60 protein-coding genes (2 of these 60 cut by a window edge) are annotated in these 56,492 nt (G+C 66.3%); 24 read left to right on the forward strand and 36 right to left on the reverse strand.

The genetic code is table 11. The annotated features are described in order from the left end of the window. The 6 genes from AC1DTF_RS02915 to infA all read right to left on the reverse strand — a co-directional run. Window positions 1-689: the 5' portion of a DNA-directed RNA polymerase subunit alpha gene (locus AC1DTF_RS02915; RefSeq protein ID WP_057167087.1), read on the reverse strand. It extends 364 nt beyond the left edge of the window; only the first 689 of its 1,053 coding nucleotides appear in the window; its start codon is at window positions 687-689; its stop codon lies beyond the left edge, outside the window. A gap of 83 nt (window positions 690-772) precedes the next feature. Beyond that, entirely contained in the window at window positions 773-1,378 is a 606-nt protein-coding gene (gene rpsD, locus AC1DTF_RS02920) for a 30S ribosomal protein S4 (protein ID WP_057167086.1), read from the reverse strand. A gap of 17 nt (window positions 1,379-1,395) precedes the next feature. Beyond that, entirely contained in the window at window positions 1,396-1,812 is a 417-nt protein-coding gene (gene rpsK / locus AC1DTF_RS02925; protein ID WP_019512358.1) for a 30S ribosomal protein S11, read from the reverse strand. A gap of 6 nt (window positions 1,813-1,818) precedes the next feature. After that, window positions 1,819-2,193, reverse strand: a complete 375-nt coding sequence (gene rpsM, locus AC1DTF_RS02930) for a 30S ribosomal protein S13 (RefSeq protein WP_057167085.1) — start codon at window positions 2,191-2,193, stop codon at window positions 1,819-1,821. Between the two features lie 178 nt (window positions 2,194-2,371). Next, the gene (gene rpmJ, locus AC1DTF_RS02935; protein WP_003879483.1) at window positions 2,372-2,485 is read right to left on the reverse strand and encodes a 50S ribosomal protein L36; all 114 of its coding nucleotides are present in this window, start codon (window positions 2,483-2,485) and stop codon (window positions 2,372-2,374) included. Window positions 2,486-2,566: 81 nt separating this feature from the next. Beyond that, on the reverse strand, window positions 2,567-2,788 hold the full coding sequence (infA, locus tag AC1DTF_RS02940; protein WP_003418601.1) for a translation initiation factor IF-1: 222 nt from the start codon (window positions 2,786-2,788) through the stop codon (window positions 2,567-2,569). A 607-nt stretch (window positions 2,789-3,395) separates the two neighbouring features. Here infA and AC1DTF_RS02945 point away from each other — a divergent pair. The 5 genes from AC1DTF_RS02945 to AC1DTF_RS02965 are packed head-to-tail and all read left to right on the forward strand — an operon-like array spanning window position 3,396 to window position 11,377. Next, window positions 3,396-6,929 carry a type I restriction endonuclease subunit R gene (locus AC1DTF_RS02945; protein ID WP_477472972.1) on the forward strand — a complete coding sequence of 1,178 codons (3,534 nt, stop codon included), beginning with the start codon at window positions 3,396-3,398 and terminating at the stop codon, window positions 6,927-6,929. Beyond that, window positions 6,926-8,224 (forward strand): restriction endonuclease subunit S, encoded by a 1,299-nt coding sequence (locus AC1DTF_RS02950; RefSeq protein ID WP_477472973.1) that lies wholly within the window; start codon window positions 6,926-6,928, stop codon window positions 8,222-8,224. The genes AC1DTF_RS02945 and AC1DTF_RS02950 overlap by 4 nt, the downstream gene beginning before the upstream one ends. Before the next feature lie 2 nt (window positions 8,225-8,226). Then, window positions 8,227-9,129: a hypothetical protein gene (locus tag AC1DTF_RS02955; RefSeq protein ID WP_477472974.1), complete on the forward strand. Its 903-nt coding sequence runs from the start codon at window positions 8,227-8,229 to the stop codon at window positions 9,127-9,129. Then, on the forward strand, window positions 9,119-9,853 hold the full coding sequence (locus tag AC1DTF_RS02960; RefSeq protein ID WP_477472975.1) for an HIRAN domain-containing protein: 735 nt from the start codon (window positions 9,119-9,121) through the stop codon (window positions 9,851-9,853). The genes AC1DTF_RS02955 and AC1DTF_RS02960 overlap by 11 nt, the downstream gene beginning before the upstream one ends. 9 nt (window positions 9,854-9,862) lie before the next feature. Then, complete coding sequence (locus tag AC1DTF_RS02965) at window positions 9,863-11,377, forward strand: class I SAM-dependent DNA methyltransferase (RefSeq protein WP_477472976.1); 1,515 nt, start codon at window positions 9,863-9,865, stop codon at window positions 11,375-11,377. 9 nt (window positions 11,378-11,386) lie between these two features. On the opposite strand, the gene AC1DTF_RS02970 is transcribed toward AC1DTF_RS02965, so the two are convergent. Further along, window positions 11,387-11,851, reverse strand: coding sequence for an SRPBCC family protein (locus tag AC1DTF_RS02970; protein ID WP_477472977.1), 465 nt, complete (start codon window positions 11,849-11,851; stop codon window positions 11,387-11,389). 113 nt (window positions 11,852-11,964) lie between these two features. On the opposite strand from AC1DTF_RS02970, the gene AC1DTF_RS02975 reads away from it, so the two are divergent. The 7 genes from AC1DTF_RS02975 to mmsB all read left to right on the forward strand — a co-directional run bounded on the left by AC1DTF_RS02975 (window position 11,965) and on the right by mmsB (window position 21,022). Next, window positions 11,965-13,668, forward strand: a complete 1,704-nt coding sequence (locus AC1DTF_RS02975) for an FAD-dependent oxidoreductase (protein WP_477472978.1) — start codon at window positions 11,965-11,967, stop codon at window positions 13,666-13,668. A gap of 26 nt (window positions 13,669-13,694) precedes the next feature. Next, entirely contained in the window at window positions 13,695-15,233 is a 1,539-nt protein-coding gene (locus AC1DTF_RS02980) for an ATP-binding protein (protein WP_477472979.1), read from the forward strand. A 58-nt stretch (window positions 15,234-15,291) separates the two neighbouring features. Further along, window positions 15,292-16,137, forward strand: coding sequence for an LLM class F420-dependent oxidoreductase (locus AC1DTF_RS02985; protein ID WP_477472980.1), 846 nt, complete (start codon window positions 15,292-15,294; stop codon window positions 16,135-16,137). A gap of 26 nt (window positions 16,138-16,163) precedes the next feature. Continuing rightward, on the forward strand, window positions 16,164-17,045 hold the full coding sequence (locus AC1DTF_RS02990) for an LLM class F420-dependent oxidoreductase (RefSeq protein WP_057167082.1): 882 nt from the start codon (window positions 16,164-16,166) through the stop codon (window positions 17,043-17,045). A 401-nt stretch (window positions 17,046-17,446) separates the two neighbouring features. Next, a complete protein-coding gene (locus tag AC1DTF_RS02995; protein WP_477472981.1) occupies window positions 17,447-18,967 on the forward strand; it encodes a CoA-acylating methylmalonate-semialdehyde dehydrogenase in 1,521 nt (506 codons plus the stop codon). Between the two features lie 6 nt (window positions 18,968-18,973). Beyond that, window positions 18,974-20,128, forward strand: coding sequence for an acyl-CoA dehydrogenase family protein (locus tag AC1DTF_RS03000; RefSeq protein ID WP_477472982.1), 1,155 nt, complete (start codon window positions 18,974-18,976; stop codon window positions 20,126-20,128). Between the two features lie 18 nt (window positions 20,129-20,146). Continuing rightward, window positions 20,147-21,022 (forward strand): 3-hydroxyisobutyrate dehydrogenase, encoded by an 876-nt coding sequence (mmsB, locus tag AC1DTF_RS03005; protein WP_477472983.1) that lies wholly within the window; start codon window positions 20,147-20,149, stop codon window positions 21,020-21,022. Here mmsB and AC1DTF_RS03010 read toward each other — a convergent pair. Beyond that, window positions 21,019-21,816 (reverse strand): HAD family hydrolase, encoded by a 798-nt coding sequence (locus AC1DTF_RS03010; RefSeq protein WP_057167078.1) that lies wholly within the window; start codon window positions 21,814-21,816, stop codon window positions 21,019-21,021. The genes mmsB and AC1DTF_RS03010 overlap by 4 nt on opposite strands. A 119-nt stretch (window positions 21,817-21,935) precedes the next feature. Here AC1DTF_RS03010 and AC1DTF_RS03015 point away from each other — a divergent pair, with 119 nt between their 5' ends. Both AC1DTF_RS03015 and AC1DTF_RS03020 read left to right on the forward strand, forming a co-directional pair. Next, window positions 21,936-22,598: a response regulator gene (locus AC1DTF_RS03015; protein ID WP_057167077.1), complete on the forward strand. Its 663-nt coding sequence runs from the start codon at window positions 21,936-21,938 to the stop codon at window positions 22,596-22,598. Beyond that, complete coding sequence (locus tag AC1DTF_RS03020) at window positions 22,595-23,800, forward strand: GAF domain-containing sensor histidine kinase (RefSeq protein ID WP_477472984.1); 1,206 nt, start codon at window positions 22,595-22,597, stop codon at window positions 23,798-23,800. The genes AC1DTF_RS03015 and AC1DTF_RS03020 overlap by 4 nt, the downstream gene beginning before the upstream one ends. 6 nt (window positions 23,801-23,806) lie before the next feature. Here the strand turns inward: AC1DTF_RS03020 and AC1DTF_RS03025 are convergent, their stop codons facing one another. The 7 genes from AC1DTF_RS03025 to AC1DTF_RS03055 form a co-directional block, all read right to left on the reverse strand. Further along, entirely contained in the window at window positions 23,807-24,310 is a 504-nt protein-coding gene (locus AC1DTF_RS03025; RefSeq protein WP_057167075.1) for a MarR family transcriptional regulator, read from the reverse strand. 33 nt (window positions 24,311-24,343) lie between these two features. Next, entirely contained in the window at window positions 24,344-25,378 is a 1,035-nt protein-coding gene (locus AC1DTF_RS03030) for a pyridoxal phosphate-dependent aminotransferase (protein WP_477472985.1), read from the reverse strand. Next, window positions 25,375-26,406 carry a 3-oxoacyl-ACP synthase III family protein gene (locus AC1DTF_RS03035; protein ID WP_477472986.1) on the reverse strand — a complete coding sequence of 344 codons (1,032 nt, stop codon included), beginning with the start codon at window positions 26,404-26,406 and terminating at the stop codon, window positions 25,375-25,377. The genes AC1DTF_RS03030 and AC1DTF_RS03035 overlap by 4 nt, the downstream gene beginning before the upstream one ends. Next, window positions 26,403-27,059, reverse strand: a complete 657-nt coding sequence (locus tag AC1DTF_RS03040) for a hypothetical protein (protein WP_057167072.1) — start codon at window positions 27,057-27,059, stop codon at window positions 26,403-26,405. Before AC1DTF_RS03040 ends, AC1DTF_RS03035 begins: the two co-directional genes overlap by 4 nt. Further along, a complete protein-coding gene (locus AC1DTF_RS03045; RefSeq protein WP_477472987.1) occupies window positions 27,040-28,716 on the reverse strand; it encodes a thiamine pyrophosphate-binding protein in 1,677 nt (558 codons plus the stop codon). The genes AC1DTF_RS03040 and AC1DTF_RS03045 overlap by 20 nt, the downstream gene beginning before the upstream one ends. Window positions 28,717-28,786: 70 nt before the next feature. After that, the gene (locus AC1DTF_RS03050) at window positions 28,787-29,500 is read right to left on the reverse strand and encodes a zf-HC2 domain-containing protein (protein ID WP_477472988.1); all 714 of its coding nucleotides are present in this window, start codon (window positions 29,498-29,500) and stop codon (window positions 28,787-28,789) included. Further along, on the reverse strand, window positions 29,497-30,021 hold the full coding sequence (locus AC1DTF_RS03055; RefSeq protein WP_477472989.1) for a sigma-70 family RNA polymerase sigma factor: 525 nt from the start codon (window positions 30,019-30,021) through the stop codon (window positions 29,497-29,499). The genes AC1DTF_RS03050 and AC1DTF_RS03055 overlap by 4 nt, the downstream gene beginning before the upstream one ends. Before the next feature lie 208 nt (window positions 30,022-30,229). Here AC1DTF_RS03055 and AC1DTF_RS03060 point away from each other — a divergent pair, with 208 nt between their 5' ends. The 3 genes from AC1DTF_RS03060 to AC1DTF_RS03070 are packed head-to-tail and all read left to right on the forward strand — an operon-like array spanning window position 30,230 to window position 33,343. Next, window positions 30,230-31,045: an alpha/beta fold hydrolase gene (locus AC1DTF_RS03060; RefSeq protein WP_477472990.1), complete on the forward strand. Its 816-nt coding sequence runs from the start codon at window positions 30,230-30,232 to the stop codon at window positions 31,043-31,045. Between the two features lie 47 nt (window positions 31,046-31,092). Continuing rightward, window positions 31,093-32,667, forward strand: coding sequence for a GMC family oxidoreductase (locus AC1DTF_RS03065; protein WP_477472991.1), 1,575 nt, complete (start codon window positions 31,093-31,095; stop codon window positions 32,665-32,667). Between the two features lie 10 nt (window positions 32,668-32,677). After that, on the forward strand, window positions 32,678-33,343 hold the full coding sequence (locus AC1DTF_RS03070) for a GntR family transcriptional regulator (RefSeq protein ID WP_057167066.1): 666 nt from the start codon (window positions 32,678-32,680) through the stop codon (window positions 33,341-33,343). Between the two features lie 10 nt (window positions 33,344-33,353). On the opposite strand, the gene map is transcribed toward AC1DTF_RS03070, so the two are convergent. The 5 genes from map to AC1DTF_RS03095 all read right to left on the reverse strand — a co-directional run bounded on the left by map (window position 33,354) and on the right by AC1DTF_RS03095 (window position 37,503). Further along, the gene (gene map / locus AC1DTF_RS03075; RefSeq protein WP_477472992.1) at window positions 33,354-34,148 is read right to left on the reverse strand and encodes a type I methionyl aminopeptidase; all 795 of its coding nucleotides are present in this window, start codon (window positions 34,146-34,148) and stop codon (window positions 33,354-33,356) included. Window positions 34,149-34,175: 27 nt separating this feature from the next. Further along, entirely contained in the window at window positions 34,176-34,721 is a 546-nt protein-coding gene (locus AC1DTF_RS03080; protein ID WP_057167149.1) for an adenylate kinase, read from the reverse strand. Window positions 34,722-34,735: 14 nt separating this feature from the next. Beyond that, window positions 34,736-36,064: a preprotein translocase subunit SecY gene (gene secY / locus AC1DTF_RS03085; RefSeq protein ID WP_057167064.1), complete on the reverse strand. Its 1,329-nt coding sequence runs from the start codon at window positions 36,062-36,064 to the stop codon at window positions 34,736-34,738. A gap of 217 nt (window positions 36,065-36,281) precedes the next feature. After that, window positions 36,282-36,977, reverse strand: a complete 696-nt coding sequence (locus AC1DTF_RS03090; RefSeq protein ID WP_477472993.1) for a sensor domain-containing protein — start codon at window positions 36,975-36,977, stop codon at window positions 36,282-36,284. Beyond that, window positions 36,970-37,503, reverse strand: a complete 534-nt coding sequence (locus AC1DTF_RS03095; protein ID WP_477472994.1) for a hypothetical protein — start codon at window positions 37,501-37,503, stop codon at window positions 36,970-36,972. The genes AC1DTF_RS03090 and AC1DTF_RS03095 overlap by 8 nt, the downstream gene beginning before the upstream one ends. A gap of 518 nt (window positions 37,504-38,021) precedes the next feature. Here AC1DTF_RS03095 and AC1DTF_RS03100 point away from each other — a divergent pair. The 7 genes from AC1DTF_RS03100 (at window position 38,022) to AC1DTF_RS03130 (ending at window position 44,608) form a co-directional block, all read left to right on the forward strand. Continuing rightward, window positions 38,022-38,711, forward strand: coding sequence for an MspA family porin (locus AC1DTF_RS03100; protein ID WP_057167061.1), 690 nt, complete (start codon window positions 38,022-38,024; stop codon window positions 38,709-38,711). Between the two features lie 40 nt (window positions 38,712-38,751). After that, complete coding sequence (locus tag AC1DTF_RS03105; RefSeq protein ID WP_477472995.1) at window positions 38,752-39,411, forward strand: MspA family porin; 660 nt, start codon at window positions 38,752-38,754, stop codon at window positions 39,409-39,411. Between the two features lie 223 nt (window positions 39,412-39,634). Then, complete coding sequence (locus tag AC1DTF_RS03110) at window positions 39,635-40,141, forward strand: hypothetical protein (protein ID WP_477472996.1); 507 nt, start codon at window positions 39,635-39,637, stop codon at window positions 40,139-40,141. A 222-nt stretch (window positions 40,142-40,363) separates the two neighbouring features. Continuing rightward, entirely contained in the window at window positions 40,364-41,737 is a 1,374-nt protein-coding gene (locus AC1DTF_RS03115; protein ID WP_477472997.1) for a hypothetical protein, read from the forward strand. A 139-nt stretch (window positions 41,738-41,876) separates the two neighbouring features. Next, window positions 41,877-42,791: a class I SAM-dependent methyltransferase gene (locus tag AC1DTF_RS03120; RefSeq protein WP_477472998.1), complete on the forward strand. Its 915-nt coding sequence runs from the start codon at window positions 41,877-41,879 to the stop codon at window positions 42,789-42,791. Next, complete coding sequence (locus tag AC1DTF_RS03125) at window positions 42,791-43,687, forward strand: class I SAM-dependent methyltransferase (protein ID WP_477472999.1); 897 nt, start codon at window positions 42,791-42,793, stop codon at window positions 43,685-43,687. The genes AC1DTF_RS03120 and AC1DTF_RS03125 overlap by 1 nt, the downstream gene beginning before the upstream one ends. Window positions 43,688-43,696: 9 nt before the next feature. After that, window positions 43,697-44,608, forward strand: coding sequence for a class I SAM-dependent methyltransferase (locus tag AC1DTF_RS03130; protein ID WP_477473000.1), 912 nt, complete (start codon window positions 43,697-43,699; stop codon window positions 44,606-44,608). On the opposite strand, the gene AC1DTF_RS03135 is transcribed toward AC1DTF_RS03130, so the two are convergent. The 16 genes from AC1DTF_RS03135 to rplE form a co-directional block, all read right to left on the reverse strand. Further along, window positions 44,609-46,006, reverse strand: coding sequence for an MFS transporter (locus AC1DTF_RS03135; protein WP_477473001.1), 1,398 nt, complete (start codon window positions 46,004-46,006; stop codon window positions 44,609-44,611). 97 nt (window positions 46,007-46,103) lie between these two features. Then, window positions 46,104-46,460: an STAS domain-containing protein gene (locus tag AC1DTF_RS03140; RefSeq protein WP_477473002.1), complete on the reverse strand. Its 357-nt coding sequence runs from the start codon at window positions 46,458-46,460 to the stop codon at window positions 46,104-46,106. Window positions 46,461-46,493: 33 nt separating this feature from the next. Further along, window positions 46,494-47,573: a glycosyltransferase gene (locus AC1DTF_RS03145; RefSeq protein WP_477473003.1), complete on the reverse strand. Its 1,080-nt coding sequence runs from the start codon at window positions 47,571-47,573 to the stop codon at window positions 46,494-46,496. Next, on the reverse strand, window positions 47,573-48,277 hold the full coding sequence (locus AC1DTF_RS03150) for a glycosyltransferase family 2 protein (protein WP_477473004.1): 705 nt from the start codon (window positions 48,275-48,277) through the stop codon (window positions 47,573-47,575). Before AC1DTF_RS03150 ends, AC1DTF_RS03145 begins: the two co-directional genes overlap by 1 nt. Beyond that, window positions 48,274-49,635: a PIG-L family deacetylase gene (locus tag AC1DTF_RS03155; RefSeq protein ID WP_477473005.1), complete on the reverse strand. Its 1,362-nt coding sequence runs from the start codon at window positions 49,633-49,635 to the stop codon at window positions 48,274-48,276. Before AC1DTF_RS03155 ends, AC1DTF_RS03150 begins: the two co-directional genes overlap by 4 nt. Beyond that, a complete protein-coding gene (locus AC1DTF_RS03160; protein ID WP_477473006.1) occupies window positions 49,628-50,647 on the reverse strand; it encodes an acyl-CoA dehydrogenase family protein in 1,020 nt (339 codons plus the stop codon). The genes AC1DTF_RS03155 and AC1DTF_RS03160 overlap by 8 nt, the downstream gene beginning before the upstream one ends. Before the next feature lie 58 nt (window positions 50,648-50,705). Next, window positions 50,706-51,344 carry a helix-turn-helix transcriptional regulator gene (locus AC1DTF_RS03165; protein WP_057167052.1) on the reverse strand — a complete coding sequence of 213 codons (639 nt, stop codon included), beginning with the start codon at window positions 51,342-51,344 and terminating at the stop codon, window positions 50,706-50,708. An 83-nt stretch (window positions 51,345-51,427) separates the two neighbouring features. After that, a complete protein-coding gene (gene sppA / locus AC1DTF_RS03170) occupies window positions 51,428-53,197 on the reverse strand; it encodes a signal peptide peptidase SppA (RefSeq protein WP_477473007.1) in 1,770 nt (589 codons plus the stop codon). 148 nt (window positions 53,198-53,345) lie between these two features. Further along, window positions 53,346-53,789 (reverse strand): 50S ribosomal protein L15, encoded by a 444-nt coding sequence (rplO, locus tag AC1DTF_RS03175; protein ID WP_057167050.1) that lies wholly within the window; start codon window positions 53,787-53,789, stop codon window positions 53,346-53,348. Window positions 53,790-53,794: 5 nt separating this feature from the next. Further along, window positions 53,795-53,974: a 50S ribosomal protein L30 gene (gene rpmD, locus AC1DTF_RS03180; protein ID WP_057167049.1), complete on the reverse strand. Its 180-nt coding sequence runs from the start codon at window positions 53,972-53,974 to the stop codon at window positions 53,795-53,797. Between the two features lie 2 nt (window positions 53,975-53,976). Beyond that, window positions 53,977-54,642: a 30S ribosomal protein S5 gene (rpsE, locus tag AC1DTF_RS03185; protein WP_082614118.1), complete on the reverse strand. Its 666-nt coding sequence runs from the start codon at window positions 54,640-54,642 to the stop codon at window positions 53,977-53,979. 25 nt (window positions 54,643-54,667) lie between these two features. Further along, complete coding sequence (gene rplR / locus AC1DTF_RS03190; protein ID WP_477473008.1) at window positions 54,668-55,084, reverse strand: 50S ribosomal protein L18; 417 nt, start codon at window positions 55,082-55,084, stop codon at window positions 54,668-54,670. Window positions 55,085-55,086: 2 nt separating this feature from the next. Next, entirely contained in the window at window positions 55,087-55,626 is a 540-nt protein-coding gene (gene rplF, locus AC1DTF_RS03195) for a 50S ribosomal protein L6 (RefSeq protein ID WP_057167046.1), read from the reverse strand. 13 nt (window positions 55,627-55,639) lie between these two features. Beyond that, window positions 55,640-56,038 carry a 30S ribosomal protein S8 gene (gene rpsH / locus AC1DTF_RS03200; RefSeq protein ID WP_057167045.1) on the reverse strand — a complete coding sequence of 133 codons (399 nt, stop codon included), beginning with the start codon at window positions 56,036-56,038 and terminating at the stop codon, window positions 55,640-55,642. A gap of 103 nt (window positions 56,039-56,141) precedes the next feature. Beyond that, a complete protein-coding gene (locus AC1DTF_RS03205) occupies window positions 56,142-56,327 on the reverse strand; it encodes a type Z 30S ribosomal protein S14 (RefSeq protein ID WP_020109913.1) in 186 nt (61 codons plus the stop codon). A gap of 3 nt (window positions 56,328-56,330) precedes the next feature. Further along, window positions 56,331-56,492, reverse strand: the end of a protein-coding gene (gene rplE, locus AC1DTF_RS03210) for a 50S ribosomal protein L5 (protein WP_057167044.1). It continues 411 nt past the right edge of the window; 162 of the gene's 573 nt are visible here — the last part of the coding sequence; its start codon lies beyond the right edge, outside the window; the stop codon is at window positions 56,331-56,333.

Raw genomic sequence — 56,492 nt, forward strand, 5'->3', positions numbered from 1 at the left:
TCGGCCTCGACGTTGAGTTCCCGTGCCAGACCGAAGAGTTCGACCAGGGTCTTGCCTGCCGACGCCAGGGCGTCCCGCGGGCTGATCGAGTTCTTGGTCTCGACATCGAGGATCAGCTTGTCGAAGTCGGTGCGCTGCTCGACGCGGGTGGCCTCCACCTTGTAGGTCACCTTGAGCACCGGCGAGTAGATGGAATCGACCGGGATACGGCCGATCTCGGCACCAGAAGCCTTGTTCTGCACGGCGGGCACGTAGCCACGGCCCCGCTCGACGACCAGCTCGACCTCGAGCTTGCCCTTGTCGTTCAGTGCCGCGATGTGCAGATCCGGGTTGTGCACCGTCACACCGGCCGGCGGCACGATGTCACCGGCGGTGACCGCACCCGGGCCCTGCTTGCGCAGGTACATGGTGACCGGCTCGTCCTCTTCCGAGGACACGACCAGACCCTTGAGGTTCAGGATGATGTCGGTGACGTCTTCCTTCACACCGGGGACGGTGGTGAACTCGTGCAGCACACCATCGATGCGGATGCTGGTGACCGCTGCGCCCGGGATGGACGACAGCAGCGTGCGCCGCAGCGAGTTGCCGAGGGTGTAACCGAAACCGGGCTCCAGCGGTTCGATGGTGAACCGAGACCGGTTGTCGGCCAACGCCTCTTCGGACAGTGTGGGTCGCTGTGAAATCAGCATGGTGTTTCTATCTCCTTCTCGGCACCCGCTATTTGATGCCGTCTGGGTGTCCCAGGCCACCGTGACCTGGGACGGTCACACGATTACTTCGAGTAGAACTCGACGATGAGCTGTTCGGTGAGCGGCACCTGGATCTGTGCCCGCTCGGGCAGCTGGTGCACCAGGATGCGCTGACGCTCACCGACAACCTGCAGCCAACCCGGGATCGGGCGCTCGCCCGCGGCCTGACGTGCAGCCTCGAAGGGCAGCGTGTTGATCGACTTGTCCTTGACATCGATGATGTCGTACTGCGAGACGCGGTAACTGGGGATGTCGACCTTCACACCGTTGACGGTGAAGTGGCCGTGGCTGACCAGCTGGCGGGCCATGCGACGCGTGCGGGCCAGGCCCGCGCGGTACACGACGTTGTCCAGCCGGCTTTCCAGGATGCGCAGCAGGTTCTCGCCGGTCTTGCCCGAGAGGCGGTTGGCCTCTTCGTAGTAGCGGCGGAACTGCTTCTCCATGACGCCGTAGGTGAAGCGAGCCTTCTGCTTCTCCTGCAGCTGCGTGCGGTATTCGCTTTCCTTGATCCGCGCGCGACCGTGCTGGCCGGGCGGATAGGGACGCTTTTCGAACGACTGATCGCCGCCGACGAGGTCGACGCCGAGGCGACGCGACTTGCGGGTCGCGGGGCCGGTATAACGAGCCATTGTCTAAATCCTCTTCCCTAGACCCGGCGCCGCTTGGGCGGACGGCAGCCGTTGTGCGGCTGCGGAGTGACGTCGGAGATCGCGCCGACTTCGAGGCCTGCGGCCTGAAGCGAACGGATCGCGGTCTCGCGGCCCGAACCCGGGCCCTTCACGAAGACATCGACCTTCTTTACACCGTGCTCCTGCGCCTTGCGGGCAGCATTCTCGGCGGCCAGCTGTGCGGCGAAGGGGGTCGACTTACGCGAACCCTTGAAGCCGACGTGACCCGACGAGGCCCAGGCGATGACGTTGCCCTGGGGATCGGTGATCGAGACGATGGTGTTGTTGAAGGTGCTCTTGATGTGAGCAGCGCCGTGCGGGACGTTCTTCTTTTCCCTGCGGCGGGTCTTCTGACCCTTCTTGGCGGCGGTGCCGCCCTTCTTTGCCTGTGCCATCCGGGGTTACCTGGCCTTCTTCTTGCCGGCGATGGTGCGCTTCGGGCCCTTGCGGGTACGCGCGTTGGTCTTGGTGCGCTGTCCACGCACGGGCAGGCCACGACGGTGGCGCAGGCCCTGGTAGCAGCCGATCTCGATCTTGCGACGGATGTCGGCCTGGACCTCGCGGCGCAGGTCACCCTCGACCTTGAGGTTGCCTTCGATGTATTCGCGCAGCTGGCTCACCTGATCGTCGGTGAGGTCCTTGGTGCGCAGGTCCCGGCTGATGCCGGTGCCTTCCAGGATTTCCTGGGAGCGGGTACGGCCGATGCCGTAGATATAGGTCAGCGCGATCTCCATGCGCTTGTCACGCGGGAGATCGACGCCCATGAGACGTGCCATCAGGCAGTGATTCCTTCTCTATGCGGAGGTCTGTTCCCAGTCCGTTCCCCGTCTTGGCGGGGCCCGGCCTCCGTGCCGGGCGTGTAGTGAGCAGCGAATCCGCTCACTGGTACTGGGAGGTCTGCATTCAGTTGTGGGTGGTGCTGCTTGCTTGGACGCTGCGTTGCTTTGGCTGGGACTAACCCTGCCGCTGCTTGTGCCGCGGATCCGAGCAGATCACCATGACCCGCCCATGCCGGCGGATCACCCTGCACTTGTCGCAGATCGGCTTGACGCTCGGGTTCACCTTCACGGCTTCGCGATCCTTCTTGGTCGTTGTGACGGGCACATGAGCGCCCGCCACAGGTAGTGGTTGTTGCAGTTGAGAGGCGTGTTACTTGTACCGGTACACGATGCGACCCCGGGACAGGTCATAGGGCGAAAGCTCCACCACTACGCGGTCCTCGGGCAGGATGCGGATGTAGTGCTGCCGCATCTTGCCGCTGATGTGGGCCAGAACCTTGTGTCCGTTCTCCAGCTCAATGCGGAACATCGCATTGGGCAGAGGTTCGACGACACGGCCCTCGACCTCGATGGCACCGTCTTTCTTGGCCATACTGTGTTAGCGATCCTTGCCTTCGTTTTCGTATCCTGTGCGCCCTCGGCTCGGCACGGCCGCGCCACCGACTGAGCACGTGAGCCGGATCAACGAAATCGTTAAGGTTCCAAGACAGGCACGCAAAGAGTCGGCACGGAAGCCGCACCGTTGGTCCACGATACCCGCTGTCGGGGTGTGCTTCAAAATCGCGAAACCAGTGCTCCCGGCGGGATGCCATGGTGGCAAGCCCGCCGCCGACGCGGTGCGCGTAGATCAGCAGGCCGAAGCCGCGGTATCGAGGCCAGGCTGGTCGCCGAGGCGACCGGTAGAAACGAGGTCGCCGCCGCACTGAACAGATAAAACGCCGACGGCCCTCCGGTTGATCCGGGACGCCCCGCCGCGCCTACGTCCGCTCCGAGCGCCAGCAGTTCGCGGCCGGCGACGGGACGTCTGAGGCTCCCCCGAGTGTGAATCGTCTGCGAAGTCACGGCGACTTCTCCGCGGACGTTTCACACTCGGTGGCGCATGCTCTTGAGCTGGCTTGAATGCCTAGGTCTGTCATGCGCATCCGGTACTGTCGACCGGCTAAGACCTGCTGCAGATATAGCGTCGAAAGAGGACGGTCGTGATCAAACTCGATCCCCGCCTCGTGAAGGTTGCGAGCACGTCACCCAACTTCGGCTCGCTCGCGGCGATCGAACCGCTGCTGGCGGTTTACGGCGCCGGCGCAGAGTCGTCGGTCTACTCAGATCCGAACGGCGCGTTGGTGAAGTGTCGGCAGTTCGGCGAAGTACTCGCGGAGCAATTGGTGGTTCGCACCCGCACCCGGTATGACGGCGAGCGGCAGGTGGATCGAATCATCGCGCTCGAACGCGCCGGTGTCCTGACTGCGCAGACGGCCAATGCCTTTCACCACATCAGGAAATCGGGCAACGAAGCGACCCACACGCATCTTTTCGATGTCCGTGCGGCCTTGACTGCCCTTGAACAGTGCTGGCAGTTGGGCAATCTGCTCCGGATGGCGGTGTCTGAAGACCGGACCGCACGCAGCTTCGTCGCGCCGCAGCCGCCGTCACCGCCGGTGGCCTCCGGCGAAGGCGAGCGAGTTGCCGTCGCCGACATCGAAGCCACCCTGGCCAAATCGCGTGCAGAGCTGAGCGAAACACTCACCGTCCTGGAAGCGACGCGGACCGCTCAGGAATCGGAAGCGCAGGCACGCCGGGCCGCCGAGGCAGAACTGGCCCGCTTTCGGGCCGTCGAGGCAACCATGTCGGCCTCGATGGCCGACCTGCAGGCGCAGATCGCCGAGCTGATCCGCGTGGATGCGGTCGCTTCGGTCACTGATACCCCAGCGGAGCAGACTGATCCAAAGGTATTTGTCGAAGCCTTCCGCAGGCGACCACCCTTGAACGAGGTGCAGTCACGCCGCGTCATCGACAAGCAGCTCCGCGCTGCGGGGTGGGCGGTGCAGGACTTCGGCGAGATCAATCCCGCCGCCGGACTCGGCGTAGCAGTGCGCGAGTTCCATCTGGCGACCGGGTTCGCCGATTACATCCTCTACGTCGACAGCAAGATCGTCGGCGTCATCGAAGCCAAACGTGAGGGTACGACGCTGACCGGTGTCGAAGCCCAGACACGGAAGTACGCCCAAGGGCTGCGACCCGAACACAAGCTGGTGGCCTGGCGCCGCGACGACGAACCCCTCCCGTTCTGCTACGAAGCGACGGGCGCGGAAACCCGGTTCACCAACTTGCTCGATCCCAAACCGCGGTCGCGGGAGGTGTTCGCGTTTGCGCGGCCCGAAACCGTCCGTACCTGGATGCATTCCGCCGAAGCCCGCCCGGACGCACCTACGTTCCGGGGGCACGTGCTCCAACTGCCCGTACTGGATCCGGAAGGATTGYGCCCCAATCAGATCCAGGCCGTCACCGGCATCGAGAAGTCACTGCAACACAATCGACCGCGCGGGCTGGTACAGATGGCGACCGGCGCAGGAAAGACCTTCACGGCCGTGACGTCGGCCTATCGGTTAATCAAGCATGCCGGTGCCTCGAAAGTTCTGTTCCTCGTGGACCGCAACAATCTGGGCGAGCAGGCCGAAGCGGAGTTCGACAACTACGTGCCGCGCGATGACGGCCGCCGGTTCGGTGAGATCTACAACGTCCAGCGACTGTCGGGTCGTACCGTCCTCGGCTCCACAAACGTCGCCATTTCGACGATTCAGCGCCTCTACATGCTGCTCCAAGGCCAGGAACTACCCGAGGCAGACGACGACATCGACGGGGACGACGAGCAGACCGCGCCGGTCGATGTYGCCTACAACCCTCAGATCCCTCCCGAGACTTTCGACCTGATTGTCGTCGACGAATGCCACCGCTCGATCTACGGCCGCTGGCGCGCCGTACTGGACTACTTCGACGCCCCGATCATCGGCCTGACCGCCACCCCGACCAAGCAGACACTGGGATTCTTTGATCAGAACCTGATCAGCGAGTACACCTATGAGGAGTCGGTGATCGACGGGGTCAACGTTCCGTTCGACGTGTACCGAATCCGCACCGCGATCACTGAACGCGGCGGCACCATCGACGCCAAAACGGTTGTACCGATCCGTGATCGAAAAACCCGCGCACAACGCTACGAGGAACTCGACGAGGACTACGCCTACACCGGGAACGCGCTCGGCTACGACGTCATCGCCGAGGACCAGGTGCGAACCGTGCTGACTACATTCAAGGAACGGCTGTACAACGAGATCTTTCCGGGCCGGTCGGCGGTCCCCAAGACGCTGATCTTCGCCAAGACCGATGCGCACGCCGACGAGATCGTCCAGCAGGTACGCGAAGTCTTCAACGAGGGCGCCGAATTCGCCACCAAGATCACCTATAACGCACAGAACCCGAAGGACCGGTTGGCTGAGTTCCGCAACAGCCCGACGTTGCGCATCGCCGTGACCGTAGACATGATCGCCACAGGCACCGACGTCCGCGCCATCGAATGTGTGATGTTCATGCGGTCAGTGCGGTCGGCGGTGTACTTCGAGCAGATGAAGGGCCGCGGAGCGCGGATCATTGGCGTCGACGACTACGCCGCGCTGACCCCGGACGCCCGGCCCGGGTTCACCAAAGACCACTTCGTCATCGTCGATGCGGTCGGTGTCACTGACTCCCCTCTCGTGGACGCCACCCCGATGGAGCGCGAGCCGAGCGTGTCGTTGCAACAGTTGTTGGCCAAAGCCGGACGGATGACACTCACCCCCGATGAGGCATCCACCTTGGCAGTGCGACTGGCCGCCCTTGCATCGCAACTTAAACCGGATGAGGACACCGAGATCGCCGCGGTGGCCGGCGACACGTCGCTGCGCGATATCGCCCGGCGGATCGCAGCCGCGAGCGACAACGATGCAATCATCGCCGCGCAGGACAGTGGCGGTGATGCCGCTGTGCGCGCGCAGATCGATGACGGTGTCGCACCGCTAACCACCAATCCGGAACTGCGGCAACGCATCCTCGACATCCGCCGTGCGAAGGATCTGCTGTACGACCAGGGGAACAAGGACTCCGTCCTGTCGACCGAGCGCTTCAGCTACGCCGAATCGTCGCGAGACCGCGTCGCCAGCTTCCGGCAGTACCTCGACGATCATCGTGATGAGATCGCCGCCCTGCAGGTGGTGCATGGCAGCGAGACGGCGCGCCCGAGTTACCGGGATCTCAAGGCGCTGGCCGAGCAGGTCGCCCGGGTGCCGGCGATCGGCAGCATCGAGGCACTGTGGCATTCCTATGCCGAACTGGGCGAGCTCGCCGATCCGAAACACAAGGTCGACGTACCCGACCTGGTGACGATCCTGCGCCATGAACTATCGAAACAATCAGGGGGAGAGAAGATTTCGCCGTTTGCATCGGTGGTCGAATCCAGGTTGGCGGCATGGCTGACCGAGCAGGAACGCCGTGGCGTCGCCTATTCAGAGCAGCAAAAGCGTTGGATCACTTCGATTGTCGATGTGGTTAAGACGAGCATCGGGGTCGATGTCGACGATCTCGACCGGCATCCTCTGTCCTCGTTGGGCGGCGTTGACCGGTTCGCGCAGGACTTTTCGGTCCGCACATTGGAGGAGGCGCAGGAGTTCTTGGATGAGTTGAGCAGGGAGTTGACAGCGTGAGATTCCCACTCGCGAACCTCGATGAGATTGCTGAAATCCAAGGTGGTATTCAGAAACAACCGAAACGAATACCGGCGCACAACACATTCCCGTTTTTGCGGGTGGCGAACGTTATGCCACACGGACTGGACCTTGGCGAGGTCCACACGATCGAACTCTTCGATGGAGAACTCGAACGGTACCGACTTGAACGAGGTGATCTACTCGTTGTCGAGGGCAATGGAAGCGCAAGCCAGATTGGTCGAGCGGCGTTGTGGGACGGATCGATCGAGGATGCCGTGCATCAGAATCATCTCATCAGGGTTAGACCTGGTCACTTAGTGAACGAACGGTTTCTAGGCTACATGTGGAGTTCGCCAAACATTCGATCGGAGCTGACTCGGGTAGCGAGTTCGACCAGCGGACTCCATACGCTGAGTGTGACGAAACTCCGAAAGATTCGTCTGCCGCTACCTCCGCTCAACGAGCAGTTCCGAATAGTCGAGGAACTCGATGATCGCTTATCGCGCATCGACGCCGCGGAAGCGATATTGCGGGCCAGCCAGACACGACTCGATGTACTGATTGGTGCCGTCTTGGGTGAGTGTCGCGACGGCGAATTGCGTCCGCTGGCAGAAGTTGCCGCTATACAAGGGGGAATTCAGAAGCAACCGAAACGCGCTCCGAAGGACAACGCCTACCCTTTCCTGCGGGTGGCGAATGTGACTGCGAGGGGACTGGACCTCGGCGACGTACATCGAATCGAGCTGTTCGGCGACGAACTCAACCGTTTGAGCTTACAGACTGGAGACCTGCTCGTGGTCGAGGGCAACGGAAGCCCATCGCAGATCGGTCGTGCCTGTATGTGGGATGGAAGTATCGGAAACTGTGTACATCAGAACCACCTGATACGCGTCCGCCCATCACAGGATCTCGACCCGCGGTATTTAGAGGCAGTATGGAACTCCCCTGAGAATCGTTCGAATCTCAGCAATGTGGCGAGCTCAAGCAGTGGGCTTCATACGTTGAGCGTGTCAAAGCTCAAAAGAATCTCGATCCCGGTGCCTCCACGGTCGCGGCAGGCCGAGTTGATCGCTCGTGTCGATCAGTACCGAGAGGCTGAGAACCGGCTTGCAGGCAGTATCGTGATTTCCCGGTCCCGAACGGCGGCACTCCGCCGGTCTCTCCTCCGCGCCGCCTTCAACGGTGAACTCGTTGACCAAGATCCAAACGACGAGCCCGCCGATGTCGCGCTCGCTCGGATTCGCGAGCAACCCAAGCCCATTCGGAAGCGTGCCGCTTCCACCAAGACCTGACCGTGCCGGCCCGATGGAAGTCCGTCACTATCGACGACTGGCTACAGGATACGGACAGCCGCAGTGCAGAACCGTTGGGCGGCAAAGAGAAGTTCTGGATCATCGGCCCCGACGAGCGCGAATACCTTTTCAAGTTCGCCCGCTGCGATCCGGATGGGTCCAACGTTAGGGGTGAAGACTGGGCCGAATGGGCGGTACACCAATTGGCCGAACTTATCGAAGTCCCAACTGCTATTGCGATTCCAGGGACTTTCGCAGGTCGCCGCGGGTCATTGTCTCGCGCCGTTTGGCACGACCGTGAACAGCTCACGCACGGAAACGAGCTGCTCGCACTTGTGGATGCGAAGTATGACGCCACCGCGCCTCGCGAAAACCCCGGCTACACCGTCGAAGCGGTACGCGCCGCGCTCACCGGCGTCGCAGCGCCAACACAGTGTGAATCACCGATCATGACCGGCTTTGACGCCTGGGCCGGGTACCTGATGCTCGACGCGTGGGTAAGCGGCCGCGACCGCCATCACGAGAACTGGGCGGCGATCAACAGATCGGGATCACTACTCCTTGCTCCGTCATTCGATCATGGAAACGCTCTGGGCTTCCAGGAGCCCGAAGCCAAAGTGACCGTGTTGGCAACCGACGACGTGCGGCTCGCGAAGTGGAGCGAACGCGGCGCGAGCTTTCATTTCGCAGGCAGGCCATCGCTGGTCGACGTGGCTGACGCCGCACTGCGCCTCGCCGGAGACGCAGTTCACGCGCACTGGCGCAGTAGACTCGCAGCAACGACCGCGGAAGACGTGGCGGGGATCTTCGACCAGATTCCGGCCGACCTGATGTCAGACCCCGGGCGTAGATTTCGGGCCAAGCTACTCGCCCTCAACAAAGAAAGGATCATCGATGACCACTAGCCCATCGTCGCGCACCGCGATCGCGCCGGCCATCGATATCCGGCAGCGGCTGTTTCTGATCTGGCAGAACCCCGACACTCGGCAGTTCATCAGGGTCGGCGTGCTCTCCGAACTGGTGGACGGCCGGTACGCATTCGAGTACACCGCCGGTGCCAGTGCCGACGGTTTCCACCCGTTGGTGCAGTTCCCCGACGTGCGCAAGACCTACGTCTCCGATGCGCTGCCGGCATTCTTCGTCAACCGGCTCATGTCGAAGAAACGACCGTCGTATCCGACTTACCTGGATGCGATCGGCATCGACGCCGTTGGCCTCGAAACCCCGATGGAACTGTTGGCCCGCACCGGTGGCCCACGGGCGACCGACACCTTTCATCTCGTCGATGACTTCTCAGCCGACCAGAACGGCTGCGTTGTGAGCCGTTTCCTGGCCTCTGGCGTCCGACACATCGACGGCTCGGCGGATGCACTCAGCCGGGTCAAACCCGGCGATCAACTACAGCTCCGCGCCGACGCCGACAACCCCGTCAACAAGCGCGCCCAACTCGTATGCGCCCAGACCGATGATCCCCTCGGCTATGTTCCCGACTGGCTCCTCGATGACCTCGAAGAACTGTTGCAACGCGCAAGCGAGTACCGCGTCATCGCCGAGCGGGTGACCCCCGACGCGGACCCCCATCTGCGGTTGTTGTGCCGCATCGAGGCCTGCGTTCAGCCGACCGGCTAGCCTCAGCGGGTGTCGAATCACGCCGAACTGCGCCGCCTTGTCGACAGCCTGTGGAGCTACTGCGACGTCCTGCGCGATGCCGGAGTCTCCAACATCGACTATGTCGAACAGCTCAGCTACCTGTTGTTCTTGAAGATGGCCGACGAACGGCAGAAGGGGCTTCGTCGCGAGCAGATTCTGCCTGAGGCGCTGAGCATTTCGTGGGACCGGCTGGCCGAACTCGACGGGCTGGCTCTCGAAGACGAGTACCGCCGGATACTCAGTGAACTCGGCAAGGAGAGCACCAACCTCGGCGTGATCTTCCGCAAGGCGCAGAACCGAATTCAGGAACCTGCGCTACTGCGGAAGCTGATCGTGGACTTGATCGGTACGAAAACCTGGTCCATCGGCGGAGATCTGAACGGCGACGCCTACGAAGGTCTGCTGCAGAAGTCTGCTTCGGACGTCAAATCCGGTGCCGGCCAATATTTCACGCCGAGGACGTTGATTAATGCCATCGTCGAGGTGATGCGGCCGTCCCCGTCGGACACCATCAACGATCCGGCCTGCGGCACCGGTGGGTTCCTGCTCGCCGCCGTCGACTATCTGAACAACCACCATGCGGCTGCAATGCGCCCAGAACAGCGCAAAGCCCTCGGTGAGGGACAGATGGTCAATGGCGTCGAACTCGTCGACGCCACCGCCCGGCTGGGCACCATGAACATGTATCTGCACGGCATCGGACGGGCCACCGGCGATCCCGTGATCACCGTCCGGGACGCGCTGGCCACCAAGCAGGACCCGGTCTCGATGGTGCTGGCCAATCCACCGTTCGGCCGCAGATCCTCGGTCACCGTCGTCGGCGAGGACGGCCGGGCCGAACGCGAAGACATCGCCTACAGCCGCCCCGACTTCTGGGTCACCACCACCAACAAGCAGCTCAACTTCGTCCAGCACATAGCCACCACCCTGAAGATCGACGGTCGCGCCGCCGTGGTCGTCCCCGACAACGTCCTTTTCGAAGGCGGCGCCGGTGAAACCATCCGACGACGACTGCTGGCCGAGTACGACGTGCACACCCTGCTGCGCCTGCCGACCGGGATCTTCTACGCCGGCGGCGTCAAAGCCAACGTGATCTTCTTCGACCGCAAACAGGCCCGCCCCGGAAAGCCCTGGACTGACAATCTCTGGGTCTACGACCTGCGGACCGGTTCACACTTCACCCTCAAGCAACGGCCGATGCGTGACGCGGACCTCGCGCCGTTCATCGAAGCGTTCAACCCGGACGACCGCGCCGCCCGCATCGAATCGGAGCGCTTCCGCCCCTATGATTATGACGAGCTCATCAGTCGGGACAAGGCGAACCTCGATATCACCTGGCTGAAGGACCCCTCGGCGGCCGACCTCGACGACGGAATACCGCCGGAGATTATCGCCCAGGAAATCGTCGACGATCTCACCGCCGCCCTGGTCGAGTTCAGCGCGGTGGCCGATGCCCTCGCGGTTCGGGCAGGTCAGTCGTCCTCTGATCCGCAGAACGACTGACCCAGCCCCCTACCCCTCGGCGGTCGCCTTGATGGCCGCGAGCGTCGCCGGGATACCGCTGAGCGCCAGCCGGGAACGCTCGGCGATCTGCGCGTCGGCGTCCGCACCGAAACGCTCACCGAACCCTTCGATGCCCTTGGGCAGGAACCGCCAGTGCTGGGTCAGCCGAGACCCGGCGCCGTCGGGTTCGACGGTGAAACCCCAGCGCACCCAGCCGTTGTTCACCTCCCACGCGAACTCGCGGCCCGGTTCCGCGGCGACCACCTGGCTGCGGGTTTCCCAGGTGCGCTCCGGCAAGACGTTGCGGCCGGTGAACCACRCCCCGACCACGGCTCCGGCAGCGGGATCGTCCCACCAGCACGCCTTGCACACCGGGCTCCACTCCCCGATCCGGGTGACATCGGACACCAGCGCGTAGAGCTCTTCGGGGGCCAGCGCGACGGTGACGGAGTCGGAGAATTCGAGGATGGTCATCCTCGAAGTTTAGAAAAGTCCGCGATGGTGACGTGTTCGCCCTGGGCGATGCCATGGCCGGACCGGACATCTGGGCAGAAATTCGTCAGACCAGCGGCGCATACTTATATGCGATGCCCGGATCTGAGAACCAACCCCGTTTACCCGCAATCCTGACGGTCGATGACGACCCGGCCGTCTCCCGTGCGGTGGCCCGCGACCTGCGCCGCCACTACGGCGAGCGCTACCGCATCATCCGTGCGGAATCCGGTGCCGACGCCCTGGAGGCCCTCAAGGAGCTGAAGCTGCGCGGCGACACCGTCGCCGTATTCGTCGCGGACTACCGGATGCCGCAGATGAGCGGTATCGAGTTCCTCGAAAAGGCGATGGAGTTCTTCCCGATGGCCCGCCGGGTGCTGCTCACCGCCTACGCCGACACCCACGCAGCAATCGACGCGATCAACGTCGTGGACCTGGACCACTATCTCCTCAAGCCGTGGGATCCCCCGGAGGAGAAGCTCTATCCCGTGATCGACGGGCTTCTCGAGGAGTGGCGCTCGGTCGGCGACCGCGGCATGCCGTACACCAAGGTCATCGGGCACCGGTACAACGACCGTTCCTGGGAGGTGCGCCAGTTCCTGGCGCGCAACGAGTACTCGTTCCGCAGCGTGAACGCCGACGAGCCCAAGGGCCAACAGCTGCTGCAGGCCGCGGGCCTCGACGACAGCCGTCTTCCGGTGGTCATCACCGAGAAGGGTCACACGATGGTCGCACCCAGCGACGCGGAACTCGCGGCGCTGCTCGGGCTGTCCACCAGTCCCTCCCTGGACATGTATGACCTCGCGGTGATCGGCGGCGGTCCCGCCGGCCTCGCCGCCGCGGTGTACGGCGCCTCCGAAGGCCTGAAGACCGTGCTCATCGAGAAGGCGACCACCGGCGGCCAGGCGGGCCGCAGCTCGAAGATCGAGAACTACCTCGGCTTCGAGAACGGCGTCGCGGGTGCCGTGCTGACGACGACCGCACGGCGGCAAGCCGAACGGTTCGGCGCCGAAGTCATCACCACCCAGGAGGCCGGCCGGCTCAAGACCGGTGGGATCGGCGCGGCCCACACCATCCACCTCAACGACGACCAGACGATCGGTGCCCGTGCGGTCATCCTCGCCACCGGCGTGGACTACCGCCAGTTGGAGATCACCGGATGTTGGGAAAATCCCGACGCCCCCGGGGACAACTAYATCGGCCGCGGTGTCTACTACGGCGCTTCGGTGGCCGACAACAACGAATGTGCGGGCGAGGACGTCTACATCGTCGGCGGCGCAAATTCGGCAGGCCAGGCGGCGATGTACATGTCGCAGACGGCCAAGTCGGTGACGATGTTGATCCGCGGCTCGTCGCTGGAGGCCGGGATGTCGCAGTACCTCGTGGACCGCATCAACCGGACCGACAACATCAAGGTCCGGACCTGCACCGAGGTCGTCGACATCACCCCGGGCGACGGCTTCCTCTCCGGGCTGGTTCTCCTCGACAAGCGGACCGGGGAAACCGAACCCGTCCCGTGCAACCGAATGTGTTGTTTCATCGGGGCGACCCCCCGCACGGAATGGCTCGAGGAAGCGGGAATAGCCCGCGACGACAACGGCTTCATATTGTCGGGGCCCGATCTCCGCGACAAGGTCGGCTGGACGCTGGATCGTCCTCCGCACCACCTGGAAACGAGCGTTCCCGGCGTGTTCGTCGCCGGTGACGTGCGATCGGAATCCGCCAAGCGGGTGGCCGCCGCAGTCGGCGAAGGCTCGATGGCAGTGATGTTGGTGCACAGGTATCTGGCGGAAGCCTGACCTTCCGGCCGAGAGGAAAGACGACCATGAGCTCACCCGACGGTGTCCTGTCCCAAGAAGACGTGCTGTCCCATGAGGAGGAGTGCATCCGCGACGAACTTCGCACGCTCTTCCTGTTCGAGGACCTCTCCGATGAACAACTGGACATCCTCTGCGAGGCCGGGCATATCGAGATCTTCCCGGCCGGGCCGCTCAGCAAGGAGGGCGAACCCGCAACGTGCTTCTACGTGATGATCGACGGCGAGCTCATCATGTCGAAGCGCTCCGGCGGCGTCGACATCCAGACCAACCGCACCTCGCAGCGCGGCGTGTACTTCGGCGCGTGGTCGGCCTACATTCCCGGTGAGGAGCAGACCTACCAGGCGTCGGTACGGCTGACCAAGCCTTCGCGGTGCTTCGTCCTGGACTCCAATGACTTCGCCCAGTTCATGCGGGATCAGTTCCCGATGGCGGTCCATCTCATGGAGGGCCAACTGGTCGGCGGCCGCAGGCAGAGCCAGATCATCGGGCAACGCGAGAAACTGCTCGCGCTGGGCACCATCACGGCGGGCCTGACCCACCAGCTCAACAACCCGGCCGCCGCTACCGCGCGCGCCGTCTCGGATCTGCGCGAGACGGTCGGCAAGATGCGGCACAAGCTGTCGATGCTCGCGGACGGCAAGTTCAGCCCCGAGGCGCTGCGGGTGCTGGTCCGCATTCAGGACGACGTGGCCGAGCAGGTCGCCAAGAACCGCGATGTCGAACTCACGGCCCTCGAAGCGTCGGACCGCGAGGACGCGATCGGCGATTGGCTTGAGGACCACGACATCATCGGGGCCTGGGATTACGCACCGACGTTCGTCGAGGCCGGCCTGGACACCGACTGGCTGGAAAAGGTGCTGACCTCCGTCGACGCCGTCGACGCGACAGCGTCGCTGCAGGCCGCGGTCGGGTGGCTGAAGTACACCATCGACAACGAGCTTCGGATGAACGAGATCGCCGAGGCGAGCAAGCGGATATCGGCACTGCTGGCCGGCGCCAAGCAGTATTCGCAGATGGACCGCGGAGCCTACGGCAGCGCGAATGTCCACGAATTGTTGCGCAGCACCATCATGATGTTCGGCGACAAAATCGGACATCAGGGCAAGGGCCGACCGGTCACCCTCGTCAAGGACCTCGACAAGACACTCCCCGAATTACAGTGCTACCCAGGCGATCTCAATCAGGTGTGGACCAACATCATCGACAACGCGATTCAGGCGATGGACGGGCACGGGACGCTGACCATCCGCACCTCGCGGGAGAACGACCAGATGATCCGGGTCGAGATCTGCGATGACGGCCCGGGCATCGACGAGGACGTCATCGAGCGGATCTTCACGCCGTTCTTCACCACCAAGCCGTTCGGTGAGGGCACCGGGCTGGGCCTGGATCTGGCCTGGCGCATCGTGGTGGAGAAGCACGGCGGCAACATCTCGGTGCAGAGCAAGCCGGGCGACACCCGGTTCGCGGTCTGTCTCCCGCTGGTCGCCCCGGCGCCCGTCACACCGACGCCGGGTGAACTCTCGGCAGCCGGCACCGAGTAATTCGAATCAATGTGCGCGGATCGGAATGCGCACGGTTTCGCCCGAGGTTGACCTGACCATGAGCAAACCAGACTTGGGCACGTTCGGCGTATTCGGTCACTACAGCCAGTGGCAGCAGCTCTCGCGGGAACAACTACGCGATATCGAAGGCCTCGGTTACGGCGCGATCTGGGCCGGCGGTTCGCCGCCGGCCGAGCTGGAGTGGATCGACCCGATCCTCGGCGCCACCGATTCCATCCAGCTCGCGACCGGCATCGTCAACATCTGGACCGCGGCGGCCGCCCCGGTGGCCGAGTCCTTCCATCGCATCGAGAAGGAGTACCCGGGCCGGTTCCTGCTCGGGATCGGCGTGGGCCACCCCGAGGCGCACACCGAGTACAAGAAGCCCTACGACGCGCTCAACGACTATCTTGGCGAGCTGGATCAGCACGGTGTGCCCAAGGACCGCATCGTGGTGGCGGCTCTCGGCCCGCAGGTGCTGAAGCTCTCGGCGCGTCGCAGCGCCGGCGCCCACCCCTACCTCACCACCCCCGAGCACACCCGTCAGGCCCGCGAGCTCATCGGCGCCGACGCCTTCCTTGCCCCGGAGCACAAGGTGGTACTCACCACGGACGCCGCGAAGGCACGCGAGGTGGGTCGCAACGCGCTTGAGGTCTACCTGAATCTCGCGAACTACCTCAACAACTGGAAGCGGCTGGGCTTCACCGATGCGGACGTGGCCAAACCCGGCAGTGACGCGCTGGTCGACGCGGTCGTCGCGTACGGCACGACCGAGGCCATCGCCGCACGACTGCGCGAACATCTCAGCGCCGGCGCCGACCACGTTCCGGTTCAGGTGTTGACGGGTACTGACAAGCTGGTGCCTGCGCTTGCAGAACTGGCCGGGCCACTCGGCCTGCAGTAACCCGGACCCGGAATTAAGGACATCACATGACTGACGCTGTCACGCTCAAACCCGACCTCGGCCGCTACGGCGTCTGGACATTCGGCGTCCCCAAGCCCGATCAGGCCGCCGAGATCGAGAAACTCGGCTACGGGGCGTTGTGGATCGGCGGATCCCCCAAGGGCGATCTCAACTATGTCGAGCCGCTACTGGAGGCCACCGAGAACCTGCAGGTGGCGACCGGCATCGTCAACGTGTGGACGGCCGACGCCGAAGAGGTCGCCGAGGCCTATCACCGCGTGGAGAAGGCCTTTCCCGGCCGGTTCCTGCTCGGCATCGGCATCGGCCACCCCGAGCACACCGAGGAGTACCGCAAACCCTATGACGTGCTGGTCGAGTACCTCGACGCCCTCGACGCGAAGAAGGTGCCCACCAGCCGCCGGGTGATCGCCGCGCTGGGGCCCAAGGTGCTCAAGCTGGCGGCCGCCCGCAGTGCCGGCGCCCACCCTTACCTGACCACACCCCAGCACACCGGCCAGGCCCACAACCTGATCGGGAACACCGTTTTCCTGGCGCCCGAGCACAAGGTGGTGCTCACGCCGGACGAGCGCTTGCGCGAGGACCCTGATGCTGCCGCGGACGAGGCCCGGGAGGTCGGCCGTGGGGCGGTCGACTTCTACCTGAATTTGAGCAACTACCTGAACAATTGGCGTCGGCTCGGTTTCACCGAGGACGACATCGCCAAGCCCGGCAGCGACCGACTGATCGACGCGGTGGTGGCACACGGCGACGCGGGTGCCGTCGCGGCGCGACTGCACCAGCATCTGGAGGCCGGGGCGGATCACGTGGCCATCCAGGTGCTCGGCGGCTGGGACAAGCTCATCCCGACGCTGACCGAACTGGCGGGCCCGCTCGGCCTCAAGAAGTAGCCCGACAGGTTTCACCCACGGGACTGTCGGTCACCGATGGCGCCGGGTTCAAGATTCCCCCGGCGCCGGGGAGATGACGCCGACCCTGCACGTCGACGGCGGCCTGCTCTTCGACGACCGCGAACGTACATCGATCTACCTGTCCGAGGGTCTGGCCACACTTCCTTGTGCTGGAAGATGATTCGACGGAGATGCACCTGTGCCCCGCGGGCTACGCGCCGCGGCGCGTGCACACCCTGGGCGGACACCCGCGCGTTCGTCGAGCAACTGCGCGCCTACTACTGATCGGTCCCTGCCCCAGAAACAGTCCTTGCCAAACCCCGAAACCAATTACTAGGATATGCAAGTATCTCGGCCGTGCGCCGGGCTCCTGAATTCTGCTCACCCCTTGGACGGACGTCATGACCACACAGATTCCGCACTTCATCAACGGCGAGCGCAGCACCCTCGCATCCACCCGCACTGCCGATGTGCTCAACCCCAGCACCGGCGAGGTCCAGGCCCAGGTACTGCTGGCCTCGACCGCCGACGTGCAGACCGCCGTCGCCAACGCGGTAGAAGCCCAGAAGGTGTGGGCCGGGTTCAACCCGCAGCGCCGCGCCCGGGTCTTCATGCGCTTCGTCGACCTGGTCAACCAGAACGCCGACGAGTTGGCCCAGCTGCTGTCCATCGAGCACGGCAAGACCGTCGCCGACTCGCTGGGCGACATCCAGCGCGGTATCGAGGTCATCGAATTCGCCATCGGCATCCCGCACCTGCTCAAGGGCGAGTTCACCGAAGGCGCAGGCACCGGAATCGACGTGTACTCGATCCGCCAGCCCCTCGGCGTCGTCGCGGGCATCACCCCGTTCAACTTCCCGGCCATGATCCCGCTGTGGAAGGCCGGGCCCGCCCTGGCCTGCGGAAATGCGTTCATCCTCAAACCCTCCGAGCGTGACCCCTCGGTCCCGCTGCGCCTGGCCGAGCTGTTCATCGAGGCCGGGCTGCCCCCGGGCGTCTTCCAGGTCGTCCAGGGCGACAAGGAAGCCGTCGACGCCATCCTCACCCACCCAGACATCCAGGCCGTCGGATTCGTCGGGTCCTCCGACATCGCGCAGTACATCTACTCCACCGCCGCCGCGCACGGCAAGCGTTCACAGTGCTTCGGTGGCGCCAAGAACCACATGATCGTGCTCCCCGACGCCGACCTCGACCAGGCCGTCGACGCCCTGATCGGCGCCGGCTACGGCAGCGCCGGTGAGCGCTGCATGGCCATCAGCGTCGCGGTACCGGTCGGCGAGGAAACCGCAAACCGCCTGCGCGCCAAGCTCGTCGAGCGCGTCAACCAACTACGCGTCGGGCACAGCCTGGACCCCAAGGCCGACTACGGCCCACTGGTCACCGGCGCCGCGCTGGAGCGGGTCCGCGACTACATCGGCCAGGGCGTGGACGCCGGCGCCGAAATCGTGATCGACGGCCGCGAACGCGCCACCGACGAACTCACCTTCGACGACCAGAGCCTCGAAGGCGGCTACTTCATCGGGCCCACCCTGTTCGACCACGTCACCACCGACATGTCCATCTACACCGACGAGATCTTCGGGCCCGTGCTGTGCATCGTGCGCGCCGAGGACTACGAAGCGGCCCTGGAACTGCCCACCAAGCACGAATACGGCAACGGTGTGGCGATCTTCACCCGCGACGGTGATGCCGCCCGCGACTTCGTCTCCCGCGTGCAGGTCGGCATGGTCGGAGTCAACGTGCCGATCCCGGTCCCGGTGGCCTACCACACCTTCGGTGGCTGGAAGCGGTCCGGATTCGGCGACCTCAACCAGCACGGACCCGCCTCGATCCAGTTCTACACCAAGGTCAAGACCGTCACCGAGCGCTGGCCCTCCGGCATCAAGGATGGCGCCGAGTTCGTCATCCCCACCATGAAGTAGGTGCCGGTGTTCGAGTTGGATGATGACGAGCGCGTCATCACCGAGACGGCGGCTGCCTTCGCGGAGAAACGCATTGCGCCGTTCGCGTTGGAATGGGATGAGTCCCATCACTTTCCGACCGATGTGCTGCGGGCGGCCGCCGAACTGGGCATGGCGGGAATCTACTGTGCCGAGGACGCCGGCGGCAGCGGGTTACGCCGCCTGGACGCGGTGCGCATCTTCGAGGCGCTGGCCGCCGCCGACCCGACCATCGCCGCGTTCCTGTCCATCCACAACATGTGTGCCTGGATGGTGGACAGCTTCGGCACCGACGAGCAGCGCAAGACGCTGGTGCCCAAGCTCGCGTCCATGGAGTCCATCGCCAGCTACTGCCTCACCGAGCCCGAAGCGGGATCGGACGCGGCGGCGCTGCGCACCAAGGCCGTTCGGGACGGTGACCATTACGTCCTGGACGGGGTGAAGCAGTTCATCTCCGGGGCGGGTGTCTCGGACCTGTATGTGGTGATGGCCCGCACCGGCGCCGACGGGCCCCGCGGTATCTCGACGTTCGTCGTCGAGAAGGACACGCCGGGCGTGAGTTTCGGCGCCGCCGAGCAGAAGATGGGCTGGAACGCCCAGCCCACCGCTCAGGTCGTCTTCGAGGGTGCCCGGGTGCCGGCTGAGGCGCTGCTGGGCGGCACCGAGGGCACCGGGTTCGGGATCGCGATGAACGGGCTGAACGGCGGCCGCATCAATATCGCGGCGTGCTCGCTGGGCGGCGCGCAGACCGCCTACGACAAGACGGTGGCCTATCTGGCCGACCGCCAGGCCTTCGGCGGGTCGCTGCTCGACGAGCCGACCATCCGGTTTGCGCTCGCCGATATGGCCACCGGCCTGGAGACATCCCGGAACATGTTGTGGCGGGCGGCATCTGCTCTCGACAGCAATCACCCCGACAAGGTGACGCTGTGCGCGATGGCCAAGCGCTATGTGACCGACACCTGTTACGAGGTCGCCGATCAGGCCCTGCAACTGCACGGCGGCTACGGCTACCTCAAGGAATACGGGTTGGAGAAAATCGTCCGGGATCTGCGGGTGCACCGCATCCTTGAGGGGACCAACGAGATCATGCGCGTGGTCATCGGCCGGGCAGAAGCTGCCCGGGCCAAGGCCGCCGGCTAACGAGAGGTGAGGCAGAAGATGAGCACCGTTGCTTTTCTGGGACTGGGCAACATGGGCGGCCCGATGGCCGCCAACCTGCTGGCGGCCGGGCATGCCGTGCAGGGTTTCGACCCCGTCGCCGCAGCCAAGGACGCTGCGAAGGCCAACGGCGCCAGTGTCTTCGACAGCGGCGCCGAGGCTGTGGCCGGGGCCGATGTCGTCATCACGATGCTGCCGAATGGCGCGCTGGTGAAGAGCTGCTACGCCGAGATCCTGCCCAAGGCCGCCGAGGGCGCCCTGTTCATCGACAGCTCGACCATCTCGGTCGATGACGCCCGCGACGTGCACAAGCTGGCAGCCGACCACGGTTTCGCCCAGCTCGACGCGCCGGTGTCCGGTGGCGTCAAGGGCGCGGTGGCCGGCACGCTGGCGTTCATGGTCGGCGGCGACACCGAGGCTGTCGAGCGTGGCCGCCCGGTGCTGGAAGCCATGGCGGGCAAGATCATTCACTGCGGTGACTGCGGTGCGGGCCAGGCCGCGAAGGTGTGCAACAACATGGTGCTCGCGGTTCAGCAGATCGCCGTCGGCGAGGCATTCGTGCTCGCCGAGAAGCTCGGTCTGGACAAGCAGTCGTTGTTCGACGTCATCACCGGCGCCACCGGCAACTGCTGGTCGGTGCACACGAACTGCCCGGTCCCCGGGCCCGTTCCCACCTCACCGGCCAACAACGATTTCAAGCCCGGGTTCGCGACAGCTCTGATGAACAAGGACCTGGGTCTGGCGATGGCCGCCGTGACCTCGACCGGGTCGGCGGCGCCGCTGGGCAGTCACGCCGCTGAGATCTACGCCGAGTTCGCTCGCGACCACGGCGACAAAGATTTCAGCGCCGTCATCGAGTACATCCGCAACGGCTAAGCCGCCGACGGAGTGTGTTGATCCCACCACCGGGCGTGTAGCCGTCGACAGTTCGCCAGCCGCAACGCATCCCCGGTGTCGCTGTACCCGGAGCGCACCGCGGCGGCCGCCCGTCCGCGTCCGGCGTCGGCATCGATGAGGACCGTGGCCAGGCCCGCCGCGTTCGCGGCGCGCAACCCGGCCGGTGAACCGGCCACCGCCAGCGCATCGTGGGGCGCGACGCCGAGTTCGGCGAGTGCGTGACCGAACAGGTTCGGTCCGGTGACGTCGTCGGCGGTCACCACGGATTCCACCAGACCCTCACCGACGAGTTGGCGTACCAACGGCTCGGCCCAGCTGCGCCGTCCGGTCGTGACCACACTGACCGGGATATGCGCGACGAAGGCGTCCATCACCAGGTCCACCAGACCCGGGCGCGGGGTCAGACCGGCGTCCAGGATCATCTCCTCGAACATCATGTCCTTGGCGGCGCAGATCTCGTCGACGAGCAGGTTGACCAGCACATCGCACTCCGTGCCCACGCACCGTTTGCGCAGCTCGGCGGCTACCCGCTGGCGTTCGTCCGGCAGCGCCATCAGCCGCTGGTAGCGCCCGACGCTCCACTGCAGGTCCAGCCCCAGCGACGCGAACGCCGCGTTGTACACCACGCGATGCCCTTCCAGGTCCATGTCGGACAGAGCATCGAGGTCGAACACCACCGCGTGCAGCGGGTAGGCGGCCGGGTCGTCGGGCTCGTCGCCATGCCACCAGAACTGACCGGCGGCGGGCCATGTTTTTTCCTCATGCGTGGACATGTCCCACAGAGTGGCGCACATCACATACCGCCCGCGTCCCCCGTAAGGGGGATTGGGCAGGCCAAGTCGGGCTTGCCAAAGTTCGGAGGCGGGTGGGTCGCCACCTCTAAGGTGATGCCATGGCGCCCCCCAGCCCCCTGCGCCTCGTACTGGTCGATGACCACGAGATGGTCATCGAGGGCCTCAAGGCGATGCTGCTGACGTTCGGGGACCGGGTCGAGGTCGTAGGGCAGGCCATCGGCGCCGAACAGGCCGTCACCGTGGTGCAGGAGCTGCAACCCGACATCGTGTTGTGCGATGTCCGCATGCAGGGATCCAGCGGCCTGGATCTGTGCCTGACCCTGCGCGAACGGGATCCCGACCGCAAGGTCGTGATGCTGTCGGTCTACGACGATGAGCAATATCTGTTCCAGGCGCTGCGGGTCGGGGCGTCGGGCTACCTGCTCAAGAGCATCAGCAGTGACGAACTGGTGCGCCAGCTGGAGTTCGCGCACCGGGGGCAGACCGCGATCGACCCCAGCATGGCTGCCCGCGCCGCCGACACCGCCGCCCGTCTGCAGCGCGACGAGTTCTGGCCCGGCGTCCGGCAGGGCCTGACCCAGCGCGAGAGCGAGATCCTGTCCTACGTGGTCAACGGGCTGTCCAACCGTGGCATCGCCGGCAAGCTGGTGATCGGCGAAGAGACGGTCAAAACCCACCTGAGCTCGATCTATCGCAAGCTCGGCGTCAGTGACCGCACCGGTGCGGTGGCCACCGCGCTGCGCGAGGGGATCTACCAGTGACTGCCCGCCGCAACGTACTGACCGCCGATCGTGAACTGGCGCTGCTGCGCGAACTGATCCAGGCGACCTCCAGCGGGCCGGGAGTGGAGCCGCTGGCCGCGGCCGCCGCCCGGATGATCACCGATGCCACCGCCACCGACGTCTGCTTCGTGCACGTCCTCGACGACACCGATCGCTCGCTCACACTCACCGGAGCCACCCCACCCTTCGACAGCGAGGTCGGCAAGATCCGGTTGCCGCTGGGCAGCGGCATCTCCGGCTGGGTGGCCAGCAACCGGCAGCCGGTGGTGATCAGCCACGACAAGGAATCCGACCCGCGCTATCTGCCGTTCGAGTCGCTGCGCGGCTCGGATTTCACCTCGATGGTGTCGGTGCCGATGGAGACCGACCCGGGTGGGCTGGTCGGGGTGCTCAACGTGCATACCGTGCACCGGCGCGAATTCACCCCGCGTGACGTCGAACTGCTGCTGGTGATCGGGCGGTTGATCGCCGGGGCGCTGCACCAGGCCCGGCTGCACCGCCAGCTCGTGGCCCGCGAACGCGCCCACGAGAACTTCGTCGAGCAGGTCATCCAAGCCCAGGAACTGGAACGCCGTCGGCTGGCCGGCGACATCCACGACGGCATCTCCCAGCGCCTCGTCACCTTGTCCTACTGGCTGGACGCGGCCACCCGTGCAGTGGCCGCCGAGGCCGGTGCGTCCTCGAACGTCGCCGCGGATCATCTCGCCAAGGCCCGCGAACTGGTGGACCTGACACTGCAGGAGGCCCGCGCCGCGATCGGGGGGCTGCGTCCACCGGTGCTCGATGATCTGGGGCTGGCCGGCGGTCTGGCGAGTCTGGCCCGGTCGATACCCGAGCCCGCCATCGACGTCGACCTCGCGCAGGACCGGCTGCCCGATCACATCGAACTGGCGCTGTACCGGATCGCCCAGGAATGCCTGCAGAACGTCGTCAAGCACGCGCAGGCCACCCGCGCGAAGCTGACCTACAGCGTCAGGGACGACCTCGCGCGCCTCGAAATCGTCGACGACGGAGTCGGATTCGATACCTTCGAGCACCCGCTGGGCAGCGACGAGATGGGCGGATACGGGTTGTTGTCGATGGCCGAACGCGCCGAGATCGTCGGCGGCAGACTGCATATCCGCTCCCGGCCGGATGCCGGCACCACGGTCACCGCCACCATCCCGCTGCCCTCGGCGTAGACCGCCTCAGAAATCTCCGGCGTGCCGGCGCAGCGTCTCGATCGAGGTTGCCAGCGACCGCGATTCGTCGGTGGAGATACCGATATCGGCGAAGACGTCCTTGTTGAGCGTCTCGGTGGCGTCTTCGACGGTGGAGCGGCCCAATTCGGTGAGCCGTACCAGGGTGGTGCGTCCGTCGGTGGGGTGCGGCAGACGTTCCACCAGGCCGTCGCTCTCCAGCCGGCGGATGGCGTGCGTGACGCTGGTGACGTGGACCTGCAGCCGGTCGGAGGCCTTCGTGATGGGCAGCTCACCGTTGCGGGTGAACGCCAGCAGGCGCAGCAGTTCGAACCGGGAGAAACTCAGGTCGTAGGGTCGCAGCGCGTTCTCGACCCGGGCCAGCAGAATCTGGTGGGCCCGCATCACCGAGGTCACCGCGACCATGCCGTCGGCCACCTCCCCCCAGCCGGCGCGTTCCCAGTTCGCGCGCGCCAGCGTGATCGGGTCACGTTTGCCGGGATGTGAGGGCATGACCTTTCTTACCGCACCGGCTGGGCTTTTCCCTTATCGGAGCGCCGCGGTGCTCACCGCGGCCAGCACCGCGCGGGTCGACTGCCGGGTGCCGACGCTCACGCGTGCCCCGCCGTCGGCGTAGTGCCGCACCCGCAGACCGGCGCGGTCGAACACCTCGGGCCAGGGCCGGCCTCCGGGCAGATAGACGAAGTTGGCGCGTGCATCGGTGCTGTAGACGCCGAGCCGGGACAATTGGGCGCGCAGCCGCCTGCGCTCCGCGCCGATGATCCGGATCCGGTGCTGGAGTTCGTCTTCGGCCCGGTAGCACGCCGCGACGGCGACCAGTCCTGTCAAGGCGGTCCCGAAAGGCAACTGCATGCTCCACAACCGGCGGCCGAGATCCGGCGCGCAGATGCCGTATCCGATCCGCAGCCCGGCCAGTCCGTAGGCTTTCGAGAACGTCCGGATGACAACCACATTCGGGAAACGCCATACCAGTGCCCGGGCATCGACACGCTCCGCCGGGGCCAGGAACTCCACATAGGCCTCGTCGAGCAGCACCGTGGCGTCCGTCCCGACGCGGTGCAGGAAACGCTCGACATCTGCTGCCGGTTCGATGGTTCCCGTCGGATTGTGCGGCCGGCACAGCACCACCACCCGTGCGGTGCCGGCGGCATCGGCCATCGCGTCGAGATCGTGGTGGCCGTGCACATTCAGCGGCACCGTCACCGACCGTAGTCGCGCCATCTGCGCGAGGATCGGGTACCCGTCGAAGGTCGGTGCTGTCAGCACGACGGCATCGCCGGGTTCGGTGAGGGCCTGCAGCACCTGCAGGATCACTCCGGTGGCGCCGGCGCCGATCACCACCTGCTCGTCGCGGATACCGATCTGGGCGGCGATCAGCGACCGCATGCGCAGCGGCAGGAACTCCGGGTACCGGTTGGCCGACCCCACGGCCTGGATCAGCGCGGACTGCACCGATGGCAGTGGCGGGAAGGGGTTCTCGTTCAGCGACAGTGCCGATGGATCGACCGCGGCCGGAAGATCCACGCAGCGCGCGGCAGGCTCCGGTCGCGGCATACTCATCGCCCACCCCAACGGACCGCAGCGGCGCCCGCGAAGTCCCCGGCGTGCGCGAAGGCGGCCATCAGCACGGTGTCCCCCACGCCGACCCGGCCATCGGTCACCGCCCGGTCCAGGTTGACCGGGATGCCCGCAGCGAACAAGTTGCCGCATTCGTCGAAGGTGTCGACGTGCCGTTCGGCGGGCAGTTCGAGTGCTTCCCGCCAGTTACGCAGGAATACCCGGTTGGGCTGGTTGGTCACCAGTATGTCGATATCCCTGGGCGCCACACCGATCCGGTCACATACCGCGTAGGACACCTCGGGAACCTGCCGGTTGCCCCTGGCGAGCACTTTGGTGATCTTGGACTCGGTGAAGCCGATGCAGCCCTCCCCCGGACCGGCCGCCCACCACTTGCGGGGCGGGTCGACCGCGATGGTCATGTCGCCGGCGAACTCGCCGTAGGTGCGGCATTCGACATCGAGTATCGGTGACCGATCCGAGCAGGCCACCAGACCGACCGCGGCGCCGTCACCGGGTACCGCCGCCTGGGCCTTGCACCGAACGGTCTGCTGATCGAAGATCTGTCCGGCCGCGTTCTGCACCACGGCGACCAAAGCGGTGCGCCCCTGCCCGGAAGCCAGCAGATTGCGGGCGAGCTTGAGCCCAAGCACGAATGCGGCACAGCCACCGTTGTGCAGGTCGAGCACCCATTCGGGTTTCATACCCAGCCGGTGCGCAATGGCGCCGCCGCCACCGTAGAACGGCATATCGGGCAGCTGGGTGTGGGTGATGAGCACGTCGACGCCGGCCAGCGCATCGGCGCCGTGCCGCTCGACCAATCCGGCGGCGGCCCGCTCGACCATATCGGTGGCGCTCTCCTCGGGTGCGACGTGATGCCGGAAGGCGGGTGCCCGGAACATCAGGTTCTCGCGCAGGCCATCGGATGTCGCGCCCTGCGCCTGAAATTGCAGGTAGTAGTCCGCACCGATCGGTTCGCCCGGCAGGTAAGTGGCGACATCCAGAAGGCTCACGGGAGTGGCTGCGGTCATCGGGATTCCTTCATCCAGGCGGGGGTGACCGGCAAGCCGTTGCGGTGCCGGTACTCCGCGATCTCCTTGAGGTTGCGCAGCTCCAGTTCGTGGCCGGCGCCGAACATGTCCCAGAAGTCCCCGACCCACACCGGGCGCTGCGGCGGCGCCGCTTCCGGGTACGGGTTGTCGTCGTAGAACGGGTGGTGACAATTCGTCCACAACACCACCGATCCCGGCTTGTTCAGCACCACCCGGGCGTCGACCACCCGCATCAGGTAGACCATCCACAGGTGGCGACCCTGATCCCAGGCGCAGTGGTAGTCGACGGTCATCGCGGCGCGGTCGGTCACGGTGCGCGTGAAGATCTTGGTCTCCGAGCCCAGTCGGTCATAGGCCAGCCACAGACCCGGCTCCTCGGTACGGACGAAACCGCGCAGGCTGTAGGTCCATTCCTCCAGCGAGCGGGTGTCCGAGAGGTATTCGAACAGTTCGGCCGGCGGGCAATCGACATAGCTGTGCACGGTGCAGAACGCGCCGAACACCTGGTCGTGCGGATAGACCGAGCGCATCATCTCCATGATGATCGGCGTCGCGCGCTCTCTGGGCGAGGACTCGATGCGCACCAATCCGTCGATCGGCTCGGCGATATCGTCAAGTGCGGGCAGGGACATGGGCGCCAACCTCCTGTGTGGTGAGAAACGGTGCGAACGTGGGTATTTCGTCGGCGGAGCACCCGATGCTGAGCACCGAGGGTCCATCGGCGTCCAGTGCCGCGCGCAAGGCGTCCGGCAGCACTGCGGGATCGTCGACATCCTGCGAGGGCAGGCCGGGGAACATCGCGGCGAGCCCCGCACCGAGGCGGCTCTCGGTGAATCGGTTGTAGCTGTATCGATCTCCGTAGAACAGCTGCTCGCGGGTGACACACATGGCGTGGGAATTGTTGTTGAACAGCACCAGTGTGACCGGTAACCGGTACTGGATCGCGGTGTGCAGTTCCAGACCGTGCATGAAGAAGGAACCGTCGCCGGCGATGATGACGGTGCGGCGGCGCCGCGCGAAGCACATGCCGATGCCGGCGCCGAAGCTATATCCCATGCCACCCATCCCCAGTGCGACGAGGAATCTCCCGCCCCGCCGTACCGGCAGCAGGTGGATCGCCGACGCGCCGCCGTTGCCGGCGTCGACCACCACATCGGTGCCGTCGGGCAGCGCGCGGTCCAGTGCGGTGATGGCGTCGCGGTAGCGGATGCCGGGGCCCCGGTGGGCGGGAGGATCCAGCTCTCGATGCGGGATGCTCTCGGGCACAGTGATACCGACCGGCCTCCCCGCACCCGAGAGTGCCGCGTTGAGCAAAGCCAGTGAGGCCCGCAGATCCTCCGTCCGCACATGCACGCTGGGCACGTGGGGGGTCGCCGACCCGATGGAGAGCACCGATACCGGGGCCAGCGCCGCATCGAGCCCGGCCCGTGCGGTGACCGGCAGCCGGGTCCCCACCAACAGGCACACCGCGCTGTCCGCGATGACCTCGGCCACTCCGGGGTGGCCCATCACGCCCACGATGCCCAGTGCCGATGAGCTGCCCAGCCCCGGCGCTCCGCTGACGTCCTTGGCATCCGGCTCGGTGGCCACCCTGGCCCGCAGGGTCGCGCGTAGTCGTTCGAGTTCGTCGCGCGCGTCATCGCGGGCCACCTGTTGCCCGGCGATGATGGTGACCGGTCCGCGGGCGTGGCGGAGCCGCTCGGCCAACACGGCCGGGTCTCCCACGTATGCACAGTCCGGCACCTCACCACCAGCAGTGTTGATCCGGCTCTGCTGAATGTCTTTCGGCAGCAACAGCACCGCGGGYCCGCCGCGACGCGCGGCCGCGACGGCCGCGGGTAGGGCGTCGACGATGTCACCGGGCTCCAGGATGCGGCGGCAGTACACGGAGACCGCCGCGAAAAGCGCCTGCGCGTCCAGCGCGCCGTTGTGTCCGCTGGTGTCCTGAAAGCTGCCGTGACCGTCCAGCGCGCTGGGCGGCTGACCCACCAGCGCCAGCACCGGTATCCCGCTGGCGTACGACTCAGCCAAGCCGGCAACGAGATTGAGGCATCCACCACCGGAAGTTGCGGCCACCACGCCCAGCGACGCCCCGGACCGGCAATAGCCGTCAGCCATCGTCGCCGCGGAGAACTCGTGTTTGGCCAGTACGGCGGTGAGGCCGTCACGGGGAGCGGCGGCGTCGTACAGGTCCTCGATATTGGCGCCGTCGACCCCGAAGATGTGGCCGATACCGTAGCCGACCAGCCGGTCGACGATATGGTCGACCACCCGCGGACTGCTGTTCATCGTGCACCTGCTTTCCCGTTCTGCAGGAGACACGTGGCGCCTCGTGCCCGGGTTCACCACACCAGGTGATTCACAGGTTCTTTTCCAGCAGGACCTTTCCATCGTCGGCGGAAACCAGTTGCACAGAGGCAATTTCACTCTGCGGCAGCGGAATGTTCCCGCTGGGCAGCGCGGTCGCGCCGGACAACCCGAGCCAGGTCGCGATCTGGGTGCGGCTACCGTCGCGTCCTATCACGACCATCCCGAGATTCTGTGCCGCGGCGTCGCGTTGGCCCCAGTCCCCGTAACTGCAGGCCATGTCGATGCGCGTGCCCCAGCTGTAGCCGGACAACGCGATACTCGCATTGATCGGCGTCTCGTTGATCTTGTTCATCTCCAGCATCGCCACCGGCGGTGAACCCTGCTGCAGGCCCAGCGTTTCCGGCGCGATCACCACCACCAGACCGACAGCCAGCAGGGCGGCGGCCAGGCCCACCGCGACGGTGGTCACAAACCTGGAGCGGCGGCGCCGGGTACGCACCCGGTCCAGCACCTGTTGGCGCAACTCCGGGCGCAGCGGCGGATCGGGCAGTCGGTGGTCGAGTGCCTCCACCTCGTCGAGATCCACCATCGCCAGCAGCGCCGGCATCCCGGTCAGCTCGCCGACCGCGTCGCGGCAGCGTGCGCAGGTCTGCAGGTGCGCCTCGAAATCTCGGCGCTCACTGGGAGACAGCGCACCCAGCACGTAGCCGGCGTCCCAGGTGCGGTACGGGTCGCCCGCGCCGGCCTGCTCGAAATCGGTCATCGGGTCACCCCCATTTCCTGCAGGTTCAGTCGCAGTGCCCGCACAGCGTAGTGCAGCCGGGATTTCACGGTGCCTTCGGCGATCCCGAGGTCGGCGGCGATCTGCGCGGTACTCCAGCCCTGGTAGTAGGCGCGCCGGATCACCGCACGGTGGTCTTCGGAGAGTTCGCTCAGTGCGGTACTGATCAGAAGTCGGTCCAACGCGGTATCCACTTCGTCGGGGCCGGCAGCGGCGGTATTGCCGGCGACCGTTTCGACATCGGGCGTTCCTGCCTCATGGCGGAACCGCGCGCTGCGCCGCTCGTCGATGACGAGATTACGCGCCACGGTGTACAGCCATGCCCGGGCCGGCCGCTCGGGATCGGCGCTGACTTCCGGATGGCGCCATGCCCGCAGCAGCGTTTCCTGCACGACATCTTCGGCCCGCGCGGCATCGCCGGTCAAGCGCAGCGCGTAGCGCCACAGCGCTCCCGCGTGCTCGTCATACAAGACCCGCATCATCGCGGCCTCCGGATCGTCCACTCCCAACCTCCGTCTCTGACACGACGTGGGTGGCGGTCCAGTTCAAACTAACGCCGAACACGACGGCGGTGGCCCGCCGTCGGCACTGCTTGACCCTCCCCGTGCGGGAGGCCCGAGACTCGACGCCACCCGTTCCTTCTCATTCAGGCTGGACGCAGACCACCGATATGCAATATATTGCATTTACCACCGACCCTGGAGACACCCGATGACCATCCGCACCGCTCTGATCACCCTGGCCGCCGCGCTGTCCGCGGCATCGCTGAACGCCGGTTGCACCGGCGCAGCAGCCGAACCGCCCGACCCGACGAACCGCCCCACCGTGGTGCTCGTGCACGGGGCTTTTGCGGACTCGTCCAGCTGGAACGGCGTCATCGAACGACTTGAGGCCGACGGCTACCCGGTCGTCGCGGCGGCCAATCCGTTGCGCGGCCTGGCCTCCGACGCCGCCTATGTGCGCAGCGTGGTGGACAGTGTGGCCGGGCCGGTGGTCCTCGCCGGACATTCTTACGGCGGATCGGTGATCAGCGAGGCCGCAGACCGCAGCCCCCACGTCAAAGCCCTGGTGTACGTGGCGAGCTTCATCCTCGAGGTGGGCGAGAGCACCGGGCAACTGGCCGCACAGTTCCCCGGCGCCGAACTCGGACCCGCCCTGAACGCCGTGCCCTATCCGCTGCCCGAAGGTGGCACCGCCGACGAGCTCTACATCAAGCAGGACCAGTTCGCCACGGTGTTCGCCGCCGACGTCCCCGCCGATGTCGCCACCCTGATGGCGGCCACCCAGCGGCCCATCGCCGCTGCGGCGCTTGCGGATCCGGCAACCAAGGCGGCATGGAAGACCATCCCGTCCTGGAACATGGTCACCACCAAGGACCTGGCCATCCCCGCCGAATCGATGCGCTTCATGGGTGACCGTGCCAGGTCGCACACCGTCGAGATCGACGCCTCCCATGCCGTCACCGTCTCTCGGCCCGAGGCCGTCGCCGACCTGATCGACCAGGCCGCCGACGCCACCAACAGCTGATGCCCAACATGTCGGGGCCCAGCTCCCATGACCGAGGAGACAGAACCATGCCGGGATCAAAAAAGGACTATGACTACATCGTCGTCGGAGCGGGTTCGGCAGGCTGCGTCGTGGCCGCGCGACTTGCCGAGGACCCCGATATCGACGTGCTGCTGCTGGAGTCGGGGCCGGCCGACTCCCATCCCGCGATTGCCCTGCCTCCGGCGTGGCCGACCCTGTGGGGCAGCGATGTCGACCACCGGTACCGCACGGTCCCGCAGCCCGGCACCGATGGGCTATCCCACAACTGGCCACGCGGGCGCACTCTCGGCGGCAGCAGCAGCATCAATGCCATGGTGCACCTGCGCGGGCACCCGAACGATTTCAACGGATGGGCCGACAATGGTTGTACGGGATGGGATTACGAGTCCGTCCTGCCGTACTTCCGGCGAATGGAGACAACCTCTGGGCGGGACCCGCGCGTGCGTGGCACCGATGGGCCGCTGCTGCCCGCGCCGGCGGCGGCCGATGCGGCCAATGTCCTGTCGCAGGTCTTCCTCGACGGCGCATCGGAGGCCGGCTTCCCACTGACCGACGATCTGAACGGCGCCCACCCCGAAGGCGCCGGCTGGCACGATCTGTCGATCTCCGGTGGCATCCGGCAGAGCACCGCGGCCGCCTACCTGCACCCGGCACGCGAGCGCGCCAACCTCGACGTCGCCACCGAATCCCGCGCACACCGGCTGATCTTTGACGGAAAGCACTGCATCGGTGTGGAATTCGAGCGAGCGGGCCGGTTGCTGACCGCCCGTGCCCGCGCCGAGGTGGTGCTCAGTGCGGGCACGGTGGACACCCCTCGCCTGCTGCTGCTCTCCGGTGTGGGCCCAGCCGGAGAACTCGAGGCCGCCGGGGTTCCGGTGCGCCACGACCTGCCCGGTGTGGGCCGCAACCTGCACGACCATCCCCTGTGCGGTGTCGTCTACGAAGCGCTGCAGCCGATTCCTGCCGGGCGCACCAACCTGGCTGAGACATCGATGCAGTGGCGCAGCAGCGACGCACTCTCCGGGCCCGATATGCAGTTGATGTTCATCCACGTGCCCTTTCACCCGCCGCATCTCGTGGCGCCGGCCAACAGCTTCACGATCGCGTTCGCGACGGTCCCCGACGCCCGCGGCTCCATCCGGCTGACGGGACCGGATCCGGCCGCGGCGCCGTTGATCGATCCGAACTATCTCGGTGCGGAGTCCGACATGAGGCGGATGATCCACGGGTTGACGGTGGCGCGCGAGGTCGCGGCGACCCGGGCATTCGCACCGTGGCGCGGCCGCGAAGTGCTCCCCGGCCCCGACGCCACCGGCGAACCGGCACTGCGCGCGTTCATCGCCCACGCGACCAGTACCTACTACCACCCGGTCGGCAGCTGCGCGATGGGCATTGGACCGGGCGCAGTCGTCGACCCGAAGCTGCGCGTGCACGGCCTGACCGGGCTGCGGGTGGCCGATGCCTCGATCATGCCCAGGATCGTGTCGGTCAACACCAACGCGGCCACCATCATGATCGGCGAGAAGGCCGCCGACCTGATCCGGCCACGCCGGGATCCCAAAGACCCTGCAGAAGTCGGTGTCCATCAGCACGCAAACTAAGATCCTCTCCATGCCGGTACCGGGTGAACAGGGCAAACACAAGAGGTCGCTGCTCCGCGAGCAGGCCTACCTGTCACTGCGGGATGCCATCGTCAACGGCACGTTGGCTCCCGGGGAGAAACTGCGCGACCCGGAGCTGGAGAAGTGGCTCGGGATCAGTCGCACACCGATCCGGGAGGCGATGGCCCGTCTGGAGACGGCCGGGCTGGTGCACACACTGCCCGGACGGTCGACGGTGGTGTCGACCATCGAACGCAAGTCCGTCCTCGACGCGCAGGCCGTCGCCGCCGCCATGCATGCTCTTGCCGTCCGGATCGCGGTTCCGCTGATGCACGAGGGTGAGTTCGCCGCCATGGTGGACGCCAACAAGGAGTTCGCGGAGGCGCTCACCGCGGGGGACCCCGCGGCGGCCATGCGGGCCGACGACCGCTTCCATCAGGTCGCCGTCGAGGCGAGTCAGAACCAGGTGATTCCGGTGGCTCTGGAATCGGTGACCCCGGTGCTCAGACGCCTCGAATTCCAGCGCTTCTCATCGCTGTCCGGGCGTCAGTCGATCGCTCAACACGACCGCATCATCGAACTGTGCCGCCGGGGAGACGCCGACGCGGCGGCAGCGGCCACGCAACAGAACTGGGAGACGCTCACGCTACTGGCCAGTGACCAGGACGTGCACTGAGCCTGCCGCGCTACAGCGTCAGGATTCGCGGGCCGTCCGCGGTGACAGCCACCGTGTGCTCCCAATGCGCGGCACGTGAACCGTCGGTGGTGACGACGGTCCAATCGTCGTCGAGCACCTTGGTGTTCGCGGTGCCCAGCGTCAGCATGGGCTCGATCGCCAGCACCGAGCCGACCTCCAGGTAAGGGCCCTTTCCGGGCGCTCCCTCGTTGGGCAGGAACGGGTCCATGTGCATCTCGCGGCCGATGCCGTGACCGCCGTAGCCGGCGACGATGCCGTACTTCCGGTCATCGCGGGCCTCGGCGGCATGGGTGCCGACCTCGATCGCGTGGGACACGTCGGTCAGCCGGTTACCGGGCACCATCGCGGCGATACCCGCCTCCATGGACGCCCGGGTGGCCTCGGACAGCAGTTCGTCGGCCGCGATGAGCGTGCCGACGCCGAAGGTGACCGCGGAATCGCCGTGCCAGTCGTCGAGGATCGCCCCGCAGTCGATGGACACCAGGTCGCCGGCGACGAGCTTCTCGGCGTCCGACGGGATGCCGTGCACGACGCGGTCGTTGACCGACGCGCAGACGGTCGCCGGGAACCCGTGGTAACCGAGGAAGGACGGGACGCCACCGCCGTCGCGGATCACCGATTCGGCGATCCGGTCGAGTTCACCGGTGGAGATGCCGGGCGCGGCGGCCTGCCGGACGGCCTTGAGTGCCGCGGCCACCAGCGCACCCGCCGCGGCCATCGCGTCGAGTTCACCGGGGCTGCGCTGAGGAACCACCTTGCGCCGCAGGCCGGGCACGTTGATCATGATTGGCCGATCAAGGGATGCTCCTGGCTACTGGCCGAGTGCCTGCAACGCCCGGGCGAACACCTCGTCCAGGGTGCCGACGGCTTCGACGGTCTTGAGTTCGTCCGCGTAGTAGTCCAGCAGCGGCGCGGTCTCCGCGTTGTAGACCGCCATCCGGTTGCGGATGACCTCTTCGGTGTCGTCGGCGCGGCCGCGACCCTTGAGACGCTCGAGCAACTCGTCCTCGGACACCCGGAACTCCAGCACTGCGTCCAGCTTCAGGCCGCGCTTGGCCAGCATGTCCTTGAGCGCCTCGGCCTGCTCGACCGAGCGCGGGTACCCGTCGAGGATGAACCCGGCGGCGGCGTCGTCGTGGTCGATGCGGTCATCGACGAGTGCGTTGGTGAGCGTGGCGGGCACCAGGTCACCGGCGTCCAGGTACTTCTTGGCTTCCACACCGAGCGGGGTGCCTGCGCCGATGTTGTGCCGGAACAAGTCACCCGTGGAGATCTGCGGGATTCCGAGCTGGGCGGCGAGCTTCTCCGCCTGGGTTCCTTTTCCGGCACCGGGAGGTCCGAGCAAAACAATTCTCAACTTGGGAACCTCTCTCACTTCAAGAAACCTTCGTAGTTGCGCTGCATGAGCTGGCTCTCGATCTGCTTCACGGTATCCAACCCCACGCCGATCATGATCAGCACCGCAACACCGCCGAACGGCAGGTTCTGCAGGGTGGCGCCGCCGCTGCCGGCCTGCAGCACGACGTTCGGGAGCACCGCGATCACGCCGAGGTAGATCGAGCCCGGCAGGGTGATACGGCTCAGCACGAAGCGCAGATAGTCAGCGGTGGGCTTGCCCGGGCGGATGCCCGGGATGAACCCGCCGAACTTCTTCATCTCGTCGGCCCGTTCCTCCGGGTTGAACGTGATGGACACGTAGAAGTACGTGAAGAAGATGATCAGGCCGAAGTAGAAGGCGATATGGACCGGGTCCGTCGGGTTCGACAAGTGGTTGGCGACGAACGAACTCCACCACCCGGTGCCCGGATTGTCGCGACCGCTGTCGATGAGCTGGGTGACCAGCTGCGGGATGTAGATCAGCGAGGACGCGAAGATCACCGGGATGACGCCGGCCTGGTTGACCTTGAGCGGCAGGTAGGTGGAGGTGCCGCCGTACATACGGCGCCCGACCATGCGCTTGGCGTACTGCACCGGGATGCGACGCTGCCCCTGCTCGACGAACACCACGCCGACCAGGACGGCGAGAGCGCCGATGCAGACGAAGGTGAACACCATCCCGCCGCGGGCATCCAGGATGGCCTTGCCCTCGGACGGGATGCGGGCCGCGATACCGGCGAAGATCAGCAGCGACATGCCGTTGCCGACACCGCGCTCGGTGACCAGCTCACCCATCCACATCACCAGGGCTGCACCCGCGGTCATGACCAACACGATGACGATCAGACCGAAGATCGACGAGTCGTCGATGATGTCCAGGCTGCAACCCTGCATCAGGCCACCGTTGGCGGCCAGCGCCACGATGCTGGTGGCCTGCAGGATCGCCAGTGCGATCGACAGATACCGGGTGTACTGGGTCATCTTGGCCTGACCGGCCTGACCCTCCTTCTTCAGCTGCTCGAACCGCGGGATGACCACGGTGAGCAGCTGCACGATGATGCTGGCGGTGATGTAGGGCATGACGCCGACCGCGAACACCGACAGCTGCAGCAGCGCGCCACCCGAGAACAGGTTGATCAGCGAGTAGATCTGCGCCGAGTCACCGCCGCTGACCTGCTCGATGCACTGCTGCACGTTCGGGTAGTTGACGCCCGGCGACGGGATGGTCGCGCCGACGCGGTACAGAATGACCAACCCGAGGGTGAACAGGATCTTGCGCCTGAGGTCGGCAGTCCGCAGCGACGAGATGAAAGCCGAAAGCACTCTTCCTCCTGCGCAGCCGACTTCAATCGCGCGGCGTGCAATGGGGCTGGACAATCCAGCGTCTGGTTAAAGTCTCGCGCGATCTACCTGCAGGTTTGCAGCCTGCAAAGTCACGCGTCAAACAGTCTACGAGAGTAACAGCCCGACACCGATTGCCCGGCACTGGCTGGAATGCCGGCACTGCCCCGCGAAGGGGCCGGTTGCGCCCGGCATCCGGTCATCTGGGCAGCTTCGCCTCGATGCTCTCCACTATGTCTACCGCAGCCGTGACCGGTTGTTGCTGCGGTGGCCGACAGGCCTGGACGTCGAGGATGACGTTCGCGGCGACCGCCAGGGCGCGCTGACACGACTTGGCCTCGGCGCCGACCCCCCGGGTATACGGCATGGCCAACAGGGTGTCGGACCGATCGAGGTCACCGCTCTCCCACTTCGGCATCGCCTGGTCGTTGATCCGGACGTTCACCGTGTGATTCGTGCATTTCGACCATCGCTGCGCCGACTCGGCGAAGAAGGCTTGCGCCGCGTCGGCCGTGCGGTAGGACACCACCGACTGCACGGCGAGGCTGTCCCACTGATCACTGTCGGGCGACCGGAGCAACTGCTGACGCAACGTCTTGTAGTGACTGGGGTCGTAGATGGGTGCTTCGTCGACCTGCCACACCCCCAGACAGTTCAGATTCGAGAGCAGGTTGCGGTGATCGCCCATGGTGTCGGTCTGCGGATGGGCGACGACGCCGGTGGTACCGAGCACGGCGTCCATCTCCTGAGCGCTGAGCAGCAGCCCGGGCAGCGCCGAGTCGGGGACCGGCTTCGGCGCAGCCGACGCCGCGGACGCATCACCGTCGGAGCAGCCGGCGAGCCCGACGGCGAGCAGCAGTGCTCCGACCGCAACGGATCGCGCGCGATCAGGCATGCGTTCCGGCCGCGGCGCAGGCCTCCTGCGCGCGGGTCGCCTGACTGTTCATCTCCGCCGCGGTGCTGTTGAGACTCTCGCCGTCGATGCGCAGGCCCATCTTCAACAGCAGCTTCGTCGCGCCGAGCGACCAGGTCCTCATCGGTGCCGCGATATCGGGCGCCAGTCCCGGGGTGTTGGCCGCGCTCATTGACAGTCCGGCGGCCTCCCGCAGCGCGGTGCGCCCGGTGACATTGCTGGTCGCGACCGCCGGATCCGCGTAGCCGGACCCCTCGTAGGAATCGGCGAAGTCTCCGTAGTAGGTGGCCGAACCATCCAGTACCTGGGCGAACTGCGCGCAGGCCGACACCGCTACCGGATCTGCGTTGTCCGCTGTCGGCGCGCCCGCCACCTGCACGACGGAATCGGGCGATGCCGGGTCGGGGATGACGTCGTCGGCGACCGCTGTCGCGGCACTCGACAATCCGATGCCGAGGGCGATCAGAAAGGCGGTGGTCGCCTTCGGACACAACATTGATGACTTCACGGCGTTTCCTCCATATACGAGCTGTGTTTCGACCCGACGCGCCGGCTGGGCGGGCGAATCGAGCTCACGGTCCATCGACCAGGAGTCCAGATCGTGAACAGTCGGCAGACTGGCGGCTTCCAGTTGCCGTCCACTTCCGTTCTTTTCCAAGTGAAACACGTTGAATTACAAGGCTATTCACAGCAACTTGTCAGACTGGGCCGCGGATGTGCACCTCCTGTTTTTGGAATGTATTGCTACACAGCGTGTCCCACAGTGCGTCGTCGGCGTGTCGCCCACAGGAAGCTCCCAGGGTCACCGGCCCGCCCCCTTCGCTGAACCGGTCCATGTCAGGACATGGAATCGGTTGGCGCCCAAGGTCATCGACAGCGAACTCACAGCTTCGAGACGTCCACCCGACGCAAATCAGGCGGGGACCGTTGTCCGGCAGTTTGCCGTTCGGAAACCCGGTCCGTAGAAGCTCCGACTCGACATATCCGTTGGAGCTCATTCCGACCACGAGAGGGCGAACTCACCTCATGCTCAAACACTTTGCCGCTCTGGCTGCCTGTGTACTGGTGCCGGTAGCGTCCGCACCTCTCGCAGCGGCAGAGCCCGCGCCACCGCCGCCGGCGCCCGACGTGGCGGCTCCGGTGAACCTGAGCAATCCGCTCCCACCCGAAGGCGCGGTCCCCTCCGGGCCGCCCGGAATCCTGGACACCCCCGATGGCTGGCGCCTCGAGGTATCGGGCAGCAACGAAACCCAGCTGCCGGTCGCACCGCTGACCACCGCCATCTCGTCGCGGGAGTACCTGATCGCCGGCACGTTCACCGGCAAGATCACGGGTTCGGGTACCACCGAGCTGGCCGGTGGATCGTTCGAAGCAGGCGAGCAGATCGGCTGCGGCATCATCTCCGACGAGGTCGAGATCAACCCGGGTGCCAGCTTCACCCCGGGTATCGGCATTCCGTTCACGGGCAATGCGACCGGCGCGTTCGGCGTCTCCCTGCAGGGCAAGGTTTATCTCAAGCCCGGCACGGTGACCACCGTGGCGCTGGACAAGAAGAAGTTCAAGGGCACCGAGACCCGCATCACCATCACGGGTGTCCGCGTCAAGACCGACCAGTGCGCCGGCCAGTCGTTCATCCGTTCCTACGCGACGCTGACCAGCTCGACCGAGAACACCGACGACATCATCACCTATCTCGGTGTCACCAAAGCCGTCTGAGACTCGTCTGCCCCTACCCCCAAACTTGAACGGAATCAACATGATCATGCGAATTGCCACGCTGACCGCGTGCATGATGCTCCCACTCGCCACCGCACAGATCGCCATGGCGGAGCCGCCGGTCAGCGATGTACCGCCGCCGGACACCGGCGTGGTCGCATCGTCTGCGCCCGGGATCGTGACGACACCGGACGGCTGGACACTGACCGTTGCGGCCTCGAATGAAACCCAGCTGCCGGTCGCACCGCTGACCACGGCGGTCTCGTCCCGCGAGTACCTGGTGGGCGGCACATTCGCCGGCGCAGTGTCCGGTGAAGGATCCACAACCCTCAAGGGCGGCACGCTGGAGGCGGGCTACCAGGTGGGCTGCGGAATCGAACTCGGCCAGGTGCGCCTCATCGGGTCGGCGGGTATCGGCACCTCCGGTTCGTCATTGACCGGCGGGCTGATCCCGACCGGTGTCACGTTCCCGCTCTCGGGCACCATCGAGATTCACGCCAAACCCGGCACCGTCTCGACCGTCACCGTCAACAAGAAGGAATTCAAGAAGGCGCCGGTGCGCGTCACCATCAAGGACACGCACATCAAGGTCGATGGCTGTGTCGGTCAGTCGTTCCTGCGGTCCTACGCCACGTTGACGAGTTCGACCGAGGACACCGATGACGTCGTGGCCTACTACGGCGTGACCAAGTCTGTCTGACACAGACATGGCATCGACACCAGATCACGCGGCTTGCAACATGAATCGCAGTGTCATCTGCTCATCCGCTGCGCTCTTGCCCTCCGTTGCACGAGGAGTCGCTGCTGGTATCGCAATCTTCGCAGCGGCGGTCGCCTGTGCAACGGCCGCCGCTGCGGAGCCGCCACCGGAGCCGTTGCCGGCCCCGGTCGCACCGGCACCACCGCTTCCCGCAGGACCCAATGTGCCCATCGTCGGTGCACCGCTCGGGCCGGAAGGGTTGAACGTTCTGGCGCAGAGCGGAACTCAGCCCGGTGGTCCGCTGGGTGCCCCACCGGTTCTCGGCTTGGACAGAACCACGGTGCTGGGCCAGCTCCCGACACCCTCGGCGCCGGGAGCCGCGCCGGGGACACCCCCGAACCTCAACGTGTTCAACAACGCCTACGGCCCCCAGCAGTGCTTGGTACCGTCGGCCCCCGGCGAATGCCAGCAGTTCGATGTCGCCCCCGGCCAGGAGAACGCGGATGTCAACCGCCGGGAGTGGATGGGGCGCTACATCGACATGTACCGCGCCGGCATGCTCAGAGGCGGACTGCTCGGGCAGTTGCCGCAACAGCAACTCGGTGAGCCGTTACCGGGCACCGCGCCTCCGCCCGGAACCAACATCCCGCCGGGGCTGGGTCAATTCCTGCCTCCCCCACCGGAGGTCCCGGCGGATCTCCCGCCGGCCCTTCCACCACCACCCGCCTGATATCTACCTTCAGGCATGGACCCGAAATAGCTGCATCCCAGTTGAATTGACTGCCCGAAACGCAGTCAATCCGACATTCTCTGCCAAGTGCTGTCCATACTTGGTTGCGGAGCTTCTGATTTCGAATTGGTGGACCTGAAATATGTTGTGCTGTAGCTAATTACAAGATTTTGCGGTATTTTCTGCCTGTCAAACTCACCCAAAACCCCGGGAGTTTCTGCCGTGAACAAGCCCGCTTCGCTGACGGCCGGTGTGTGCTCGCTGTGCATCACCGCAACCATGGTCGCCGTACCGCCGCACGCTGCGGCCGCCGAACTGCCCGTGGTTCAGCACCGCACTGTGTCGGTGCTGGATCAGCCCTACGAACTGACCGCCGCATCTGTGGCGCTGCAGAATCTTCTTCTGGTGGCCGGCATTCCGTTCAACAACCTGAACACCACCCTCACCACACTCGGCGGCCTGACGAACTTCGTCACCGGGCTCAACCAGGCCCTCGGCAACATCTACAAGGGCAACTGGGACCTCGTCCCGGCCAATCTGCAGAAGGCCTGGACCGATGAGGTGGCCGCCTTCCAGAAGGTTCTCCAGCTGCCCCAGACGCTGATCACCTACAACACCAAGACGATCCAGAACTTCGTCAACAGCCTGGGTGCAGGCGGTTCGACCCTCACCGCGAAGTCGGTCGCGTCGACCGCCGCCGCCCTCCCGACGGCCCAATCGGACGTCACCAACGCACTGCTCGTGGTGCTCGGTATTCCGTTCAACAACCTGAACACCACCCTGACCACACTCGGCGGCCTGACGAACTTCGTCACCGGCCTCAACCAGGCCCTCGGCAACATCTACAAGGGCAACTGGGACCTCGTCCCGGCCAACCTGCAGAAGGCCTGGACCGATGAGGTGGCCGCCTTCCAGAAGGTTCTCCAGCTGCCCCAGACGCTGATCAATTACAACGTCCAGGCGCTGCAGCACCTGTTCGGCGGCCTGGCACCCGCCTCGGTGACGTCCACGTTCGTGACCAGCGAGCGCGTGCACACACTGGCCCTGCCGTCGGCCACGACGATTGAGGGCAGCACGCCGAAGGCCGCCGATGAGTTGACCGTCATCGAGGTCAAGGACGCCGCCGACGGCGCAGAAGCCCTCGCCGGCAGTGAGGTCGAGAGCGGCCCCGAGACCACTGTCGACGCGGACACCGCTGCGTCGGAGGACGACACYGTGACGGACTCCACCGAGACCGTCGACGAGGTGGATCCCACCGTGCCCGCGCAGGACACCGCCGTCGACAGCCCCGCCGAGGCCACCCCGGAGCAGAGCAGCGATCCGGCCGCCGACAAGCCCGCTGCGACGGACACCGAGAAGACCGCTGACGCGGGCGACACCGATGAGGCGGACACCGCGGATGAGGGCGCCACGCACGGAAGGCACGCCCTGCAGGGCGGCTCTTACGGCAAGCACGCCCGCCAGGACGACGCCGCCGATTCGACGGCCACGTCATCCACCGAGGGGTCATYGACGGCATCAGCACCGGGCCGGCACCGCAAGGCCGAAAACGGTTCGGCGGACTCGGCGACGGGCGGCGCCGGCGCCGCTGCGTAACAGACCACACGGACAGAGGCGGGCCCCGGCAGATGTGTCGGGGCCCGTCGCCGTCCACCTACCAGRGCATTCAGCTTCGAAGCGTACAGTCGGTCGCGTTCATTACATCAGCTAATTAAATTCTGCAGAGGAGACCGTCATGGCACGCACCGACGGAGACAGCTGGGACCTGGCGTCCAGCGTGGGCGCCACCGCGACGATGGTGGCGGCGGCCCGCGCGATGGCCACGGCCGCCCCCGAACCCGTGATCAACGACCAGTTCGCCGCTCCCCTGGTGCGCGCGGTCGGCGTGGACTTCTTCACCAAGCTGGTCGACGGCGACCTCACCGAAGCAGACCTGGGCGACGACCCCCAGATGAACATCTCCCGCTTCGCAAACGGGATGGCCGCCCGCACCCGGTTCTTCGACGACTTCTTCACCGACGCCGGCGCTGCCGGGGTGCGCCAGGCCGTCATCCTGGCCGCCGGCCTGGACTCCCGTGCATACCGGCTGGAGTGGCCGGCCGGCACCGTGGTGTTCGAGATCGACCAGCCCGAGGTGATCGCGTTCAAATCCCAGACGCTCGCCGACCTGGGCGCGCAGCCCACCGCGGATCGCCGCGCCGTCGCGGCGGACCTGCGCGACGACTGGGTGTCGGCGCTGCGGTCGGCAGGCTTCGACCCGGCGGCACCGACCGCCTGGATTGCCGAGGGCCTTTTCGGTTACCTGCCGCCCGAGGCGCAGGACAAGCTGCTCGACCTGATCACCCAGAACAGTGCGCCCGGTAGCCGGGTGGCCGCCGAGGCGGTTCCCGGCACCATGGACATCGACCCGGAGGCCGTCCGGGAACGGATGCAGACGGTGACCGAGAAGTGGTCCTCGCACGGATTCGATCTGGACTTCAGCGAGCTGATCTATCTCGGTGACCGCAAGGACGCGATGACGCACCTCACCGAACTGGGCTGGCAGACCTCGGCGATCCCGACCAACGGTCTGCTGGCGCAGTACGGGCTGCCCCTCATCGAGGAGGATCAGCAGTTCGGGCAGGCGTCCTACCTCACCGCGGTGAAGTGATGGCACGGTCGGAGGGCGACAGCTGGGACCTGGCCTCCAGCGTGGGCGCCACCGCCACGTCGGTGGCCGCCTCACGGGCTCTGGCCAGCCGTGGACCCGGCGCACTGATCGACGACCCCTATGCCGCCACGCTTGTCGAGGCCGTCGGGCTCCCCCATTTCGTGCGGATGGCCAACGGCGAGTTCGACGACAGCCACGACCCCCTCTTCGGACGGGACCAGATGCGCCAGCACATCGCGGTGCGCACCCGGTTCTTCGACGATTTCTTCGCGACGTCGTCGGCGGCCGGCATCCGTCAGGCCGTCATCCTCGCCTCGGGGCTGGACACCCGCGCCTACCGCCTGGACTGGCCGGACGGAACGGTCGTGTTCGAGATCGACCAGCCGGCCGTCATCGAGTTCAAGACCCGGGTGCTCGCCGACGCGGGTGCCGCGCCCGGCGCGGACCGCCGCACCGTGGGCATCGACCTGCGCGACGACTGGCCGGCAGCGCTGAGGGACGCCGGTTTCGATCCGTCGGCGCCGACGGCCTGGATCGCCGAGGGGCTGCTGATCTACCTGCCCCCGGATGCCCAGGACCGGCTGTTGGACGACATCACCGCGCTCAGCGCTGCAGGCAGCGCGCTGGCCACCGAGCACATGGACGCCAAGGCGCTCACCGGGGACTGGGCCAAGGAGCTCAGCGCGCGCGGCCGGCGGTACGGCAGCGACATCGACCTCAACGAGCTGTTCTACAGCGGTCCACGCACCTCGGCGGGCGATCATCTGAGCGCAGCGGGCTGGCAGGTCACCGTGCTGCCGAATTCGAAGGCATACGCCGCCAAGGGTTTCGAGCGTCCCAATGACGAACTGTCGGCGATGGTGGGAGACTCCGGCTATCTGACCGCGAGCAAGTGAGGTATGGCGATGGCACGCTCTGAAGGGGACAGCTGGGACCTGGCTTCCAGCGTCGGTGCGACGGCGACGATGGTCGCGGTGGGGCGTGCCATCGCCAGCACCGAGGAGCACGCCCTGATCGATGATCCGTGGGCCGCTCCCCTGGTGCGCGCGGTGGGCATCGAGGCCTTCACCATGATGGTCGACGGCACGCTGAACATCGCCGACGTCGCCCCCGACGCTGCGGCGCAGGTCAAATCCAATATCGACGAGATGGCGGTCCGGACCAAGTTCTTCGACGATTACTTCGTCAGCGCYGGCGAGTCCGGTGTCCGGCAGGCAGTCATCCTGGCCGCCGGCCTGGATTCGCGCGCATACCGGCTGCCATGGGCGGACGGCACCGTGGTCTACGAGGTCGACCAGCCCGAGGTGATCGAGTTCAAGACCCGCACGCTGGCTGATCTGGGCGCCTCCCCCACCGCGCAACGGCGCACCGTGCCGATCGACCTGCGCGAGGACTGGCCGACCGCGATGCGCGCGGCGGGCCTGGACCCCGATCGACCGACGGCGTGGTGCGCGGAGGGGCTGCTGATCTATCTGCCGCCCGACGCGCAGGACCGGCTGTTCGACAACATCCACGAACTCAGCGCGCCCGGCAGCACAGTGGCCACCGAATTCGTGCCCGGTATGCGGGATTTCGACCCGGAGCAGGCGCGGACTTCCACCGATGCCTTCACCAAGCTGGGGCTCGACATGGACATGCCCTCACTGATCTACCATGGCGAACGACGTTCCGCGGCAGACTATCTGGCCGGCAAAGGCTGGCAGATGACCGGCGTCCCCCGCACCGAACTGTTCGCCCGATACGGTCTACCCGCACCGGAGTTCGGTGACCGCGACGTGCTCGGTGAGATCGTCTACCTCAGCGGCACATTGCCGTAATCAGCTGTTGCGGTCGGCGTAGTCCAGCTGTGGTGGGGCCGCGGCAGTCCCAGGCGTCTCGGTGCCGTCGATCGGGCACCGGGCGGTCTCCGGAATCCCGGCGAGCGCGAACGCGCCGATCACACACGCCGCCATCATGTAATACGCAGGCACCAGGTTACTTCCGGTCAGATTGATCAGCCAGTCGTTCACCGCCGGAGCCGTGCCGCCGAAGATCGACGTCGAGACGTTGTAGGCGATGGCGAACCCGGCAAAACGCACCTGGGTCGGGAACATGGCGGGGAAGGTCGCCGAGATCGTGGCCAGCTGGGGCACATAGAGCAGACCGAGCACCGCGAACCCGAGTATGGCGCCGCCGACGCCGGTGCCCATCAGCAGGAACATCGGCACGCCCGCAACGAAAAGACCGATCAGCGAGAACCACCACATCGGCTTGCGGCCCAGCCGGTCCGAGAGCATCCCGGCGAACGGAACGAAGATCATCATCGCGAGCATTCCGATGATCGGCACCACCAGCGACAGGTTCGACGACAGACCGATGGACTGCTCCAGATATGTCGGCATATAGGTCAGCAGCGTGTAGTTGACCACGTTGAGCGCCACCACCAGCCCGCCGAGTCGCAGGATCGGACGCCAGTAGCCGATCAGCAGTTGGGTGAACTGTGTCGAGGTGTCATCCGCAGCGCCGTGGGACTCGGCCAGCTCCCGGAACACCGGCGTTTCCTCCAACCGGGAACGCAGGTACACGCCGATCAGCCCGAGCGGTGCGGCAACCAAAAACGGTAGCCGCCAACCCCATTCACCCATCTGCTCCTCGGTGAGCACCAGCGAGCAGCCGAGCATCAGGCAGGCTCCCAGCGAGAATCCGGCCAGCGTACCGAATTCCAGATAGCTACCCAGGAACCCGCGCCTGCGCGATGGCGCATACTCCGCCATGAACGTTGCCGCACCACCGTATTCACCACCGGTGGAGAATCCCTGGACCATGCGCAACGCCACCATCAGAATGGGTGCCCACATGCCGATCGCGGCGTAGGACGGGATCAGGCCGACACACAGCGTGGCACCCGCCATCAGCAGGATCGTCAGGGCCAGCACCTGTTTGCGCCCGATCCGGTCGCCGAGCGGCCCCCATACCAGGCCGCCGAGCGGGCGCACCAGGAAGGACACCGCAAAGGTCATGAGTGCGAGTAGAGTCGCGCGCTGCGTGTCGCCAGGGAAGATCGCCGCGGAGATGTAGGTGACGCCGTAGGCATAGATGCCGTAGTCGAACCATTCGGTGGCATTGCCGATGGCCGATGCCGCCACGGCCCGTTTGACCACTTCCGGCGAGGGTGCCTCACCGGCCTCAGATGCGGTGCCCACCGGTGCCCACCCCTCCCTGGGTGAGCGCCACATGCGCGGATGCGCGCACCGACACAGCGCACACCGCGTCCGCCAATACGTGCCCGGCGCAGCGGCGGGCTAAACATCCGCGCCGAGTGGAATGCCGCCGTCAGTCGCTGACTGCCAACAACGCCTCATCGAGTTCGGCGAATACTCCCAGGATATCGGCGATGCCGATCAGCTTGAGCGGTCGACTGGTCGCCGGCCCGTCGGCGACGACCACGAGGCGCACCTCAGCGGGGAGGTCGGCGTGCGCGGCCACCAGCACGCCCATTCCCGACGATGCCAGGAAGTCCACCGCAGCCAGGTCCACCACGATGGCGGTGGGCGCGGCGGCCGCGGCAGCGGCAATGGCCGCATCCATTTGTGGTGCGGTGATGGCGTCGACGGTTCCGCTGACCGCCACCACGATGACGCCGCCGATGCGGCGTTCTTCGATGGTGCAGCCCGACGGCTGGCTAGTCATGAGCACCTGCTCCTTCGTGTCCTTCTCGATCACTCATCGCGAAACCTCCAGTCCGTTCGTGCGTCTGGCCAGCGTCAGCAGCTGCTCGTAGCCGTCCACCGTGCGGTCGCTGCTCAGCCGCACCCGCGCCGAGATGCCGATGCGATCGCGGTCTGTCCGCAGCACCGAGTCCAGGGCTGCGGCCAGGCGGTCCGATTCGCCGTCACCGGCTGCCACCAGCACACCGCCGGGCAACATCACCACCTCGGCCAGCCCGCCTCGGCGCAGGCCCACCACGGGCGTCCCGCACATCTGGGATTCCGCAGCCACCAGACAGAACGGCTCCTCCCAGCGCGGTGTCACCAACGTTGCCGCGCTGTGCCCGTAGAACTCGGCGAGTTCGTCATCACCCAGCGCGCCGACGTATTCGACCCGAGATCCGAGCATCGGCCGGATGACGCCGTCGAACCATCCGATGTCGCTCACGGGTCCGGCCAGACGCAGTCGCCGCCCGGAGCGGGCGGCCGCCGCAATGGCGATATCTGCGCCCTTCTCCGGGGTGAGACGCCCGGCCCAGGCCAGGTCTTCGCCACCCGGCCCCGCCGGGAACCGCGCGGGGTCGACCCCGTTGTGGATCACCCGGACGCCGCGCAGCGTTTCCCACTGATCACGAAGCGCCGCGCTCACCGCGACCAGGTGTGAGGCCGGACCCGCCAACCACGCACCGATCTCCATCCACGGGAACGGCGGCGTGTGCAGAGTGGTGATCATCGGTACCCGCAGAGTCGAGCTCAGCGCCAGCGGCAGCTGATGCAGGCTCTGGTTCAGCACCGCATCGATATCATTGCGGTTCAACAGATCCCGTATCGCCGCCAGGTAGGCGACCTGGTCGTCGAGGAAGTCCGGTTCGGGCATGTTCGGGTCGTCCGAGGCAATGGTGGACAGTGCCGGGGTATCCGGCATGACATGCAGGTCGTCGGCGAGCGCCGGAGTGGTGCCGGCACGGGCCCACAACTCGATGTGGTGCCCACGGTCGCGCAGTCCGCGAATCATGATGGCGGTGAAGCGTTCCTGTCCCCCCGCGTACGGCTCGGCCACCGGGTGACGTGCCGGCCCGATCACGGCGATGCGCATCAGGTCGCCTCGGATTCCAGTGCGGCGATATACGTACCGAATCCGCCTTCGACCCGGGACTCGGTGCGCCCGGAGGTGAGCACGCTGGTCTGGTGGGTGGCGACCCACCGTGGCGTGAGGGCGCGGATGCGCTCGACGAGGCCGACATCCTCCCGGCTCTCGGCGTCCCGGAAGCCACCGGCGCGCAGATAGATATCGGCGCGGAAACCGAGATTGGCACCGTGCACATGGTCGTGTCCCTCGGTGAGATCGTGGTGCTGTAGCCAGCTTTCGTAGATCTCGTGGCTGACATCGGCCGGCGTCACGGTCCCGATCACCGCATCGAGGCCCGAATCCGCGAACGCGATCTGCCTGGACAGCCAGTCGCCCGGCACCACGGTGTCGGCGTCCGTGCACGCTATCCACAGTTCGGCCGGCTCGACGCCGGCCTGCTGGGCCCGGTTGATCGCATCCGCGGTGCCGAGCTGGCGCACGGCGCCGACGCTGTCGGCGTCGCTGGTGAGTACCCGGACCCCGAACTCCCGCACGAGGTCGAGGGTGTCATCGGTGCAATTGTTCAGCACGACCGTGATTCCTCCTGACACACCGACCTTTTCGGCGTTCAGGATGTCGATGCTGTCTCCTACGCTGCGCAGGCAGGCCTCGATGTGCGCCTGCTCGTTGCGGGCCGGCACCACTACTTCGACGTGACGGATACCGGTCATGATGCACCGCGGTATTCACGGTAGACCGAGACGGGCTCGCCCCATACCTCGACGATCAGGTCGACGTCCTCGTACCGGGCGCGGAGCGGAAGATCCAGCAGCGCCGCGGCCTGCGCGTGCACGGCGGCACCATCGAGCGGAATGCCGGTGGTGGATCCGCGCCAGTGCGCCAATACGATCTCTCCACGGGTGGTGAGATGCCTTCGCACGGCGCGCAGGGTCGCGATCAGGTCGGGGCCGTCCAGGAAGTAGCCGATCTCGGAAAGAATGATGGCATCGAAGGTTTCGTCAGGCAGATCAGCCGGAGCGGCCCCGCAGATCCACCGGACCGCGTCGGTTCTGTTCCTGGCGACCGCCAGGGCGCGTTCGCTCGCATCGATGGCGACCACGGTGTCGGCCCGGCCCGTCAGCTGCTCGGCGAGCTGGCCGGTGGCGCAGCCGACTTCCAGGATCCGCTGGTAGCGCTCGCGTCCCAGGCAGGCCAGTACCAGCTCGAGACGGCGGCGCTCATAGGCGAAGTCATCGAGATGCCAGGGATCCTCCTCACCCGACGCCATCATCGCGTCGAACGGTTCGGCGATGGCATCCCGCGGCCGCCCCAGGTCGACGGCTGCGCAGACCCGCCCGGCGAGGTCGGCTGCGGCGGGCATCAAGACGGTTTCGAAAACCCGGCGGGCCCGGCTCAGCACGGAGGATCCGACGATCGGCTGGCCGTCATCGGAGTGCAGTTGGCTGGTGTAGCAGTCGATCGCCGACGTCTTCGCGCCCAGGCCGTGCAGCGAGGGCGCCAGCGTCCGGACTCGCGACCAGTCCATGTCACCCGGTGTCGCCCAGTGCCACAACCAGATCGGGTAGTTGATCAGCACCGCTGATCGTTGCCGGACCGCCACCTCGGCGGCCCGAGCGACGGCGTCATGATCGGAATGGCCGTCGCATTCCACCGGGGCGAACACCACGGTGCGCTCGTCGACCAGTTCTGCCAGTCGCCGGGTCACTTCGCCGTGTTCGGAATCGAGGCCGCCGTCGGGTAGATCCCACCAGAGCGCCGAGATCCGGGTGCCCAGTGCCGCGACCGCGCGGTCCCCTTCGATGCGACGCGGCGTCGATCCGGGACCGTCGCCGCCGTGCGTGGCGAAGACGATGGTGACGTCCAGGTCTTGGGCAGCCAGGTCGGCCAGTGTCGCCCCGAGCGAGAGCGTTTCGTCGTCGGGGTGCGGCGCCACGAGCACCACGCGCGGGCACCGCGCGATGATCGCGGACAGATCGAGCCTGGGCACGCCGTCCCATCCGGAGTCGAGCAACCAGGTCGCTTCGTCGGTGCCGCTGTCCCGGTGGGTGAAAGGGCGGGCTTCATCCATGACGGCGCTCCTGCGCTGCCACCGCGAGCTCGCCGAGGTAGGCCAGGTCGCGTTGTCCGTGATGCTGGCGTAGGTACACGCCCAGATCGGCCACCCGACGCGCGTACTCCTCCTCGCCGACCAACGGTGCCGGGCCGAGCACGTACCCCGCTGTGTGCAAGGCCATTTCGCTCACCCGGGCCACTGCGGCCCGTACCCGTTGTGCGAGCAGCTCGGTGTCCTCGGTGCCGGCGTCGATCGCGACTGCCGCGTACTCCAGACAGGTTGCGGCGGTGAACAGTCCCGCGTCGACGCTGCCGAACTGGGCGAGCGCTATCGGATCCGGAGCGCGGTCGGCCAGATGACGGAGCATCCGTTCCCGGAAGGCCAGGGCGATGCCGTACCAGACGGCGGCCACACCTATGCCGCCCCAACCGAAACCCGGCCGGCGTACGTACCAGCCCGGATCTCCCAGCGGCACGGCGGGCAGCGCCTGAACCTCGATGGCGCCGCTGGGGATGGCGGCCAGCCCGCGCGATACCCAGTGCGCCGGTGCGACGCGGACGTGCCGCGGGTCCAGTCGGACCGCGAACGCCTGCTGTCCCCGTCCGGCGACCTCGGCGGTGATCACCGCGTGGGACAGCTGACCGGCCAGCGAACACCAGGGCTTGGTGCCGGACAAAGTCCAGCCGTCAGGCCCCTCGATGGCCTCCAATCTCAGTCCCGACGCGTGCGCCGCGTATACGCCCCAGGTGGAACCCGAGTCGGCGCCGAGCGCCGGGATGTCCGGGCCCACGCCGGCCTGCTGCAGGATCGCGTGCGCATCGAGATGCGGTTCGACGACGCGGGCCAGCGACGCGTCGACCACGCCGAGCGTGGCCAGCGTGGCCAGGTAGTCATGGGTGCGCCCGCCACCAGGGCGGCACTGCCGATCGGACAACTGCTTGGCGACACCGAGTGCCGCGCAGACATCGACGCGCCCGTCGTCCGACAGCCGCGACCGCAGTTCCTGATCGATCAATGTCCGCATCATGACCAGTCAATGCCCATCTTGCCCGCTGGACTACACCCCTAAGGGTGAGATTGCTGTTTCAGGGATGCAATCGGGCCACATCGGGCCGAAAGTCGTGATCCATCCCCCAGGCCACCGCCTGGGCGCGCCTGGTCACCCCGAGCTTGCGATAGGTGGAACGCACCACCGACTTCACGGTGTTGATGGACAGGTAGCAGCGTTCGGCAATCTCGTTGTTCGTCCGGCCCTGGGTGATCAACGCGAGCACCTCGGCCTCACGGGCGGACAGGCCCGCGTCCTGGCCGGGCCACTGCATCGGCATGGACATGCTGCCATCGCCGCGTTCGATCACGGTCTCACCGGCATGAATCCGCTCAATGCAGTCCACCAGTGTGTCGACCGGCAGCGACTTCGCCAGATACCCGCTGACTCCACCGGCCAGTGAGCGGTCGATCAGCAGCTGGTCAATATTCCACGAATACACCGCAACTCGGCCGATGTGCGGCTGGCCGACCAGGTCACTGACGTCGGTGCGGTCCCCCTGGGCGGCCGCGAAGGTGTCCCAGATGGCGATATCGACCGGGCTCTGCACCTCGGTCCTGGCATCGAGTTCGACGATGCGCAACCGGTCCCGGTAGGGCTGCAACAGAGCGGCCAGTCCCGCGACGATGAGCTCGTAGTCGTTCACGATGGCCAGGCGTACGGGCGAACCGCTCATCGCGCCTGCCCTCCGTTCGACTCACCTGCACCGACCCGACAACGATAGACGTAACCGTCACCGGCGGTGGCGACCCGATGACGTCAGAACCTGAAGTCTCCCAGCCATAGTGCGTGAGCACCGCTGATCGAGCGCTCCACCTGGTCGAACACGCCCGCGACCGAGCTGCTCAGCAGCGCACCGACGGCCTGCGGCAGGGATGCCGCCGCCGGCTGGGAGGAGGCCTTCGGCCGCAACACGTCCAGCATCGACGAACCAGGGTAGTTGACGATCCGCACTTCGGTGTCCGGCTCGAACCCGGCCCGCACCTTCGCCCGGCCGATCGCGGTGCGCAACCCACCGAGTTGGTCGACCAGGCCGCGGTCCTTGGCATCCGCACCCGTCCACACCCGCCCTCGCGCGACGTCTTCGACCGCGGCCACCGTGAGGTTGCGCCCCTGGGCGACCCGTTCGACGAAATCGGCGTAGAACAGGTCGGCCTCGGCCTCCACGTGCGCCTGTTGTTCCTCGGTGAAGCGCTCGTTGCTCGACCATGCGTCGGCATTCGCGTTGGTGCGCACCGAATCCGAACCGACACCGAGCTTGTCCTTGAGCTGGCGGGATACCAGCTTGCCGGTGACCACGCCGATCGATCCGGTGATGGTGCCCGCGTTGGCGATGATCTCGTCGGCGGCCATCGATACGTAGTAGCCGCCGGACGCAGCCACCGCGCCCATCGAGGCGACGACGGGTTTACCGGCCTCGGTGGCCCGAACCACCTCGCGCCAAATGGTTTCCGATGCGGTGACCGACCCGCCCGGGCTGTTGACCCGCAGGACGATGGCCGACACGTCGTCGTCGGCGACGGCTTCCCGCAGGGCGGCCGCGATGGTGTCACCGCCGGCATTCGAATTCCCGAACGGCAGCATCTGCGGGCCGCCACGGCCGCTGACGATCGGCCCGTCCAGGGTGACCACCGCGATCCGGGGCTTGGTCTTGCGCCCCGGGATGGGCGGGGCCGGTGTGAACGGGTTCGCCTTCGCGTAGCGCGACAGGAACAGCCGCGGCGGGGCGTCCTCGCCGTCGGCAACCGCTGCGGCGCCGGTGAGTTCGGCGATCCGGGCGTAGGCCTCATCGCGGAAGCCGATGCGGTCGATGAGCTTCCCGGACACCGCGGCATCACGCAGCAACGGCGCCTTGTCGGCCAGCACATCCACCTCGGCGGCATCGAGGCCGCGGGATTCGGCCACCGCAGCCAGCACCTGTGCGTGCAGGCTGCCGATCAGCGCGGTGTCCGCTTCGCGGTGCGCATCGGTGTAGCTGTCCTGGGTGAAAAGGTTTGCCGCCGACTTGTATTCACCACGCGCCACGAACTGCGCCTCGATGCCGGCCTTGTCCAGGGCGCCGCGCAGGAACAGTGCGCTGGTGGCGAATCCGATCAACCCGACCGTGCCCGACGGCTGCATCCAGACCTCACGGAAAGCCGAGGCCAGATAGTACGACAGGGTGCCGGGATAGGTTTCCGCCCAGGCCAGGGTGGGCTTGGAGGTGCCGAAGGCCGCGATCGCGTCCCGCAGTTCCTGCACCGGACCCGGGGCTGCCGCCGACAGCTGGATCCGGGCGATCAACCCGGCGACCCGGTCGTCCTCGGCCGCACGGTGCAGGGAATCGACAGCCTGCCGCAGCGTCAGCGGCTTGCCGCCGAGGGAGATGAGGGTGAACGGATCGAACCCGAGCGATTCCGGTGGCGCGGACTGCAGGTCGAGTTCGAGCACGCAGCCGTCGGGCACACCGTTGTGGCGGGCGGTGTCGACCTTGCGCACCAGGGACTTCAGGTCGTCGGGACCGGGCAGGCTGGGGAAGAATCCGAACATCTTCCGAGCCTACCGGCGCCACAGCGCCCGGCCTTTTCGCCGATCGTGAAACCTGTGCGCTCGATCTCGCGATGTTCCGACGAGGATTCACGCTCGTCGGCAACGCAAAAGGCCCCTGCCGGAGCAGGGGCCTTCGCGTGTACGAGCTTTACAGTTCGGTGGCCGAACCGCCGGCGGCCGTGATGGCCTCCCGCGCGCTGCCGCTGAACTTGTTGGCGGTGACGTCGACCTTGACGGACAGCTTGCCGTCGCCGAGGACCTTCACCAGGGTGTTCTTGCGAACCAGACCCTTGCCCACCAGTTCGTCGACACCGATGGTGCCACCCTCAGGGAACGCCTTGGCGATATCGCCGACGTTGACGACCTCGTAGGCCACCCGGAAGCGGTTCTTGAAGCCCTTGAGCTTCGGGAGCCGCATGTGGATCGGCATCTGGCCACCCTCGAACGTCGAGGGGACGTTCTTGCGGGCCTTGGTGCCCTTGGTGCCGCGACCCGCGGTCTTACCCTTGGAGCCCTCGCCGCGACCGACGCGGGTCTTCTTGGTCTTCGACCCGGGGGCCGGCTTCAGGTCGTGAAGCTTGATGACACTCATGATTCCTAGACCTCCTCGACCGTGATGAGGTGATGCACGGTCTTGATCAGACCACGGGTCTGAGCGTTGTCCTCACGGACGACGGACTGGCGGATCTTCCGCAGCCCCAGCGTGCGCAGGCTTTCGCGCTGCTTCCAGCGTGCGCCGATCGTGCCGCGCACCTGGGTGATCTTGAGCTCTGCCATGACTATGCCGACCCCTCACGCGCGGCACTGGCGGCCAGCGCCTCGCTTTCGCGCCGGGCCCTGAGCATGCCGGCCGGCGCCACATCCTCGATGGACAGCCCACGACGGGCCGCCACCTCTTCGGGCCGCTGGATCATCTTGAGTGCGGCGACGGTGGCGTGCACCACGTTGATCGCGTTATCGCTACCCAGCGACTTGGCCAGGACGTCGTGCACCCCAGCGCATTCGAGCACGGCGCGACAAGCACCGCCGGCGATGACACCGGTACCGGGGCTGGCCGGACGCAGCATCACGACACCGGCCGCGGCCTCACCCTGCACCGGGTGCACGATGGTGCTGCCGATCAGCGGCACGCGGAAGAAGTTCTTGCGAGCTTCCTCGACGCCCTTGGCGATGGCGGCCGGAACTTCCTTGGCCTTGCCGTAGCCGACGCCGACCATGCCGTTGCCGTCACCGACGATGACCAGAGCGGTGAAGCTGAAGCGCCGACCACCCTTGACCACCTTGGAGACGCGGTTGATGGTGACGACGCGCTCGATGTAGTTGCTCTTCTCACCGCGGTCGTCGCCACGGCCACGGCCGCCACGATCGTCACGGCCTCGGCCGCCGCGATCTCCGCGGCCGCCGCGATTGTCCTGCGCCGAACCGGCGCCAGCCTGGTCGGCCATCATGCAGTCCTCTCGTTGTCAGTCATCAGAATTTCAGCCCGCCTTCGCGCGCGGCATCGGCCAGCGCGGCGATCCGGCCGCCGTRGGTGTAGCCGCCACGGTCGAACACGACCGTCTCGACACCGGCTGCCTTGGCGCGCTCGGCGATCAGCTGACCGACCCGCACGCTTTGTGCCTTCTTGTCGCCGTCGACGGCACGCACATCGGGCTCGATGGACGAGGCCGCGGCGACGGTGACGCCGGCGAGATCGTCGATGAGCTGGACGTGGATGTGCCGGGACGACCGGTTGACCATCAGACGCGGGGCGTCGGCCGTTCCGGCGACCTTCTTGCGCAACCGGGCGTGACGACGGATCCGCGCGACCCGACGGGTCTCGGAGATGTTCTGCCCCACCGGCTTGTGCTTGGTGCCGGTGGCTGCATCAGTTTTCGTGGAAGCCATGGTTACTTACCTGTCTTTCCGACCTTGCGGCGGATCTGCTCACCCTCGTACCGCACGCCCTTGCCCTTGTACGGGTCGGGGCGGCGCAGGCGGCGGATGACCGCGGCGATTTGGCCGACCTTCTGCTTGTCGATGCCCGTGATCGAGAACTTCGTGGGTGTCTCGACCGCGAAAGTGATGCCCTCGGGCGCTTCGATGAGGACCGGGTGGCTGTAACCGAGCGCGAACTCCAGGTTTGCACCCTTGAGCACCACGCGGTAACCGACGCCGAAGATCTCCATCTTCCTGGTGTAGCCCTCGGTGACACCGGTGACCAGGTTGGCGACCAAGGTGCGTGACAGCCCGTGCAACGAACGGCTACGCCGCTCGTCGTCCGGACGGGTCACCACGATGGCGCCGTCGTCGTTGCGCGAGACCACGATCGGCTCGGCGACATCCAGGGTCAAGGTGCCCTTGGGGCCCTTCACCGACACGTTCTGACCATCAATGGCCACATCGACCCCGGTGGGAACCAGGACCGGCTGCTTTCCAATACGCGACATGTTTTTCGTTCCCCTACCAGACGTAGGCGAGGACTTCGCCGCCCACGCCTTGTCGAGTTGCCTGGCGATCGGTGAGCAGACCGGAGGACGTGGAAATGATCGCCACGCCCAGGCCGCCGAGCACCCGAGGCAGATTGGTGGACTTTGCGTAGACCCGCAGACCGGGCTTGCTCACCCGGCGCAGGCCGGCGATGCTGCGCTCACGGCTGGGACCGTACTTCAGCTGCACCACAAGGGCTTTGCCCACGCGGGCGTCCTCGGTGCGGTAATCGGAGATGTAGCCCTCTTTCTTGAGGATCTCGGCGATGTTCGCCTTGATCTTCGAGTGGGGCAGAGACACCTCGTCGTGATACGCCGAATTGGCGTTACGCAGACGCGTCAAGAAGTCTGCGATGGGATCGGTCATCGTCATGACAGCCGGTTCACCTTCCTTGCGGCGGTTCCCCCGAGGTTGATTGCCTTCCGGTCAATCAACACCGTGGGCCTTCCGAAATTTGAATTCGAATGAATGCTGGTTACCAGCTGGACTTCTGGACACCGGGCAGTTCGCCCGCGTGCGCCATTTCGCGCAGGCAGATCCGGCACAGGCCGAACTTGCGGAACACCGCGTGCGGACGGCCACACCGGTTGCACCGGGTGTAGCCGCGAACCGCGAACTTCGGCTTCTTGTTGGCCTTGTTGACCAGAGCCTTCTTTGCCATTGCTCAGTTCTCCTTGAACGGGAAGCCGAGGGCCCGCAGCAGCACTCGTCCTTCGTCGTCGTTGGTCGCCGTGGTGACGACGGTGATGTCCATGCCGCGGGGGCGATCGATGGAATCCACGTCGATCTCGTGGAACACCGACTGCTCCGAGAGCCCGAAGGTGTA

The sequence above is a fragment of the Mycobacterium sp. P4_H6 genome (assembly GCF_056400845.1).

Excerpts from the sequence above, each read along its gene's own strand:
- rpsD (WP_057167086.1), bottom strand. The coding sequence starts at position 1,378 with ATGGCTCGTTATACCGGCCCCGCGACCCGCAAGTCGCGTCGCCTCGGC.
- rpsK (WP_019512358.1), bottom strand. The coding sequence starts at position 1,812 with ATGGCACAGGCAAAGAAGGGCGGCACCGCCGCCAAGAAGGGTCAGAAG.
- rpsM (WP_057167085.1), bottom strand. The coding sequence starts at position 2,193 with ATGGCACGTCTCATGGGCGTCGATCTCCCGCGTGACAAGCGCATGGAG.
- infA (WP_003418601.1), bottom strand. The coding sequence starts at position 2,788 with ATGGCCAAGAAAGACGGTGCCATCGAGGTCGAGGGCCGTGTCGTCGAA.
- AC1DTF_RS02960 (WP_477472975.1), top strand. The coding sequence starts at position 9,119 with ATGACCACTAGCCCATCGTCGCGCACCGCGATCGCGCCGGCCATCGAT.
- AC1DTF_RS02980 (WP_477472979.1), top strand. The coding sequence starts at position 13,695 with ATGAGCTCACCCGACGGTGTCCTGTCCCAAGAAGACGTGCTGTCCCAT.
- AC1DTF_RS02985 (WP_477472980.1), top strand. The coding sequence starts at position 15,292 with ATGAGCAAACCAGACTTGGGCACGTTCGGCGTATTCGGTCACTACAGC.
- AC1DTF_RS02990 (WP_057167082.1), top strand. The coding sequence starts at position 16,164 with ATGACTGACGCTGTCACGCTCAAACCCGACCTCGGCCGCTACGGCGTC.
- AC1DTF_RS02995 (WP_477472981.1), top strand. The coding sequence starts at position 17,447 with ATGACCACACAGATTCCGCACTTCATCAACGGCGAGCGCAGCACCCTC.
- mmsB (WP_477472983.1), top strand. The coding sequence starts at position 20,147 with ATGAGCACCGTTGCTTTTCTGGGACTGGGCAACATGGGCGGCCCGATG.
- AC1DTF_RS03010 (WP_057167078.1), bottom strand. The coding sequence starts at position 21,816 with ATGTCCACGCATGAGGAAAAAACATGGCCCGCCGCCGGTCAGTTCTGG.
- AC1DTF_RS03015 (WP_057167077.1), top strand. The coding sequence starts at position 21,936 with ATGGCGCCCCCCAGCCCCCTGCGCCTCGTACTGGTCGATGACCACGAG.
- AC1DTF_RS03025 (WP_057167075.1), bottom strand. The coding sequence starts at position 24,310 with ATGCCCTCACATCCCGGCAAACGTGACCCGATCACGCTGGCGCGCGCG.
- AC1DTF_RS03030 (WP_477472985.1), bottom strand. The coding sequence starts at position 25,378 with ATGAGTATGCCGCGACCGGAGCCTGCCGCGCGCTGCGTGGATCTTCCG.
- AC1DTF_RS03035 (WP_477472986.1), bottom strand. The coding sequence starts at position 26,406 with ATGACCGCAGCCACTCCCGTGAGCCTTCTGGATGTCGCCACTTACCTG.
- AC1DTF_RS03040 (WP_057167072.1), bottom strand. The coding sequence starts at position 27,059 with ATGTCCCTGCCCGCACTTGACGATATCGCCGAGCCGATCGACGGATTG.
- AC1DTF_RS03050 (WP_477472988.1), bottom strand. The coding sequence starts at position 29,500 with ATGACCGATTTCGAGCAGGCCGGCGCGGGCGACCCGTACCGCACCTGG.
- AC1DTF_RS03060 (WP_477472990.1), top strand. The coding sequence starts at position 30,230 with ATGACCATCCGCACCGCTCTGATCACCCTGGCCGCCGCGCTGTCCGCG.
- AC1DTF_RS03065 (WP_477472991.1), top strand. The coding sequence starts at position 31,093 with ATGCCGGGATCAAAAAAGGACTATGACTACATCGTCGTCGGAGCGGGT.
- AC1DTF_RS03070 (WP_057167066.1), top strand. The coding sequence starts at position 32,678 with ATGCCGGTACCGGGTGAACAGGGCAAACACAAGAGGTCGCTGCTCCGC.
- map (WP_477472992.1), bottom strand. The coding sequence starts at position 34,148 with ATGATCAACGTGCCCGGCCTGCGGCGCAAGGTGGTTCCTCAGCGCAGC.
- AC1DTF_RS03090 (WP_477472993.1), bottom strand. The coding sequence starts at position 36,977 with ATGCCTGATCGCGCGCGATCCGTTGCGGTCGGAGCACTGCTGCTCGCC.
- AC1DTF_RS03100 (WP_057167061.1), top strand. The coding sequence starts at position 38,022 with ATGCTCAAACACTTTGCCGCTCTGGCTGCCTGTGTACTGGTGCCGGTA.
- AC1DTF_RS03105 (WP_477472995.1), top strand. The coding sequence starts at position 38,752 with ATGATCATGCGAATTGCCACGCTGACCGCGTGCATGATGCTCCCACTC.
- AC1DTF_RS03120 (WP_477472998.1), top strand. The coding sequence starts at position 41,877 with ATGGCACGCACCGACGGAGACAGCTGGGACCTGGCGTCCAGCGTGGGC.
- AC1DTF_RS03125 (WP_477472999.1), top strand. The coding sequence starts at position 42,791 with ATGGCACGGTCGGAGGGCGACAGCTGGGACCTGGCCTCCAGCGTGGGC.
- AC1DTF_RS03135 (WP_477473001.1), bottom strand. The coding sequence starts at position 46,006 with ATGTGGCGCTCACCCAGGGAGGGGTGGGCACCGGTGGGCACCGCATCT.
- AC1DTF_RS03140 (WP_477473002.1), bottom strand. The coding sequence starts at position 46,460 with ATGACTAGCCAGCCGTCGGGCTGCACCATCGAAGAACGCCGCATCGGC.
- AC1DTF_RS03145 (WP_477473003.1), bottom strand. The coding sequence starts at position 47,573 with ATGCGCATCGCCGTGATCGGGCCGGCACGTCACCCGGTGGCCGAGCCG.
- AC1DTF_RS03150 (WP_477473004.1), bottom strand. The coding sequence starts at position 48,277 with ATGACCGGTATCCGTCACGTCGAAGTAGTGGTGCCGGCCCGCAACGAG.
- AC1DTF_RS03155 (WP_477473005.1), bottom strand. The coding sequence starts at position 49,635 with ATGGATGAAGCCCGCCCTTTCACCCACCGGGACAGCGGCACCGACGAA.
- AC1DTF_RS03160 (WP_477473006.1), bottom strand. The coding sequence starts at position 50,647 with ATGATGCGGACATTGATCGATCAGGAACTGCGGTCGCGGCTGTCGGAC.
- AC1DTF_RS03165 (WP_057167052.1), bottom strand. The coding sequence starts at position 51,344 with ATGAGCGGTTCGCCCGTACGCCTGGCCATCGTGAACGACTACGAGCTC.
- sppA (WP_477473007.1), bottom strand. The coding sequence starts at position 53,197 with ATGTTCGGATTCTTCCCCAGCCTGCCCGGTCCCGACGACCTGAAGTCC.
- rplO (WP_057167050.1), bottom strand. The coding sequence starts at position 53,789 with ATGAGTGTCATCAAGCTTCACGACCTGAAGCCGGCCCCCGGGTCGAAG.
- rpmD (WP_057167049.1), bottom strand. The coding sequence starts at position 53,974 with ATGGCAGAGCTCAAGATCACCCAGGTGCGCGGCACGATCGGCGCACGC.
- rpsE (WP_082614118.1), bottom strand. The coding sequence starts at position 54,642 with ATGGCCGACCAGGCTGGCGCCGGTTCGGCGCAGGACAATCGCGGCGGC.
- rplF (WP_057167046.1), bottom strand. The coding sequence starts at position 55,626 with ATGTCGCGTATTGGAAAGCAGCCGGTCCTGGTTCCCACCGGGGTCGAT.
- rpsH (WP_057167045.1), bottom strand. The coding sequence starts at position 56,038 with ATGACGATGACCGATCCCATCGCAGACTTCTTGACGCGTCTGCGTAAC.
- AC1DTF_RS03205 (WP_020109913.1), bottom strand. The coding sequence starts at position 56,327 with ATGGCAAAGAAGGCTCTGGTCAACAAGGCCAACAAGAAGCCGAAGTTC.